At 72.1% G+C, this 56126-nt stretch carries 48 protein-coding genes and 1 pseudogene (1 of these 49 running past the window's edge); 15 read left to right on the plus strand and 34 right to left on the minus strand.

The genetic code is table 11. The features are described from left to right. Nucleotides 1-240: 240 nt before the first annotated feature. Nucleotides 241-696: a universal stress protein gene (locus tag AB0P24_RS34100; protein WP_365800882.1), complete on the plus strand. Its 456-nt coding sequence runs from the start codon at nt 241-243 to the stop codon at nt 694-696. A 64-nt stretch (nt 697-760) separates the two neighbouring features. On the opposite strand, the pseudogene AB0P24_RS34105 reads toward AB0P24_RS34100, so the two are convergent. Next, nucleotides 761-1027 (minus strand): annotated as a pseudogene (locus tag AB0P24_RS34105) (MFS transporter); the annotation flags it as partial. A gap of 40 nt (nt 1028-1067) precedes the next feature. On the opposite strand from AB0P24_RS34105, the gene AB0P24_RS34110 reads away from it, so the two are divergent. Both AB0P24_RS34110 and AB0P24_RS34115 read left to right on the plus strand, forming a co-directional pair. Further along, the gene (locus tag AB0P24_RS34110) at nt 1068-1280 is read left to right on the plus strand and encodes a hypothetical protein (protein ID WP_365800884.1); all 213 of its coding nucleotides are present in this window, start codon (nt 1068-1070) and stop codon (nt 1278-1280) included. Nucleotides 1281-1340: 60 nt separating this feature from the next. Beyond that, nucleotides 1341-2753 (plus strand): amino acid permease, encoded by a 1413-nt coding sequence (locus AB0P24_RS34115; RefSeq protein ID WP_365800886.1) that lies wholly within the window; start codon nt 1341-1343, stop codon nt 2751-2753. Here AB0P24_RS34115 and AB0P24_RS34120 read toward each other — a convergent pair. Beyond that, nucleotides 2750-3565, minus strand: a complete 816-nt coding sequence (locus tag AB0P24_RS34120) for an alpha/beta hydrolase (RefSeq protein ID WP_365800888.1) — start codon at nt 3563-3565, stop codon at nt 2750-2752. The two genes, AB0P24_RS34115 and AB0P24_RS34120, sit on opposite strands and share 4 nt — an antisense overlap. A gap of 74 nt (nt 3566-3639) precedes the next feature. Between AB0P24_RS34120 and AB0P24_RS34125 the strand changes: the two genes are divergently transcribed. After that, entirely contained in the window at nt 3640-4113 is a 474-nt protein-coding gene (locus AB0P24_RS34125; protein WP_365800890.1) for a MarR family transcriptional regulator, read from the plus strand. A 6-nt stretch (nt 4114-4119) separates the two neighbouring features. Here the strand turns inward: AB0P24_RS34125 and AB0P24_RS34130 are convergent, their stop codons facing one another. Further along, on the minus strand, nt 4120-5268 hold the full coding sequence (locus tag AB0P24_RS34130; protein WP_365800892.1) for a CapA family protein: 1149 nt from the start codon (nt 5266-5268) through the stop codon (nt 4120-4122). Nucleotides 5269-5489: 221 nt separating this feature from the next. On the opposite strand from AB0P24_RS34130, the gene AB0P24_RS34135 reads away from it, so the two are divergent. The 3 genes from AB0P24_RS34135 to AB0P24_RS34145 all read left to right on the plus strand — a co-directional run bounded on the left by AB0P24_RS34135 (nt 5490) and on the right by AB0P24_RS34145 (nt 7494). Then, nucleotides 5490-6038, plus strand: a complete 549-nt coding sequence (locus AB0P24_RS34135) for a sigma-70 family RNA polymerase sigma factor (RefSeq protein WP_365800894.1) — start codon at nt 5490-5492, stop codon at nt 6036-6038. Nucleotides 6039-6182: 144 nt separating this feature from the next. Next, nucleotides 6183-6689, plus strand: a complete 507-nt coding sequence (locus AB0P24_RS34140; protein WP_365800896.1) for a hypothetical protein — start codon at nt 6183-6185, stop codon at nt 6687-6689. Nucleotides 6690-6837: 148 nt separating this feature from the next. Then, complete coding sequence (locus AB0P24_RS34145; RefSeq protein ID WP_365800898.1) at nt 6838-7494, plus strand: zf-HC2 domain-containing protein; 657 nt, start codon at nt 6838-6840, stop codon at nt 7492-7494. A 7-nt stretch (nt 7495-7501) separates the two neighbouring features. Here AB0P24_RS34145 and AB0P24_RS34150 read toward each other — a convergent pair whose 3' ends face one another. Together AB0P24_RS34150 and AB0P24_RS34155 are read right to left on the minus strand one after the other, a co-directional pair. After that, nucleotides 7502-8365 carry a DNA-formamidopyrimidine glycosylase family protein gene (locus tag AB0P24_RS34150; protein ID WP_365800900.1) on the minus strand — a complete coding sequence of 288 codons (864 nt, stop codon included), beginning with the start codon at nt 8363-8365 and terminating at the stop codon, nt 7502-7504. Nucleotides 8366-8396: 31 nt separating this feature from the next. Continuing rightward, the gene (locus AB0P24_RS34155) at nt 8397-10496 is read right to left on the minus strand and encodes a SpoIIE family protein phosphatase (RefSeq protein WP_365800902.1); all 2100 of its coding nucleotides are present in this window, start codon (nt 10494-10496) and stop codon (nt 8397-8399) included. 155 nt (nt 10497-10651) lie between these two features. Here AB0P24_RS34155 and AB0P24_RS34160 point away from each other — a divergent pair, with 155 nt between their 5' ends. Next, complete coding sequence (locus AB0P24_RS34160) at nt 10652-12073, plus strand: lipase maturation factor family protein (RefSeq protein WP_365800904.1); 1422 nt, start codon at nt 10652-10654, stop codon at nt 12071-12073. On the opposite strand, the gene AB0P24_RS34165 is transcribed toward AB0P24_RS34160, so the two are convergent. Genes AB0P24_RS34165 through AB0P24_RS34200 form a run of 8 tightly spaced genes read right to left on the minus strand, consistent with a single transcriptional unit; the run spans nt 12061 to nt 19909 of the window. After that, on the minus strand, nt 12061-12885 hold the full coding sequence (locus AB0P24_RS34165) for an amidohydrolase family protein (protein WP_365800906.1): 825 nt from the start codon (nt 12883-12885) through the stop codon (nt 12061-12063). The two genes, AB0P24_RS34160 and AB0P24_RS34165, sit on opposite strands and share 13 nt — an antisense overlap. Further along, nucleotides 12882-13196, minus strand: coding sequence for an L-rhamnose mutarotase (locus AB0P24_RS34170; RefSeq protein WP_365800908.1), 315 nt, complete (start codon nt 13194-13196; stop codon nt 12882-12884). The genes AB0P24_RS34165 and AB0P24_RS34170 overlap by 4 nt, the downstream gene beginning before the upstream one ends. Next, a complete protein-coding gene (locus AB0P24_RS34175) occupies nt 13193-14179 on the minus strand; it encodes an aldo/keto reductase (RefSeq protein ID WP_365800910.1) in 987 nt (328 codons plus the stop codon). Before AB0P24_RS34175 ends, AB0P24_RS34170 begins: the two co-directional genes overlap by 4 nt. Next, entirely contained in the window at nt 14176-14931 is a 756-nt protein-coding gene (locus AB0P24_RS34180; RefSeq protein ID WP_365800912.1) for an SDR family oxidoreductase, read from the minus strand. Before AB0P24_RS34180 ends, AB0P24_RS34175 begins: the two co-directional genes overlap by 4 nt. Next, on the minus strand, nt 14928-16268 hold the full coding sequence (locus AB0P24_RS34185; RefSeq protein ID WP_365800914.1) for an L-fuconate dehydratase: 1341 nt from the start codon (nt 16266-16268) through the stop codon (nt 14928-14930). Before AB0P24_RS34185 ends, AB0P24_RS34180 begins: the two co-directional genes overlap by 4 nt. Nucleotides 16269-16309: 41 nt before the next feature. Continuing rightward, a complete protein-coding gene (locus tag AB0P24_RS34190) occupies nt 16310-17335 on the minus strand; it encodes an ABC transporter permease (RefSeq protein WP_365800916.1) in 1026 nt (341 codons plus the stop codon). Beyond that, complete coding sequence (locus AB0P24_RS34195; protein WP_365800918.1) at nt 17328-18842, minus strand: sugar ABC transporter ATP-binding protein; 1515 nt, start codon at nt 18840-18842, stop codon at nt 17328-17330. The genes AB0P24_RS34190 and AB0P24_RS34195 overlap by 8 nt, the downstream gene beginning before the upstream one ends. Further along, nucleotides 18839-19909, minus strand: a complete 1071-nt coding sequence (locus AB0P24_RS34200; RefSeq protein ID WP_365800920.1) for a sugar ABC transporter substrate-binding protein — start codon at nt 19907-19909, stop codon at nt 18839-18841. The genes AB0P24_RS34195 and AB0P24_RS34200 overlap by 4 nt, the downstream gene beginning before the upstream one ends. Before the next feature lie 175 nt (nt 19910-20084). Between AB0P24_RS34200 and AB0P24_RS34205 the strand changes: the two genes are divergently transcribed. Further along, nucleotides 20085-20786 (plus strand): FadR/GntR family transcriptional regulator, encoded by a 702-nt coding sequence (locus tag AB0P24_RS34205; protein WP_365800922.1) that lies wholly within the window; start codon nt 20085-20087, stop codon nt 20784-20786. 79 nt (nt 20787-20865) lie between these two features. Here the strand turns inward: AB0P24_RS34205 and AB0P24_RS34210 are convergent, their stop codons facing one another. From AB0P24_RS34210 to AB0P24_RS34235, 6 genes are read right to left on the minus strand one after another with little or no spacing between them, the layout of a single operon-like run. Further along, nucleotides 20866-23874, minus strand: coding sequence for a glycoside hydrolase family 38 C-terminal domain-containing protein (locus AB0P24_RS34210; RefSeq protein WP_365800924.1), 3009 nt, complete (start codon nt 23872-23874; stop codon nt 20866-20868). A 28-nt stretch (nt 23875-23902) separates the two neighbouring features. Next, on the minus strand, nt 23903-25915 hold the full coding sequence (locus AB0P24_RS34215; RefSeq protein ID WP_365800926.1) for an endo-beta-N-acetylglucosaminidase: 2013 nt from the start codon (nt 25913-25915) through the stop codon (nt 23903-23905). Then, complete coding sequence (locus AB0P24_RS34220; RefSeq protein ID WP_365800928.1) at nt 25912-27159, minus strand: glycosyl hydrolase; 1248 nt, start codon at nt 27157-27159, stop codon at nt 25912-25914. The genes AB0P24_RS34215 and AB0P24_RS34220 overlap by 4 nt, the downstream gene beginning before the upstream one ends. Before the next feature lie 26 nt (nt 27160-27185). Continuing rightward, nucleotides 27186-28085, minus strand: a complete 900-nt coding sequence (locus AB0P24_RS34225) for a carbohydrate ABC transporter permease (protein WP_365800930.1) — start codon at nt 28083-28085, stop codon at nt 27186-27188. Further along, a complete protein-coding gene (locus tag AB0P24_RS34230) occupies nt 28082-28969 on the minus strand; it encodes a sugar ABC transporter permease (protein WP_365800932.1) in 888 nt (295 codons plus the stop codon). The genes AB0P24_RS34225 and AB0P24_RS34230 overlap by 4 nt, the downstream gene beginning before the upstream one ends. 7 nt (nt 28970-28976) lie before the next feature. Next, on the minus strand, nt 28977-30269 hold the full coding sequence (locus AB0P24_RS34235) for an extracellular solute-binding protein (protein ID WP_365800934.1): 1293 nt from the start codon (nt 30267-30269) through the stop codon (nt 28977-28979). A gap of 262 nt (nt 30270-30531) precedes the next feature. Between AB0P24_RS34235 and AB0P24_RS34240 the strand changes: the two genes are divergently transcribed. After that, nucleotides 30532-31539: a LacI family DNA-binding transcriptional regulator gene (locus AB0P24_RS34240; RefSeq protein ID WP_365800983.1), complete on the plus strand. Its 1008-nt coding sequence runs from the start codon at nt 30532-30534 to the stop codon at nt 31537-31539. Here the strand turns inward: AB0P24_RS34240 and AB0P24_RS34245 are convergent. Genes AB0P24_RS34245 through AB0P24_RS34255 form a run of 3 tightly spaced genes read right to left on the minus strand, consistent with a single transcriptional unit; the run spans nt 31536 to nt 37309 of the window. Further along, on the minus strand, nt 31536-33071 hold the full coding sequence (locus AB0P24_RS34245; RefSeq protein ID WP_365800936.1) for an alpha-L-fucosidase: 1536 nt from the start codon (nt 33069-33071) through the stop codon (nt 31536-31538). The two genes, AB0P24_RS34240 and AB0P24_RS34245, sit on opposite strands and share 4 nt — an antisense overlap. A 16-nt stretch (nt 33072-33087) precedes the next feature. Next, complete coding sequence (locus AB0P24_RS34250; protein WP_365800938.1) at nt 33088-34935, minus strand: family 20 glycosylhydrolase; 1848 nt, start codon at nt 34933-34935, stop codon at nt 33088-33090. After that, nucleotides 34928-37309, minus strand: coding sequence for an alpha-L-fucosidase (locus AB0P24_RS34255; RefSeq protein ID WP_365800985.1), 2382 nt, complete (start codon nt 37307-37309; stop codon nt 34928-34930). Before AB0P24_RS34255 ends, AB0P24_RS34250 begins: the two co-directional genes overlap by 8 nt. Nucleotides 37310-37564: 255 nt before the next feature. On the opposite strand from AB0P24_RS34255, the gene AB0P24_RS34260 reads away from it, so the two are divergent. Then, on the plus strand, nt 37565-38908 hold the full coding sequence (locus AB0P24_RS34260) for an amidase family protein (protein WP_365800940.1): 1344 nt from the start codon (nt 37565-37567) through the stop codon (nt 38906-38908). Between the two features lie 43 nt (nt 38909-38951). Here AB0P24_RS34260 and AB0P24_RS34265 read toward each other — a convergent pair whose 3' ends face one another. Further along, complete coding sequence (locus AB0P24_RS34265; RefSeq protein WP_365800942.1) at nt 38952-39434, minus strand: GNAT family N-acetyltransferase; 483 nt, start codon at nt 39432-39434, stop codon at nt 38952-38954. Nucleotides 39435-39491: 57 nt separating this feature from the next. Beyond that, the gene (locus AB0P24_RS34270; RefSeq protein WP_107436349.1) at nt 39492-39665 is read right to left on the minus strand and encodes a hypothetical protein; all 174 of its coding nucleotides are present in this window, start codon (nt 39663-39665) and stop codon (nt 39492-39494) included. 482 nt (nt 39666-40147) lie between these two features. On the opposite strand from AB0P24_RS34270, the gene AB0P24_RS34275 reads away from it, so the two are divergent. Together AB0P24_RS34275 and AB0P24_RS34280 are read left to right on the plus strand one after the other, a co-directional pair. Further along, nucleotides 40148-40525 (plus strand): hypothetical protein, encoded by a 378-nt coding sequence (locus AB0P24_RS34275; RefSeq protein ID WP_365800945.1) that lies wholly within the window; start codon nt 40148-40150, stop codon nt 40523-40525. A 25-nt stretch (nt 40526-40550) separates the two neighbouring features. Further along, a complete protein-coding gene (locus AB0P24_RS34280; protein ID WP_365800947.1) occupies nt 40551-41309 on the plus strand; it encodes an SDR family oxidoreductase in 759 nt (252 codons plus the stop codon). A 141-nt stretch (nt 41310-41450) separates the two neighbouring features. On the opposite strand, the gene AB0P24_RS34285 is transcribed toward AB0P24_RS34280, so the two are convergent. From AB0P24_RS34285 to AB0P24_RS34310, 6 genes are all read right to left on the minus strand, one after another. Beyond that, nucleotides 41451-42953 carry an SDR family NAD(P)-dependent oxidoreductase gene (locus AB0P24_RS34285; RefSeq protein ID WP_365800949.1) on the minus strand — a complete coding sequence of 501 codons (1503 nt, stop codon included), beginning with the start codon at nt 42951-42953 and terminating at the stop codon, nt 41451-41453. Between the two features lie 103 nt (nt 42954-43056). After that, complete coding sequence (locus AB0P24_RS34290) at nt 43057-44388, minus strand: wax ester/triacylglycerol synthase family O-acyltransferase (protein ID WP_365800951.1); 1332 nt, start codon at nt 44386-44388, stop codon at nt 43057-43059. A 150-nt stretch (nt 44389-44538) separates the two neighbouring features. Then, entirely contained in the window at nt 44539-46860 is a 2322-nt protein-coding gene (locus AB0P24_RS34295) for a GH92 family glycosyl hydrolase (RefSeq protein ID WP_365800953.1), read from the minus strand. A 163-nt stretch (nt 46861-47023) separates the two neighbouring features. Continuing rightward, the gene (gene glgC / locus AB0P24_RS34300) at nt 47024-48244 is read right to left on the minus strand and encodes a glucose-1-phosphate adenylyltransferase (protein ID WP_365800955.1); all 1221 of its coding nucleotides are present in this window, start codon (nt 48242-48244) and stop codon (nt 47024-47026) included. A gap of 92 nt (nt 48245-48336) precedes the next feature. Then, entirely contained in the window at nt 48337-49488 is a 1152-nt protein-coding gene (gene glgA / locus AB0P24_RS34305) for a glycogen synthase (protein WP_365800987.1), read from the minus strand. Nucleotides 49489-49526: 38 nt separating this feature from the next. Next, nucleotides 49527-50339, minus strand: a complete 813-nt coding sequence (locus AB0P24_RS34310) for a (2Fe-2S)-binding protein (protein WP_365800989.1) — start codon at nt 50337-50339, stop codon at nt 49527-49529. 211 nt (nt 50340-50550) lie between these two features. Here AB0P24_RS34310 and AB0P24_RS34315 point away from each other — a divergent pair, with 211 nt between their 5' ends. Then, the gene (locus AB0P24_RS34315) at nt 50551-51678 is read left to right on the plus strand and encodes a DMT family transporter (RefSeq protein ID WP_365800957.1); all 1128 of its coding nucleotides are present in this window, start codon (nt 50551-50553) and stop codon (nt 51676-51678) included. Here AB0P24_RS34315 and AB0P24_RS34320 read toward each other — a convergent pair. Continuing rightward, the gene (locus AB0P24_RS34320) at nt 51668-52840 is read right to left on the minus strand and encodes a transglycosylase family protein (protein ID WP_365800959.1); all 1173 of its coding nucleotides are present in this window, start codon (nt 52838-52840) and stop codon (nt 51668-51670) included. The two genes, AB0P24_RS34315 and AB0P24_RS34320, sit on opposite strands and share 11 nt — an antisense overlap. A 352-nt stretch (nt 52841-53192) precedes the next feature. Between AB0P24_RS34320 and gndA the strand changes: the two genes are divergently transcribed. Continuing rightward, nucleotides 53193-54632 carry an NADP-dependent phosphogluconate dehydrogenase gene (gene gndA / locus AB0P24_RS34325; protein WP_365800961.1) on the plus strand — a complete coding sequence of 480 codons (1440 nt, stop codon included), beginning with the start codon at nt 53193-53195 and terminating at the stop codon, nt 54630-54632. Between the two features lie 375 nt (nt 54633-55007). Here the strand turns inward: gndA and AB0P24_RS34330 are convergent, their stop codons facing one another. The 3 genes in view from AB0P24_RS34330 to panD are tightly spaced (at most 21 nt apart) and all read right to left on the minus strand, a layout consistent with a single transcriptional unit that may run on beyond the window. Then, nucleotides 55008-55673, minus strand: a complete 666-nt coding sequence (locus AB0P24_RS34330) for an aspartate/glutamate racemase family protein (RefSeq protein ID WP_365800963.1) — start codon at nt 55671-55673, stop codon at nt 55008-55010. Nucleotides 55674-55676: 3 nt separating this feature from the next. After that, nucleotides 55677-56021, minus strand: a complete 345-nt coding sequence (locus AB0P24_RS34335) for a GNAT family N-acetyltransferase (protein ID WP_365800965.1) — start codon at nt 56019-56021, stop codon at nt 55677-55679. Nucleotides 56022-56042: 21 nt separating this feature from the next. After that, nucleotides 56043-56126, minus strand: the final stretch of a protein-coding gene (gene panD / locus AB0P24_RS34340; RefSeq protein WP_189267466.1) for an aspartate 1-decarboxylase. The gene runs 336 nt beyond the window's last position; only the last 84 of its 420 coding nucleotides appear in the window; the start codon falls outside the window, past its right edge; it ends in the stop codon at nt 56043-56045.

A 56126-nucleotide genomic window follows, 5' to 3' on the forward strand; every position in this document is an offset into this window, starting at 1 on the left:
GGGGTGCGGGGCCCGGGGGCGGGGCGTCCCGGGGGGTGGGGTGTTTTTTGTATTGGGTTCCGCCCCGGGCATGTTTAAGGGGCGCCAGGTGCACGCCCCCTGAAAGGGGCGCGGGGAACTGCGCGACCAGCCCCCACCGGCCCGCACCCGTACGGCGCCCGCACCCGTACGGCGCACCGGCCGACCCGGCGGGAGGCCCCGGGCACTGACCGGACCTGCGGATTCCGATAGCCTCGGAGCGTGGCGGAACAACACCAGTTCGAGCGGGGCACGGACGGGCCCAAGGTCATCGTGGTCGGCATGGACGGCTCGGACTCCTCGTGGCGCGCGACCTCCTACGCCGCCGGTCTGGCCCGGCGGCAGCACGCGCTGCTGGCCATCGTGTACGTCCAGCCGGTGCTGGCGGCCGGGGCGGCGCTCGGGGCACCGGTGGCGGAGACCACCGACGAGATCGCGGAGGACCTGGTGGCGCAGATCCGGGACGCGGCCGAGCGGCTCAGGGGGATATTCGAGGTGCGCTGGGAGTTCCACACCTTCCGCGGCGACGCCTACAGCGGGCTGGTGAAGGCGGCGGACGAGCTGAAGGCCGACGCGGTCGTGGTGGGCGCCTCCGAGCAGGCCGGCCACCGCTTCATCGGCTCGGTCGCGATCCGTCTGGTGAAGGCGGGACGGTGGCCGGTGACGGTCGTGCCGTAGCGGTCTCCCGCAGGAGCAGCAGCGGGGTCGCCGGGAGCAGGACCCCGGCGAGGACGATCGCGGTGCGCAGCACCCGCCACTGCCCGTACCTGGCGACCAGCCGCCGGGCGAGCCGGGCGCCGAGGAGGCCGCCGAGGCAGGGCGCGGCGAAGGCGAGGCCGTACTGCCAGGGGGCGAAGCCGAGCGGGCCGCGCATGAGGACGGCCAGCGGTGGTGCGGCGACCATGATCAGGGCGTTGCCCGCGAGGCTGTTGAGGAAGAGGGGCCGCGGGGCCGGGCTGGAGAGGATGTGCCGCCAGCCGTCGAGCAGCTCGGCGGCGCGCAGCCGGGGCACGTCCCGGGGCGCGGGCCGGCGCCCCCTGCGGGTCGACGTGGTCGGTGCCCGGCTGGCCCCGGCGGCGCTGCTGCGCGGCTTCCGCACGGCGCACCCGGACCTCCCCCTGGACGTCGTCACTCTCTTCGACGTGGACCCGGCGCTGACCGCCCTGCGCACCCGTCTCGCCGGCGCCCGGCCGCCGCGCGGCGCCGCCCGCACCTGGACGCCGGGCCGGGCCGAGAACGTGCGTGGCGTCTTCCGTCCCTGACGCCCCTGAGCCATCATGATCGGCCGTCAGCCGTTCGCGACCGGCGAAGAGGTGAGGCGCATGACCAAGCTCCGCATGGGTGAGGGGATTCTCCGTCGCAAACCCATCGAACACATCGAGGAGACGGAGGTCACCGCGGGCCCCCGACTCGACAGGTCGCTCGGGCTGGTGCAGCTGACCGCGATCGGCGTGGGCGGCATCATCGGCGCGGGTATCTTCACCCTCGCCGGTACGGTCGCCAACGAGACGGCGGGGCCCGCCGTCCTGGTCTCGTTCCTCATCGCCGGTGTGGCGAGCGCCTGCGCCGCGCTGTCGTACGCCGAGTTCGCCGGGCTCATCCCGAAGGCGGGGTCGGCGTACACGTACGGCTACGCGGTGCTCGGGGAGTTCGCGGGCTGGTTCATCGGCTGGGACCTGCTGCTGGAGTACACGGCGATCGTGGCGGTGGTCGCGATCGGCATCTCCGGGTACTTCAGCTTCCTGGTCGAGGAGATGGGCGCGAACCTGCCGCACTGGATGCTGGGCGCCCCCGGCACCGGGTCCGGGCACCGCATCGACCTGTTCGCCGCCGTGCTCTGTCTCCTCATCGCCTGCCTCCTCAACCTCGGCATCCGCAGCGCGGCCCGCTTCGAGACCTTCGTGGTGGTGCTCAAGGTGCTGGTGGTCCTGCTGGTGATCGGCGTCGGCGTGTTCCACGTCGACTCGGCGAACTACCACCCCTTCTTCCCGTTCGGCGTCAGCGGCACGTTCACCGGAGCGGCGACCGTGTTCTTCGCGGTCTTCGGGTACGACGCGATGTCGACGGCGGCCGAGGAGTCGAGGGACGCGCAGCGGCACATGCCGAAGGCGATCATCTACTCGCTGGCGATCTCGATGGTGCTGTACGTGGCGGCCTGCCTGGTCCTGACGGGCATGCAGGACTACCAGCACATCGACCCGGAGAGCGGCTTCTCGACGGCGTTCAAGTCGGTGGGGCTGAGCGGGCTGGCGGACGTGATCGCGGTGGGCGCGATCATCGGCATCCTGACCGTCATGTTCACGTTCATGCTGGGCGTGACCCGCGTCTGGTTCTCCATGTCCAGGGACGGGCTGCTGCCCGGCTGGTTCGCGAAGACGCACCCGACGCGGCACGTGCCGACGAGGGTGACCTGGATCGTCGGGGCGGCCTCGGCGCTCCTCGCCGGTTTCGTGCCGATCGGCGAGGCGGCCGAACTCACCAACATCGGCATCCTGCTGGCGTTCGTGGTGGTGTGCGCCGCGGTGATCGTGCTGCGCTACCGGCAGCCGGAGCTGCCGCGCACCTTCCGTACCCCGTGGATGCCGTTCGTGCCGGCGCTGGGTGTCGTCTTCTCGGTCTGGCTGATCACGTTCCTGAAGTGGCAGACCTGGGTGCGGTTCGCGGTCTGGTTCGTGATCGGGTGCGTGATCTACTTCGGCTACTCCTGCAAGAGGTCGCGCCTGGCCGGGCCCTAGAGGCCGCGGAGGAAGCCGAGCAGGAGGGCGTTGAACTCCGCAGGCCGCTCCAGGTTCGGGTAGTGGCCCGTGCCCTCGATGATCTCCGCCCGGCCGTTCGCCACCTCACGGGCCAGGCGGTCGGCGGCGGCGAGCAGGTCGGCGGGCTCCAGACCGCCGTTGACCGTGAGCACCGGGACGTCGGTCTTCGGCACCCGGGACCAGGAGTCGGTCACGCGCACCAGATGGTCGGGCTCGTCGGGTGTGTGCTTCGAGATCGAGTGCAGGGCCATCTCCCGCAGCCGGCGCGGGATCTCCGGGTCGATCGCGTCGAGGGTGCGGTGCTCGCCCGGTACCACCCGCACGAAGGCGTCGAGCCAGCCTTCGATGTCACCGGCGCCCAGCGTGCGGGCGTACTCGGCCTGGAGCTCCGTGTGCCAGGGGTCCGTGTACCGGAAGTCGCCCGTCGCCGCCCCGCAGGTGACCACCGCGCGGACCAGCTCGGGGTGTTCCAGCACGGTGTCGGTGGCGATGACCCCGCCCATGGAGACGCCGACGAGGACGGCGGGCCCGGCGTCGAGGTGGCGCAGGAGCTCCGCGAGGTCGTCGGCCCAGCGGAACGGCCTGCTCGCGTTGGCCGAGAGGCCGTGGCCGCGGACGTCCGGGGCGATCACCCGGTACCCGGCGGCGAGCGCCGGGAGCTGCCGGTACCAGAAGCGGTGGTCGACGTATCCGGCGTGGAGCAGGACCACCGGGTCGCCGGAGCCGGTGTCGAGGCAGGCGAGGTCGCCGTCGGAGGAGGGGAAGAAGCGGACGTCCGCAGCACCATTCATGACAACCAAGGTGTCATCATCGCGGGATTTTGACAACTGGATTGTCATCTTGACGAGGGGTGCATGATGGCCGGGTGAACGACATCGACAAGCCCCTCGCCCCCGACGAGCTGGGCGAGCGCATCACCGAGGTGTTCGATCTGATCGGCCCGCTCTACCGGCGCGCCTTCCGCAAGGTCGAGCAGGGCGAGCAGATCGAGGGGGCGTCGGTCGGGGTGCGCTCGGTGCTGGACCTGCTGCGCCGGTACGAGCCCATGACGGTGCCGCAGATGGGCCGGATCATGGCGCTGAGCCGGCAGTTCGTGCAGCGCATGGTGAACGACGCGGTGGCGCGCGGCTGGGCCGAGGTCACCCCCAACCCGGCGCACCAGCGCTCCTCCCTGATCCGCCTCACGGACGAGGGCCGGGCGACCATCACCGCGGTCCTCGCCCGCGAGCACGCCCTGAACCGGCAGGTCGGCGGCGATCTGACCGACGCCGAGATCACGGCGTGCGTACGGGTGCTGAAGCAGCTGCTGGCGGCCTTCGACCACGTCGACGTGGAGTGACCGCCGCTACTCCCCCATGATCAGCCCGTCCTTGGCGGCCCCGCGGCTGAGCACGACGTCGCGGATGGCGTCCCGGGCCGCCGTGAAGTCGGCGCCCTGGCCGATGGCCGCGTTGAGGTCGACGACCCGGCCGGCGTCCAGGTCGTACAGCTGCGGGATGAACTCGGCCTTGGCGACCTCCCAGCGGCCGCCCGGCCGGGTGGGCGGGGCGAAGGTGAACCGGGCGAGGGTGGACTCGTTGCCGCGCGGGTCCTGGCGGCCCTGCCCGTTGTACATCTCGCCGGCCAGCTGGTCGCCGAGGCTGTAGACCACCCAGGTGCCGTTGACCTTCTCGTACGCCTGCGGGATGTGGGCGTGGGTGCCGAGGAGCAGGTCGATGTCGGGGCGGCCGCCGGTGCGCGCGGCGGTGAGGGTCCTGGCGAGGGCGAGCTGCTGCTGGTCGGGGGCGTCGGTTCCCTCGGTGCCCCAGTGCACGGAGACGACGACCACGTCGGCGCCGGCCCGCCGGGCGGCGCGGGCGTCGGCGAGGATGCGGTTCTCGTCGAGGAGGCCGACCGCCCAGGGCTGGCCGGGCGGCAGGGAGTTGCCGTTGACGTCGTAGGTGTAGGAGAGCTGGGCGACTTTGGCGCGGCCCGCGTTCATCAGGGTGAGGGTGCCGGCCTCGGCGTCGGTGCGGGCGGTGCCGGAGTGCCTGAGGCCCACCCGGTCCAGGGCGGCGAGGGTGCGCTGGATGCCCGCGGCCCCGTCGTCGAGGGCCCGGTCGGAGGCGGTGGAGCAGCCGTCGTAGCCGGTGGCGGCGAGCGCCTCGGCGAGCTGCGGCGGGGAGGTGAGGCCGGTGGGGCCGCCGTCGGTGCCGGTGACGGTCGCCAGGTGGCAGAGCGCCAGATCGGCCCTGGAGACGACCGGTTCGACGCCGGCGAGCATCGGGCGGAAGTCGTAGCCGTTGCCCCCCGCTTCGAAGTTCGCGTGGTCGGTCGCGGACTTCTGCGGCATGACGTCACCGGAGGCGACGAGGGTGAAGCCGGTCGCGGGCGCGGCGGGCGCCGGGTGCGGGGGCGGGGCGGCGCGCTCCTCCCGCAGGTGGTTCTGACAGGCGGCCGCGGCGGCGAGGAAGGCGGTCAGGGCCAGGGCCGCCCGGCGTCTGCGATTGATCATCAGGAGCACCCCAGAGTCGCAAGCCTTGTCCGATTTACAGATCAATGGGTACGAAGGTGGGGGCGGCCGCAAACAACTCAGGCGCCCCGATTGACCCATCCGGGTCGGGTACGGGGTGTGACGGACCGTTCGTCGCACCGTTCACCGACACGATCGACCGTCCGCCGCACATCCCTGTGCGCCCCCTGTCCCCCGGCCGGACCCTGCGATGCCATACGGCCATGACGGCCGGAACCACCCTTCCCCACGGGACGACGACCGCCGAGCACGAGCTCGTCGCGCTCCAGCGCGAGCACGGCCGACCCCTCTTCGCGCTGCTGCTGCGGCTCAGCGACGGGGACCGGCAGCGGGCCGAGGACCTCGTCCAGGAGACCCTCGTACGCGCCTGGCAGCACCCGGAGGCGCTGCGCGCCGACGCCTTCGACTCCGTGCTGCCCTGGCTGCTGACGGTCGGCCGGCGGCTCGCCATCGACGCGCGCCGGGCCCGGCAGGCACGTCCCGCCGAGGTGCCGGACGCCGTGCTGGAGAACACCCGGGCGGTCGGCGACCACGCCGAACGCGCGGCCGCGGCGCTCGACGTCCGGGAGGCTGTGAAGACTCTCACCCCGGAACACCGTGAAGTCCTGGTGCTGGTGTACTTCCAAGGGGCGAGCGTGGCGGAAGCCGCCGAGACCCTCGGGATTCCACCCGGTACCGTGAAGTCGCGCGCTTACTACGCGCTGCGCGCCCTGCGCCGGGTTCTGCCCGGTTACGCACCCGACCTGCGATGAAACCGGGAGCCAGGTCAAACCTCGGTAAAGCGCCTTGCTGAGGACCATGTTTGAGCAATCTGCTGTCTTCATCCGTGTTCCGCACCGGGAGAGGGACGGACCCGGGGTCGGGGCCACGCGCGCACCGGAGGAAGGCAGGACGGGATGCTGCACAGAGGTCAAGAGAGCACGGACGGGGCCGGAAGCGGGGAGCTGGCGGTCCCGATGGCCTGGTTGTACGCCGAGTACATCGCTGACGAGCTGCTGCGCACGGGCGATCTCATGCCGCCGACGTCCTTCGAGTTCCGGGCCGGCCGTGACGCGCTGGCGCTGACCATCTTCCTCTCCGACGCGGACGGCGAACTGTCGGGCATCCGGGTCGTGTCCCAGTTGGAGACCTGGCTTTCGCTGACGGCGTACGACCAGCCGTGGCAGGAGTGGGTGCGGGAACGTATGGCAGGGCTGGCCGCCGAGTCGGGCGGGCCGTCGCCGGACCTGGATCTGGCCGTGGCGGCCTGGCGCTGGCTGGAGGAGACCGAGCTGCTCGCGCCCGATCTGGACGCGGTGCCGGGCGGCGGTTCGGTGTTCGGCGAGGACGACGGACCCAAGGTGTGGACCCCCGCCTGGCGGCTCGGTCTGCCCCTCGGGCACCTCGCGATCCATCTTTTTTGATTCAGGACCAATCCGCGGGCCCGGCCGCTCCGAATCCGTTGATTACGATTCTGTACGTGGCTTGAGTGAAACGGCTGCCGACTGCGTACGGGTGGGAGCAAGGAACAACGCGTAACCCCCACCCGCACCTTCGGCACGAGGATTCGTCATGAGGTCCCTGGAAAGGCATCGCGACGTCGGCGCGTACGCGCTCGGCGTGCTGGACGAGGCGGAGGCCTTCCGCTTCGAGGACCACCTCATGGAGTGCCCCCAGTGCGCGGCACACGTGACCGAGTTCGGCCCCGCGGCACGGCAGTTGATGCTGTACCGCCGGGCCACGCCGCGCTTCGTGCACCCCATGGCGCAGCCCGGTCCCCGGCTGCTGGACCGGCTGCTCGCCGAGGTCGCGACCCGGCACCGGGCCAAGCGCCGCAGGCTGCTGTACGGCCTGGCCGCCTCGGTGGTCTTCGCGGTCGCCGGCCCCGGCATCGCGGCCTATGCCGGTCACGACGCCACGCCGGCCGTGCAGGTCACCGCGGCCACCGACGCGCAGTCGGGCATCTGGGCGCAGGTGACGTCGCAGGACACGGACTCGGGCAGCGCCATCGAGCTCCAGGTGAAGGACCCCGGCGGGCCGCGCTCCTGCCGCCTGGTCGCGGTCGGCGACGACGGCTCCGAGCAGATCGTGACCACCTGGGCGGAGCGGGACCACGACGACCGGGTGAGCACCATGACGGGCGGCTCCTCGATGCGCGCGGACGAGATCGACCGCTACGAGGTGCGCAACGCGGACGGGCAGCTCCTGGTCGCCCTGGACCCCGCGTGAGCGCCGGCTACCTGAGCAGCCGGGACATCCGGCGGTCCGCGAGCGGCTTGCCGCCGGTCTGGCAGGTCGGGCAGTACTGCAGCGAGGAGTCGCTGAAGGAGACCTCGCGGACGGTGTCGCCGCAGACCGGGCAGGGCTCGCCGGTCCGGCCGTGGACCCGCAGCCCGCTCTTCTTCTCGGCCTTGAGCCGCCCCGCCGCCAGGCCGTGGGAGCGCTCCACCGCCTCGGTGAGGGTGGTGCGCAGCGCCTCGTACAGCCGGTGCGCCTCCTCGGGGGTCAGGGACGCGGCCAGCTTGAACGGGGACATCCTCGCCGCGTGCAGGATCTCGTCGCTGTAGGCGTTGCCCACCCCGGCGATCAGGCTCTGGTCGCGCAGGGCGCCCTTGAGCTGCCGTCGCTCGTGTGCCAGCAGCGCCGTCAGGCGGGCCTCGTCGAAGTCCGCGGCGAGCGGGTCGGGGCCGAGCCGGGCGATGCCGGGGACGTCCCGCGGGTCGCGGACGACGTACACGGCCAGTTTCTTCTGGGTGCCGGCCTCGGTGAGGTCGAAGCCCGCACCGGTCTCCAGAGCCGCCCGCAGGGCCAGGGGACCCTTGCCGGGCCGGGGCGGACCGTCCGGCAGCCGGTCCTTCCACTGGAGCCAGCCCGCGCGGGCCAGATGGGTGACGAACCGCAGTCCGCGGTCGCCCTCGACGTCCAGGAACTTGCCGTGCCGGTGGACGGCGACGACCTCGCTGCCCTCGAAGGCGTCGACCGGCGGGTCGTACGTCTTCAGGACGCTGACGGCGACCGGCAGCACGCGCACGACCTGGTGGCCGACCAGGTTCTCGGTCAGGAAGTCCCTGAGCGCTTCGACCTCGGGCAGTTCGGGCATGCGTCCAGAGTGCCACCGGGCGCCCGGGGGGTCAGGTCCGGTCGGTCCTCTCCGGCATCCGGAACTCGCACCAGACCGCCTTGCCGCCGCCGCGGGCCTCCACGCCCCACCCGTCGGCGAGCTGGTCGACGAGCAGCAGCCCCCGCCCGGAGACTCCGTCGGCGCCCGCCTCGCGGCGGCGCGGCAGGGCGCTGGAGGAGTCCTCGACCTCGACGCGCAGCCGGCGGTCGCTGCCGCCGAGGACCCTGAGGGTGACGATCGCGCAGCCCTCGGTGTGCATGAGGGCGTTGGTGATCAGCTCGTCGGCGACCAGCTCGATCTCGTCGGCGCGGTCCCCGGCGCCCCAGGCGCGGACGGCGGCGCGGACCATGCGCCGGGCCAGGGCGAGCGCCTCGGGGTCGCCGGAGGCCACGTGCTGCTGGAGGCGGCCGACGGCCTGCGCGGTGTCGAAGCCGCGGCGGCGCAGCAGGAGCAGGGCCACGTCGTCGTCACCGGCCCGCTCCTCGGCGATCTCGATCAGCCGGTCGGCGAGGGCACGCACGTCCTCGGGCCCCTCGGCGACCTGCTCGGCCAGGGCCCGCATGCCGTCCCCGAGGTCGGCGCCGGGCTGCTCGACGAGCCCGTCGGTGCACAGCAGCAGCATCTCGCCGGGGTCGAGCTCCAGGGTGGACACCGGGTACTCCAGGCTCTGGAACTCGGCGGACAGGCCGAGCGGCAGCCCGCCCTCGACGGGCACCCGGCGGCAGCCCCCGTCGGCGGCGCGGACCAGCGGGTCGATGTGGCCGGCGCGGACCACCTGGACGACCCCGGTGGCCAGGTCGGCCTCGGCGTACAGGCAGGTGGCGAAGCGGTCGGTGTCGAGCTCGTCCAGGAAGACGGAGGCGCGGGCCATCACGGTGGCCGGGGCGTGGCCCTCGGCGGCGTAGGCGCGCAGCACGATGCGCAGCTGTCCCATGACGGCCGCCGCGTGCGTGTCGTGGCCCTGGACGTCGCCGATGACCGCGCCGACCCGGCCGCCGGGCAACGGGATCAGGTCGTACCAGTCGCCGCCGATGTCCCGGCCCAGGGGACCGCCGGCGCTCGCCGAGCGGTAGCGGACGGCGACGTCGGCGCCGCGCACACTGGGGATGGTGCGCGGCAGCATCGCCTGCTGGAGGCCCTGGGCGAGGTCCTTCTCCTGCTCGAAGAGCATGGCCCGTTGCAGGCTCTGCGCGATGCTGCTGCCCAGGGCGACCAGGACGGCGCGTTCCTCGGTGGAGAAGCCGAGCCGGTCGTTGTAGAGCAGGCCCATGGCGCCGATCGGGCGGGCCTGGGCGATCAGGGGCAGATAGGCGGCCGAGGTGATGCGCAGGCCGGTGATGTGCGGCCACAGGATCGGGTAGCCCTCGGCGAACTCCTGAGGTGACTCGATGAAGCGCGGGCTGAGGGTTCGCACCACCTCGCCCATCGGGTACGGCTCCTCGATCCGGGTGATCTGGGTGCCCGGCACGAAGCTGCCGGCCGGTCCCTCGGCGACCAGCCGGATCCGGCCGGCCTCGACCAGGCCCATCACCAGGGAGGCCGCGCCCAGGTTGGGGATGCCGCGGGTGCCCTTGAGGACGTCGATGACCTCCTGGACGCTGCTGGCGTGGGCGAGCGCGGCGGTGACCGCCTGGACGACACCGGTCTGCCGGCGCAGCGCCTGTCCCTGGGCGTCCCGCAGGTCGCGGGCCTCGCTGTCCTCCAGTTCCTGGGTGGCGTCCCGGACGATGCCGACGACCCGGCGCGGGCGGCCCGTCTCGTCGCGCCGGATGTAGCCCTGGGTGTGGGTCCAGCGCGGGGTGCCGTCGCGGAGGCGGATGCGGAAGTACGCGCCGTAGTTCTCGCTGCCGTCCTTGATGGCCCGGGACACCACCTCGTCCAGCCTGCTGGACTCGGCCGCGGGTACCCGGGCGGCGAGGGTCTCGGGGCGGCCGTCGTACTCCTCGGGGGCCAGGTCGAACACCTCGTACGCCTGGGCGTCCATGTGGAACAGGCCGGCGTCGAGGTCCCAGTCGAAGGTGCCCATGCGGTTGAGCACCAGGATCGGGTGGTCCGGATGGGCGGGCCAGTCGTCCGGGAGTGACGGAGCGCTCGCTCCCCGATCAGCCATGGGGCCACCATGCCAGGGGAACCCTTTTCGGGCAATTCCTCACCATTTGTCTTCTTCACTCGCCCGGGTTACGCAACCGGGCAGGCGCGGTACACAGGGTGACAGGCCCCGCCGATCCGGGGCCGCACCATGGAGAGAGTCAGGAGCGCACGGCCGTGGACTGGTTCACCGCCCCCGGGTACTGGCTGAGCCGGCTGGTCTTCCAGCGGGCTCTGGCCGGCGTGTACCTCTTCGCGTTCCTGACGGCGGCGCTGCAGTTCCGGGCCCTGCTGGGCGAGCGCGGGATGCTGCCGATCCCGGGCTTCGTCGCCCGGGCCCCGTTCCGCCGGGCGCCGAGCCTGTTCCATCTGCACTACTCGGACCGCTTCTTCGCGGGCTGCGCCTGGGCGGGCTGCGCGGTGTCGGCGGCGCTGGTGGCGGGAGCGGACGCCGAACTCCCGCTGTGGGCCGGGATGGCGGTGTGGCTGATCCCCTGGGCGCTGTATCTCTCGATCGTCAACGTCGGCCAGACGTGGTACGCGTTCGGCTGGGAGTCCCTGCTCCTGGAGACCGGTTTCCTGGCCGTCTTCCTGGGCAACGACGAGGTGGCCCCGCCGGTCCTCGTCCTCTTCCTGCTGCGCTGGATCCTGTTCCGGGTGGAGTTCGGGGCGGGTCTGATCAAGATGCGCGGGGACGCCTGCTGGCGCAAGCTGACCTGTCTGCACTACCACCACGAGACCCAGCCGATGCCGGGTCCGCTGAGCTGGTTCTTCCACCATCTGCCGGGGCCGGTGCACAAGGCGGAGGTGGCCGCGAACCACCTCACCCAGCTGGTGGTCCCCGTCCTGCTGTTCGCCCCGCAGCCGGTCGCGACGGCGGCCGCAGCCCTGATGATCCTCACCCAGCTGTGGCTGGTGGTCTCCGGCAACTTCTCCTGGCTGAACTGGATCACCATCGTCCTCGCCCTGTCCGCCCTCCGGCTGCCCACGGACCACACCACCGCGCCGCCCACCCCGCTCTGGTACGAGGTGGCCGTCCTCGCCGTGACCGCGCTGCTCCTCTTCCTGAGCTACCACCCGGTGGTGAACATGGTCTCCCGCCGCCAGGTCATGAACCGCTCCTTCGACCCGCTCCACCTGGTCAACACCTACGGTGCCTTCGGCAGCGTCAGCCGGGTGCGCTACGAGGTGGTGGTCGAGGGCACGCTGGACGACACACCGCGCGAGGGCTCGGACTGGCGGGAGTACGAGTTCAGGGGCAAGCCGGGCGATCCCCGGCACTGGCCGCGCCAGTTCGCGCCCTACCACCTCCGCCTGGACTGGCTGATGTGGTTCGCCGCCCTCTCCCCCGCGTACGCCGGCGACTGGTTCGGCGGCCTCGTGGAACGCCTCCTGGAGAACGACCGCGACACGCTGCGGCTGCTGCGCCGCTCCCCCTTCCCGCCCGACGAGCCCCCGCGCTTCGTCCGCGCCCGCCTCTTCCGCTACCGCTACACCAGTTGGCGGGAGCTTCGGGAGACGGGCGCGTGCTGGGAACGCACGTATGTGAGGGAGTACCTGCCGCCGACGCGGCTGGCGGGGACGCCTCAGAGGCCGTAGACGCGGGCGGCGGTGGTCTCGAAGACGCGGGTGCGTGCGTCGGGGCCGGTCAGCTGGGCGGTCGCGTCCAGGATCTCACGGTAGGTTCCGGCCAGGGTGCACACCGGCCAGTCCGAGCCGAACATCAGGCGGTCCGGGCCGAAGGCGTCCAGGACCGTCTCGGCGTACGGGCGCAGGTCGTCCACGGTCCAGTTGGCGGGGTCGGCCTCGGTGACCATGCCGGAGAGCTTGCAGACGGTGTTGGGCAGGGCGGCGAGGGCGCGTACCGCGGTGGCCCAGGGTTCGAGGGTTCCGGTGGCGATGGGCGGCTTGCCCAGGTGGTCCAGTACGAAGGTCAGCCGGGGGTGGTTCTCGGCGGCCTTGGCGGCGGCCGGGAGCTGGTGGGCCTGGACCACGAGGTCGTAGACCAGGCCCGCGTCCGCGAGCGCGGCCAGGCCCCGGCCGACGTCCGGGCGCAGCAGCCACTCGGGGTCGGGTTCGCCCTGGACCTGGTGGCGGATGCCCCTCAGGAAGGAGCCGCCGGGGAGTTCGCGCAGGCGGGCGAGTTCGTCGGCGACGTCCGGGCGGGTCAGATCGGTCCAGCCGACGACCGCGGCGATCAGTTCGTGGGTGTCGGCGAGGGCGAGGAACTCGGGGGTCTCCTCGGGGACGGTGACCGTCTGGACGAGGACCGTGCGGGTGACTCCCGCCGCCCGTGCCTCGGGGGCGAGGTCGGCGACCGTGAAGTCCCGCCTGAGCGGGCTGCCCTCGGGGATCCAGTCCTGGTCCCGCACCGCGAGGTCCCAGACGTGGTGGTGGGCGTCGATCGTCATGGCAGCTCCCATACGACGGGCAGGCCGGCCTGCGAGCCCGCCTCGGAGTAGTCGTGGACGACGTCGAGGAGCTCGGCCATCCGGGCCTGCCAGGCCACGTTGACCGGGAGCTTGTCCAGCTCCGCGAGAAGACGGCCGTAGTCGGCGCAGTCCAGGACGTGGAAGAGGTCGGTGCCGCTGCGCCAGATGGTCCAGGAGGTGGCCCCGGCGGCCCGGATGGCGTCGGTGAGTTCGACGGGGACCTCGCGGTGGGCGGCCTCGTACTCGGCGACGCGGTCCGCGCGGACCTTGGTGTGCAGGGCGACTCTCATGACGGGTCCTCCGTGGGCACGGGAGCGTCGGCGGGCAGCAGTCCGGTGGCACGCAGCTCCTGCCAGAAGGCGGCGGGGACGTGCGTGGCGAACTGCCGTGCCCCGTCCGCGATCTCGGCGGCCGAACGGGCCCCGACCAGGACGCTCGCCACGGCGGGGTGGGCCGCGCAGAAGGCGAGGGCGGCGGCGCGCAGGGTGGTGCCGTGCTGTTCCGCGAGCGCCTTGAGGCGCAGGGCACGGGACAGCAGCTCGTCCGGCGCCTGGGCGTAGTCGTAGGTGGCGTCCGGTCTCGGGTCGGCCAGCAGACCGGAGTTGAAGGCCCCGCCGATCACCACCGAGGTGCCGCGTGCCGCAGCGGCCGGGAGCAGGTCGGTGAGGGCGCTCTGGTCGAGGAGGGTGTAGCGGCCGGCGCACAGCACCACGTCGACGTCGGTGTCCCGGACGAACCGGGTGAGCATGGCGGTCTGGTTCATGCCGGCGCCGATCGCGCCCACGACGCCCTCGGCGCGCAGCTTCTCCAGGGCCGGGTAGCCCTCACGGAAGGCCTGTTCGGCGTGGTCGTCGGGGTCGTGCAGGTAGACGACGTCGACCCGGTCGAGGCCGAGCCGCTCCAGGCTCGCCTCCAGGGTGCGGCGGATGCCGTCGGCGGTGAAGTCCCAGATGCGGCGGTAGTTGTCGGGCACGGCGAAGCCGTTGGCGAGGTCGTCACCGTCGCCGGGCCCCGGCTCCAGCCTGCGGCCGACCTTGGTGGAGAGGGTGTACGCGTCCCGGTCGTAGGGCCGCAGGGCCTCCCCCAGCCGCCGCTCCGACAGGCCCAGGCCGTAGTGCGGGGCGGTGTCGAAGTAGCGGATGCCCTGCCGCCAGGCGGCAAAGACCGTGTCGTACGCCTGCTGGTCGGGGAGTTCGGTGTAGAGGTTGCCGATCACGGCGGCGCCCAGGCCCAGGGGGCTGACCCGGACGCCGCTGCGGCCGAGGGCGTTCACTGGCCCACCGGCCGCAGCCTGAGGCCCTGCATGCCGCCGTCGACGGCGAGCGAGGTGCCGGTGGTGGCACCGGACAGCGGGCTCGCCAGGTAGGCGACGGCACCGGCGACCTCGGCGGCGGAGACCAGGCGCCCGGCGGGCTGGCGGGCTTCCAGGGCGGCGCGTTCGGCGGCCGGGTCGGGGGCCTTGTCCAGCAGGCGGCCGATCCACGGGGTGTCCGCCGTACCGGGGTTGACGCAGTTGACGCGGATGCCCTCGCGGACGTGGTCGGCGGCCATGGCCAGGGTGAGGGAGTACACGGCGCCCTTGGTGGCGCTGTACAGGGCGCGCTGGGGCAGGCCCGCGGTGGCGGCGACGGAGCAGGTGTTGACGATCGCCGCGTGCGCGGAGCGGCGCAGGTGCGGGAGGGCGGCGCGGGCGACGCGGACCATGCCGAGGACGTTGACGTCGAAGACGCGGCGCCATTCGTCGTCGTCGTTGTCCTCGACGGTGCCCTGGGCGCCGATGCCCGCGTTGTTGACCAGGACGTCGAGGCCGCCGAGCGCCTCCACCGCGCTCCGCACCGCCGCCCGCACGGACGCGTCGTCGGTGACGTCGGCCCGGAAACCGAGCAGCGGCTTCTCGACGGAGGCCGGGTCGAGGTCGAGGACGGCGACCTGGGCGCCGCGCTCGGCGAGGAGTTCCGCGGTGGCCCGCCCGATCCCGGAGGCGCCGCCGGTGACCAGGGCCCTCAGACCCTCGAAGTCGGTCATGCCGCCTGTCCCTTCTGCGTGTCGGGGTCGGCGGCCCAGAAGGTGCCGCCGGGGTAGGTGTACTCCGCGACGGACTCCGGTCGCATGGCGGCCGAGAAGCCCGGCGCGGTGGGTGCCGTGTAATGACCTTCGCGGATCACCACCGGATCGAGGAAGTGGCCGTGCAGGTGATCGACGTACTCGATGACCCGGTCCTCGGTGGTGCCGGAGACGGCCAGGTAGTCGAACATCGAGAGGTGCTGGACGAGTTCGCACAGTCCGACACCGCCCGCGTGCGGGCAGACCGGGACGCCGAACTTCGCGGCCAGCAGCAGGACGGCGAGGTTCTCGTTGACGCCGGCGACCCGGGCCGCGTCGATCTGGACGATGTCGAGGGCGGCGGCCTGGAGCAGCTGCTTGAAGACGATCCGGTTCTGGACGTGTTCGCCGGTGGCGACCTTGACCGGGGCGACCGCCCGGCGGATCGCCGCGTGGCCGAGGATGTCGTCGGGGCTGGTGGGCTCCTCGATCCAGTAGGGGTCGAACTCGGCGAGGGCCTTGGTCCAGCGGATCGCCTCGTCGACGTTCCAGCGCTGGTTGGCGTCGATGGCCATGCGGATGTCCGGCCCGACGACCGCGCGGGCCACCCGGCAGCGCCGGATGTCGTCGGCCAGGTCGGCGCCCACCTTCAGCTTGATCTGCCGGAAGCCGTCGGCGACCGCCTGGGCGGCGAGCCGGGTGAGCTTCTCGTCGTCGTAGCCGAGCCAGCCGGCGGAGGTGGTGTAGGCGGGGAAGCCGCGCTCCAGCAGCCGGGCCCGGCGCTCCTCGGCGCCCTCGCGGCCCCGGCGCAGGATGGCGAGGGCCTCCTCGGGGGTGAGGGCGTCGGTGAGGTAGCGGAAGTCGATCTGGCGGACGATCCACTCGGGTTCGGCGTCGGCGAGCAGCTGCCACAGCGGCTTTCCGGCGCGGCGGGCGGCGAGGTCCCAGACGGCGTTGATCACCGCGCCGATCGCCATGTGCATCACGCCCTTCTCGGGGCCGAGCCAGCGCAGCTGGCTGTCGCCGATCAGGACCTGGAAGAGGGATCCGGGGTCGTCGCAGATCTCGTCGACCGGGCGGCCGAGCACATGGCCGCGCAGCGCGTCGATCGCGGCGACCTGGACGTCGTTGCCCCGCCCGATGGTGAACGTGAATCCGTGCCCCTCGTGCCCGTCGGCCGCGTCGGTGCGCAGCACGACATAGGCCGCCGAGTAGTCGGGGTCCGGGTTCATCGCGTCGGAACCGTCCAGCTCGCGCGAGGTCGGGAAGCGGATGTCGTAGGTGTCGACCGCGGTCACGCGGGCCGGGCTCGGGGACACGGATTGCCTTTCGGTCAGGGGGAGTTCGGGACGCGGGCCGGTCAGTCCTGGGCCCGTCCCGTGGTGACACGGGCGATCATGAGGGCGACGAGGATGATGCCGCCGTAGATGGCCTGGATCCAGAACGACGGCACCTGCGCCAGGGTGAGCAGGTTCTGCACGACACCCAGCAGGAGCACACCGGTCAGGGCGCCGAACATGGTGCCCTTGCCGCCGTCCAGGCTGATGCCGCCGATCACCGCCGCCGCGAACACCGTGAAGATCATGTTGTTGCCCTGGTTGGCGCTGATCGCGCCCACGTACCCGGTCTGCATGATCCCGCCGACCGAGGCGAGGACTCCGGCCACCACGAACACCCCGAGCATCACGCGGTCGACGCGGATGCCGGCGGCGCGGGCGGCGTCGGCGTTGCCGCCGATGGCGTACAGGGCGCGGCCGACCCGGTGGTACTTCAGCACCAGCCCGGTGATCGCGAAGGCAACCGCCGCGAGCCACACCGAGAGCGGGACGCTGAGAAAGGTGGTGGTGGCCAGGGTGAAGAAGCTGTCGGGCATCCCGAACAGGGTCTTGCCCTTGGTGGCGCCGACCAGCACACCACGCAGCACGATCAGCATCGCCAGCGTCACGATGAACGCGTTGAGCTTGAACTTCACGACCAGGATGCCGTTGAAGGCGCCGACCGCCGCGCCGACGGCCAGGATGGCCACCATGGCGAGAGCGGTGGGGAACCCGGTGCCCCAGCCGGACTCGGCCGACGGCAGGACGAGCAGCGCGCCGACGGCGGGCGCGATCCCGACGACCGACTCCAGCGACAGGTCGAACTTGCCGGTGATCAGGACCAGCGACTCGGCGAGCACCACCATCGCGAGGGCGGCGGAGGCACCGAGGATGGAGATCAGGTTGCGCTCGGTGAGGAACGAGTCGTTGACCACCGCGCCGAGCACCATGAGCAGCACCAGGGCGGGGACGAGGGCGAGTTCACGGGCCCGGCGCAGGATGACGGTACGGGCCGGGCGCGGGTCCGGGGAGCGCACCGGCGTGAGCGGCGGGGCCTTGGTCTCAGCCATGGTCCACTCCTTCGGGCATGGAGTCCACTCCTTCTATGGAGGCGATCAGCTCGTGGTCGTGCCAGCCGGCCGGGTGTTCGGCGACGATCCGGCCGTGGAAGAGGACGAGGACGCGGTCGCAGCGGCGCAGGTCGTCGATTTCGTCGGAGACGACCAGCACGGCGGTGCCGTCCTCACGGGCGCTGTCCACCCGGGCCAGCAGCGACTCCTTGGACTTCACGTCGACGCCCGCGGTGGGGTTGACCAGGACGAGCAGCCGGGGGTCGGAGGCGAGGGCACGGGCCATGACGACCTTCTGCGCGTTGCCGCCGGACAGGTCGGAGACGGGCTGTCCGGGGCCCTCGGCGTGGATGTCGAGGCGTTCGATCAGGCGGGCGGCGAAGCGGCGCTTGCGGTCGGTGCCGACGAACCCGCCGCGGCCCAGCCGGTCCAGCACGGTCATGGTGGCGTTGTCGCCGATGCTCATGCCGGCCACCAGGCCCTGCTCGTGCCGGTCGCGGGGCACGAAGCCGACGCCCGCCTTGAGCGCCGCCCGCACGTCACCGAACGGCAGCTGCCTCTCCTTCAGTCGTGCGGTCCCGCCGGCCGGGGTGCGCAACCCGGCGATGGTCTCGGCGAGTTCCACCTTGCCGCTGCCGCTGGTCCCGGCGAGGCCGACGACCTCGCCGCTGCGGACGGTGAGGTCGATGCCGTCGTACGACTCGGAGGTGAGCCCGCTGACGGTGAGGACGACGGGTGCTTCGGCGGCCACCGCGTCCCGTGCCGTGTGCTCCTGCCGGGTGACGGCCTCCCCCGCCATCGCCTCCACCAGGGCGGCCCTGGGCAGGTCGGCGACGGGGGCGGTGGTGATCCAGCGGGCGTCACGCAGGACGGTGACGGTCTGGCAGACCTCGTAGACCTCCTGGAGGTGGTGCGAGATGAACAGGAAGGTCACCCCCGAGTCCTGGAGCGCCCGCATCCGGTCGAACAGCCGCTCGATCTCGCGGTTGTCGAGCTGGGCGGTCGGTTCGTCCAGGACGATGAACCGGGCGCCGAAGCTCAACGCCCGGGCGATCTCGACCATCTGCCGGTCCTCGACCTTGAGGTCGGCGGTGCGCGCCTCGGGGTCGACATGGACGTCCCAGGTGTCGAGGAGGGCCGCCGCCTCGCCGCGCAGTCGCCGCCAGCTGATGAGACCGCGGTGCAGCGGCTGCCGGTTGATGAACAGGTTCTCGGCGACCGTCAGCTCCGGTACGACCGTGGGCTTCTGGTAGACACAGGCGACCTTGCGCCGCCAGGCGTCCCGGTCGGCGAGCGGGGGCGCGGGCTCGCCGTCGAAGCGGACCGTGCCCTCGTCCGGGGCCTGGAGGCCGGTGAGGACGTTGACCAGGGTGGACTTGCCGGCGCCGTTGCGGCCGACGAGGGCATGGGACTCGCCGGGCAGCACGGTGAGCCGGCCGTCGGCGAGGGCGACGGTGGGGCCGTACCGCTTGACGATGTCCCGGGCCTCAACAAGTGGCGTGCTCATTTGACCGTGTTGCCCCAGAGCTTCGGGTCGTCGACGTTGTCCTTGGTGACCAGGGGTGCGGGCAGCTGGTCCTCCAGGATGCCGCTGGGCAGCTTGACGATCGTGGAGTCGTGGTCGGTCGGACCCGGCTCGAACGTCTTCCCCTCCATCGCCGCCTTGATGTAGTACATGCCGTACTTGGCGTAGGCGTCGGCGGGCTGGGAGACGGTCGCGTCGATCTGGCCCTTGCGGATGGCGTCGAACTCCTGCGGGATACCGTCGTTGGAGACGATCACTATGTGCCCGCTCTGGCCGGTCGTCTTGAGCATGCCCTTGGACTTCAGGGTCTGGAGGGTCGGCGCGAGGTAGACGCCGCCGGCCTGCATGTATATGCCCTTGATGTCAGGGTTGGCGTTGAGGAGGGTGCCCAGCTGGGAGGCGGCCGTGTCGGACTCCCACTTGGCGGGGATCTCCAGGACCTTGAGCTTCGGGTACTTCTTCTTCACGCAGGAGCGGAACGCCTCGGAGCGGTCCCGGCCGTTGACCGAGGCAAGGTCGCCCATGATCTGCACGACCTTGCCGGAGGTGACGTGCCCGCCGAGATAGTCGCAGGCCTTGGTGCCGTAGGCGACGTTGTCGGCGCGCACCACCATGGCGACCTTGCCCTTGTCCGGCGCCACGTCCACGGCGACGACCGGCACGCCCTTGCGTTCGGCCTGGTCCAGGCCCGCCTCGATGGCCGCGCTGTCCAGCGGAGCCACGACCAGGCCCTTGACGCCCTGGTTGAGCTCGTTGTTGATGTCGGTGATCTGCTGTGAGGGGTCACTGTTCGAGTTGACCGTCTTCAGCGCGTCCACGCCTTCGGACTTCGCCATCTTGGGTACGTAGTCGTTGTACGACTGCCAGAACGGCGAGGTCAGCAGGGGCAGGATCACTCCGACCTGGCCCGTACCGCCACCGCCCGCGCTGCCGCTGCCGGTGTCCTTCGTACTACCGCAGGCGGCGAGCGCGAGCGAGGCTCCGACGGCCACGGCCGTCGCGCCGATGATCCGGGACCTGTTCCGCTTCCTCAGTGTTCTGCCGGGCATCTGGGCGGCTCCTCATCGAGCGTGTTCGAGCAGATGCCCGCATACTTATCAGACCACTCGGCGAATTCAACACCCCACAGACGCTAATTTTCGGTCGATGAGGCGTCGAACAGGCCGTAGTGGTCCGACCACCTTGCTGGTTAGACTGCGGCGCACCGGCGACAGGAGGAGTGGTGTGGACGAGACGGCACCCCAGAAGGGCACGGTGACGCAGCGCGCCATCGAGCGCATCAAGGCGATGATCGCGGAGGGCCGCCTGGAGCCCGGCGAGCGACTGCCGACGGAACGGGATCTCGCCGCCCAGCTGGGCATGTCCCGCAGCTCCATGCGCGAGGCGATCCGCGCGCTGACGGTCCTGGGCGTCCTGGAGGCCCGGCACGGCTCCGGAATCTACGTCACCCAGTTGGAGGCGGGTGACCTGCTGGAGACGTTCGGCGTGGTCGCCGACCTGTCGCGCGGACCGCAGCTGGTGGAGCTGCTGGAGGTGCGGCGGGTACTGGAGTCGACGGCGACGGCACTGGCCGCGGCGCGGATCACGGCCGATCAGCTGGCCGAGGTGGAGAAACACCTGGTGGCGATGAACGCGACGGACGATCCCGAGGAGATCCTCGCGCATGATCTCGCGTTCCATCGGGTGATCGCGGGTGCCGCGGGTAACGACACGATGGCCGCGATCCTGGAGGGGTTGTCGTCGCGGACGTTCCGGGCCCGGGTGTGGCGGGGGTACGAGGAGGAGGGGGCGTTCGCTCGGACGCGCCGGGAGCACGCCGCGATCCACCGGGCCCTCGTCGCCCGGGATCCGGAGGCGGCGAGGGCGGCGGCGGCCGCGCATGTGGGTGAGGTGGAGGAGTGGTTGCGCGCACAGCTCGGTGCCTAGGGCAGAGTGGCGACCGCGGGTGCGTGGGGGCTGGTCGCGCCCGCGCGGCGGAGCCGCACAGGCATACAGCCCCGCGCCCCTAAAGGGGCGCCAAGCGCAGCGTCTTCAGTTCGAACGGGCGAAGCCGCAACCTGATGCTGTTGCCGACGTGCACCACCTTGTCCGGCAACGGTCGTTCCAGCAGGTCTGTCACGGTGACGTTGCCGATCTCGAAGCCGGCCGTCAGCGTCGCGCGCGCCCTGCCCCCATGAGCCTCGTGGAAGCGGACCACCACGTCGCCGCTCCCGTCGTCCGCCAGCTTCACGGCCGTGATCACCACCGCGTCGTTGTCGACCGTCACCAGCGGGGCCACCTCCCGTGCTCCCGTCACCCGGCGCTCCGGCAGGTTGATCCGCCACCCCTCCCGGACCGCGTCCGCGATTCCCGCGCCCGGTACCAGCGCGTGCCGGAAGCGGTGGACGCCCTGGTCGGTCTCGGGGTCGGGGAAGCGCGGGGCGCGCAGGAGTGAGACCCGGACCGTGGTCGTCGTCCCCTTGTCGCCGTCCGTGCGGACGCTGCGCGTCACGTCGTGGCCGTAGGTCGAGTCGTTGACGACGGCCACCCCCCAGCCCGGCTCGTCCAGGTGGATGAAGCGGTGGTTGCAGGCCTCGAACTTCGCCGCCTCCCATGAGGTGTTGGTGTGGGTCGGGCGGTGGAAGTGCCCGAACTGGGTCTCGGACGCGTACCGTTCGGCGTGCAGATCGAGCGGGAACGCCAGCTTCAGGAACTTCTCCGTCTCGTGCCAGTCCACCTCCGTGTCGATCAGCAGGCGGCGCTCCCCCGGCGAGAGGGACAGCACCTGGGTGACCCGGGACGAGCCGAAGGACCGCACGATCCTGACGCCCTCCTCGTCGGCCGTCAGCTCGTCGGTCTGCGTAAGGTCCGTGACCGCGTTGCGGTAGAAGGCGTCCACGTCCCAGGCGTCCCACATGTTCGGGAAGTCCGGGTGGAGTTGGAGCAGGTTGGCGGCCGTGCCGGGGGCGATGGTCTCGCGGTCGGCGTCGAGGTCGTACGCCGACACGACCAGACCCCGGGCGTCGATCTCCACCCGCAGCAGGCCGTTGGAGAGCACGTGCCCGCCCTCGGGCCGCTGCGACACCGTCACGCCGCCGGCCGGCTGTCCCGGGGCCGCGCCGCCGGCGGCCACACCGTTCCTGCTGTGCGGTGCCGCGTTGAACACCAGTCGCCGGTCCCCCTCGCCCGCCAGCGCGCGCTGAGCCCCGTCGATGATCTCGTTCAGTTCGGCGGCGACGCGCTGATACGTCGCCCTGGCCTCCCGGTGCACCCACGCGATCGACGAGCCCGGCAGGATGTCGTGGAACTGGTGGAGCAGGACCGTCTTCCAGATGCGGTCCAGGTCCTCGTAGGGGTAGGGGAAACCGGTGCGCACGGCGGCCGTCGCCGCCCACAGCTCGGCCTCCCTCAGGAGGTGTTCGCTGTGCCGGTTGCCCTGCTTGGTCTTCGCCTGGCTGGTGAGGGTGGCGCGGTGGAGTTCGAGGTAGAGCTCGCCGACCCAGACGGGCGGATCCGGGTATTCGGCCTCGGCCTTGGCGAAGAAGCCGGCGGGGGTCTCCCAGACGACCGTCGGCGAGCCTTCCAGGTCCCGTACCCGGGCCGCCTTGGCGACCATCTCGCGGGTCGTGCCGCCGCCTCCGTCGCCCCACCCGGTGGGGGCGAGGGAGTGCCGGGCGCGGCCCTTGTCCTTGAAGTTGCGGGCGGCGTGGGCGAGTTCGCCGCCCTTCATGGAGCAGTTGTAGGTGTCGACGGGCGGGAAGTGGGTGAAGACGCGGGTGCCGTCGATGCCCTCCCACTGGAAGGTGTGGTGCGGGAACCTGTTCGTCTGGGACCAGGAGATCTTCTGGGTGAGCAGGCGTGTCGATCCCGCCGCCCTGATGATCTGCGGGAGGCCGGCGGCGAACCCGAAGGTGTCGGGCAGCCAGGCCTCGTCGTTCTCGATGCCGAACTCGTCCAGGAAGAACCGCTTGCCGTGCACGAACTGACGGGCCATCGCCTCGGATCCCGGCATGTTGGTGTCCGACTCCACCCACATCCCGCCGGCCGGCACGAACCGGCCCTCGGCGACCGCCTTCTTCACCCGTGCCCAGACCTCGGGACGGTGCTCCTTCACCCAGGCCCACTGCTGGGCCTGGGACATGGCGAACACGAAGTCCGGCTCGTCCTCGATGAGGGCGGTCATGTTGGCCGTGGTGCGGGCCACCTTGCGGACCGTCTCGCGCAGCGGCCACAGCCACGCCGAGTCGATGTGCGCGTGCCCGACCGCGCTGATCCGGTGGGCGGAGGGTACGGCGGGGGTGGACAGCACCCCGGCGAGACGTGACCGGGCCCCGGCCGCCGTGCCGTTCACGTCCTGGAGGTCGATGGCGTCCAGAGCCCGCTCGACCGCGCGCAGGATCTCGTAGCGGCGCTGCGCGTCGGCCGGCAGCTCCGCCATCAGCTCGCCGAGCACCTCCAGGTCGATGACGAGCTGCCACACGGTCTCGTCGAAGACGGCGAGGTCCATCCGGGTGAGCGTGTACTGCGGCTGGTGCCCGGCGGTGTCCTTGTCGCCGAGCCGGGTGGGAAGGAAGGGGTGGTAGTCGAGAATGACGGGGTTGGAGGCGGCCTCGATGTGCAGCCGTACCGCCTCGCCGCCCGCCACCGGGGCGCCGACGCGGACCCACTGGTTGCGGGGGTTGAGGCCCTTCACCGGGCTGCCGTCGGGCCGGTAGACCAGGCCCTCGCACTGGAAGCCGGGCATGTTCTCGTCGAACCCGAGGTCGAGCAGTGCCTCCACGGTCCGGCCGGCCCACTCCTCGGGTACGGTCCCGGTCACCCGGAACCAGCTGGTGCCCCACGGAGCACCCCACCGGGCGCCCACCGCGATCGGTTCGGGCTCGGCGGCGAGCCCCTCGGCGACCGGCACGGGCTCGCCGGGCGCGTGCCACACCGCCACGTCGAGCGGCACGGACTCGGGGTACACGGCGGGACGGATGCGCTCGTCGAGGACGCGCTTGAGGCGGGCTTCGACCAGGCTGCGGTCGTCATGCATGTGGGGTGCTCCGTTTGTTGGGTACCGGTTACCAGGTGTGCGTGACGGTCACGGGGTCCGACGTGGTGTACAGCTCCCCTACGGCCCGCACTTCGAACCGCGCCGTGGTCTCCTGCTGCTCCGGCTGCAGGCCGGTCAGGAAGAAGGCCCGCTGGGCGGTGGCGCCGAGGAAGCGCCGGGTGCCGTCGGGCAGGAGGCGGTGCAGGGTGTAGTGCCGCACGGCACCGGGCGCCGCGTCCCAGGCGAGGCGGAGGCTGCCGCCGTCGGCCGCGGTGATCCGCGGGTCGGCCGGGGCGGCGGGAGTGGTCACCGCCTCCCGTACGGCGATGCCGCCGAGCCGCCAGCGCACGGGCCCGGCGGTCGCGGTGAGGCGGACGCCGAGGGCGTGGACGCTGCCGGAGAGGCCGGTCAGCGGGACGGTCACGGTGGACCAGCCGTCGCCCGGGTCCGTCACCGGCAGATAGGTGTACGGCGGTGCCGCACCGGCGCCGGCCGGCTCCGCGGTGGCGACGGCGAGCTCGACGGCCACACCGCCGGCGTCGGTCCGGTACGTCAGCTCGGCGACGGTCTGCGCCGTGACCGGGAGCCGCGTCGCGTAGAGGTCCAGTACCGCGGGCCGGTCCAGCGCGCCCTCGACCAGCACGCTGCTGCCGCCCCGCCAGGCGTCCGCGAAGTCGAAGGTCACGGTGGGTCTGGTACCCGCCGTCCGGACCGCCCACCGCCGGGACGGCAGCCGGTCCTGCAGGCCGAGGTGGTTCCAGGCCGTGTCGGAGGCGACCTCGCCGTCCTCGTACCAGCGCAGCCCGTGCCCGGTGTTGAACACGCTCGCGAACGGCACCGCCGACACCGTGGACCGGTCCGCCACCGACACGGCCGGCGCCCGCCACGGGTCCGTGCTGTCGGGCTTGGACGGGTCCAGTGACCGCCCGGTCCAGAACCGGTCGTCGGCGGCGTGGAAGTCGCCGGGGGTACGGGTCGCGGGCAGGTGGTTGCGGGTCCACTCGGGCCGGTAGAAGCCGATGGACGTGACGTGCGCCGAGCCGCCGGGCACGATCGCGTCCCAGTTCACGGAGGTGTCGGAGCCGCCCGACTCGACGTCGATCCCGGCCCACAACTCGTAGCGGTCGCGGCCGAGCTGGACCGCCTTGGTGCCCGAGGAGGCGAGGGTCGAGGCGCTCCAGCGGAAGTCGACGAACATGTCGTCGGCCGCCTGGAAGAAGGGCTGGTTCTGGCTGTCGAGCGCGCCCTGCCAGCTGACCGTGCCGTTGACGGTCATCGCGTCGTACCAGGTGATCCGCTGTCCCTGGGCCGCCGCGAGGGACTTGAGCTCCTTGAGGAAGCCGAGCACGGCGGTGCCGAGGGCGGTGTCGCCGCCGCCGGTCTCGGCGTTCACGAACCAGCCGTCGAAGCCGTGGGCGGCGGCCACCGCGACGAGCTGGGCGGCGAGCGGGTAGTGCCCGCCGGCGTCCGTCTGGACCAGGTCGCGGGTCCACTGGAGCCGGCCGCCGTAGGCGGTGGGCGGCAGGAAGATGTTGCCGAGGACGGGCACGCCGTGCCGGTGGGCCGCGTCCACGATCGGCGCGTTCGGGGCGAGGATCAGGCCCTCTCCCGCCGAGCCGCCCCAGAAGACCAGTTCGTCGAGGTACGCCCAGTGGGTGAGGGCGTAGTAGTCGGCGGTGGCCGAGCCCTGGGAGGGGTTGCCGGAGGTGGGTCCGAAGGACACCAGTGCCTGGACGCGGGCCTGGCCGGAGCGGGCGGTGGTGTTGGCGGGGGTCGGGGTGAAGCGGGCGGCGAGCGGCACGGAGGCGGCGTTGAAGGCGAGGTCGGGGTCGCCGGCCGCCGTCCAGGTCTTCAGGCTGCGCCAGGTGATCCCGCTGCCCGGACTGCCGGAGGGGAACGAGTCGGGATACCAGTACGAGGCGTACGGCGGGGTGGCCGCCGCCGCTGCCTTCGGGATGGCAGCGGCGGCCGGGGCGGGCAGGAAGGCCGCCCCGGCGGCCGCGGTGGCGGCGATGAGGACGGTGCGTCTGCTGGGGTTCACGAGCGGGTGCCTCCTTGTGGGGCGGGGAGTACCTGATCGGGTGTGACGACTTCGGTGATGCCGCGCGCGGTGAGATGCGCCCGGTCGGCCGCGCGGGTGTCGAGGACGGTGGTGGGGCGGGCGCCGTCGGCGGCGAGCCGGAACCAGGCGTCGAAGACGGGTCCGCCGGGTGCGCAACGGGAGCGCACGGCCGGGTCGGAGGGCACGACGAGCGCGGTGCCGCGCGTCCTCGCCCCCCTGGGCCGGGCCGCCGCGAGGACATGGGCGATGTCCTTGGGTTTGCGGTCGTTGGTCATCAGGCCGAGCCCGTATTCGAGTTCGGGGAAGTCGGCGAGGCTCCGGCTGACGTCGTGGGAGCACCACCAGGTGACGCCCCACAGGTCGGGGCAGTCCAGTACGGCGGTGATGGTCGCCTCGGCGAAGGCGGCCGCGTGCTCGGCGGGGATCAGCGGCGCGGGCGCGCCCACTTCCTGGAGCCAGACGGGCCGGTGCGCCTCCTCGGCCCAGGCCTTGCTCAACTCGACCAGATACGCGGCGTGTTGCTCGGTCTGGAGGGCGGTTCGGCCGTGCCGCTGGGCGGTGCCGTTGAACACCCAGGAGTGCACGGCGGTGATCTCGCCGAGGCGGGCCGAGTGGGCGGGGGTGAAAGGCTGGTCGTCCTGGTACCAGGCGGCGTCGTAGGAGGCGTGCAGGTGCGGCCGGCCGGGAGCGCCGTCGGCGCAGGCGTCCAGCAGCCGTACCAGCCACTCCTCCGCCTGCGCGGCGCTGATCCGGTCCGGGTCCGGGTGCGGGCCCGCGGCGAACTGGTTGACCTCGTTGCCGATCGTCATCCCGATGAAGTTGGGCCGGTCCGCGAGAGCCGCGGCGAGGGTGCGCAGGTAGGCGGCCTCGCCCTCGACGACGTCCGGGTCGGTGAACAGGTTGCGCCGGTGCCAGGTGCGGGTCCAGGCCGGCAGGAAGTCGAAGCTGCTCAAGTGCCCTTGCAGTCCGTCGACGTTGACGTCCAGGCCGCGCTCGGCGGCCGCGTCGGCGAGGACGAGGAGCTGCTCGACGGCGCGGGGCCGGATCAGGGTGCGGTCGGGCTGGAAGTAGGGCCACAGCGGGAAGACCCGGATGTGGTCCAGGCCGAGCGCGGCGATCGAGTCGAGGTCGGCGCGTACGGAGTCCGGGTCGAAGTCGAGCCAGTGGTGGAACCACCCTTCGCTGGGGGTGTAGTTGACGCCGAAGCGCACGGCAGGAGGCATGCGGTCTCCTCGCGGGAACGGGGCGTTCAGCCCTTGACGGCGCCTTCGCCGACCCCGCGGAAGAAGTACCGCTGGAGGCAGGCGAACAGGGCGATGAGCGGGGCCACGGCGATCACGGTGCCGGCGGCGACGAGGCGTTCGTCGTTGGCGAAGGTGCCGTGCAGGTAGTTGAGACCGATGGTGAGGGTGAACTTGGAGGGATCGCTGAGCACGATGAGGGGCCACAGGAAGTCGTCCCAGGCACCCATGAAGGCGAAGATCGCGACGACGGCGAGGGTGCCCCTGACCGACGGCAGGGCGATCCGCAGGAACCGCTGCCACGCGTTGGCGCCGTCGACGTAGGCGGCCTCCTCGATCTCGTACGGCAGGTTGAGGAAGGCGTTGCGCATCAGCAGCACGTTCATGGCGCCGACGGAGCCGGGCAGGACGACGCCGATCAGGGTGTTGTTGAGGCCGAGTTCGCGCATGGTGGTGAACTGGGCGATGATGATGCCCTCCACCGGCACGAGCATCGCGAGGATGAAGACGAGGGTGGCGATCCGGCGGCCGCGGTAGCGCAGCCGGGCCAGGGCGTAGCCGGCGAGTGCCGATCCGACGCAGTTGGTGACCACGCTCGCGCCGGCGACCTTCAGGGAGTTGAGGGCGTAGTCCCAGACCGGGATGGTGTCGGCGACCCGCTGGTAGTTGTGCAGGGTGGGGTGTTCCGGCAGGAAGCCGGGCGGCGAGCCGAAGATGTCCTCGGTCGGGCCCTTGAGCGAGGTGGACAGCTGCCACAGGAACGGGCCGACGGTCACGGCCAGGACGAGCAGCAGCAGAACGTACCGCCAGACCAGTTCGCCCGCCCGGACCCGGCGGCCGTGTTCGTCGGTGACCCGCGCCTCCTTGGCCGGGGGGACGGTCCGCACGCGTTCCTCGGTGACGGTCATGCCCGCTCCCTCCGGTCGGCGCGCAGGACCAGGAGCATCAGCGCCACCGTCACGACGAAGACGACGACGGAGAGCGCCGAGGCGTAGCCGACCCGGCCGGTCAGTCCGGTGCCGGTGCGCTGGACGAGCATGACGAGGGTGGTGTCCTCGCCGGCCGGGCCGCCGTCCGGCCCGGCCATCAGGTACACCTCGGAGAAGACCTTGAAGGCGGCGACCGAGGAGAGCGCGGCGACCAGCACCATGGTGGAGCGGACGGCGGGCACGGTGACGGTGAGGAAGCGGCGGACCGCTCCGGCGCCGTCCACGGCGGCGGCCTCGTGCAGCTCGCGCGGCACGTTGGCGAGCGCCGCCAGATAGATGATCATGTAGTAGCCGAGGCCCTTCCAGACCGTGACGGCCATCGCGCTCAGCAGGAGCAGCCACTGGTCGCTGAGGAAGCCGATCCGGCCGATCCCGGCGGTCTCCAGCAGCGAGTTGACCAGGCCGCGTTCGTCGAGGAGCCACACCCAGATGAGGCCGACCACGACGATGGAGGCGACGACGGGTGTGTAGAAGGCGGACCGGAAGAAGGTGATGCCGGGGATGTTCTTCTGCACCAGCAGGGCGAGCAGCAGGGGCAGGACGACGAGGGCGGGCACCACCCCGGCGATGTACAGGGTGCTGTTGCGCAGGCCGGTCCAGAACATGTCGTCGTGGATCAGTTCGCGGAAGTTGGCGAGGCCGACGAAGCGGCCCGGGATCAGGGTGCGGCGGTCCGTGAAGGAGTTGACCACCGTGGAGACGAACGGATAGAGCACGAAGGCGCCGACGACCAGCAGCCCGGGGGCGGCGAACAGCCAGGGGCTGGTGGGCAGGTGGCGCCGCACGCGAGACACGCCGGCCATCGGGTGGTCAGCCCTCCTGCTGGAGCAGCCGGTCGCAGGCCCTGACAGCGTTGTCGAGGGCCGCCCCGGGGCTCTCCTTGCCTTGCAGCGTCCTGGCGACCTCGTTGCGCAGCGCGGTCTTCATCTGGTCGCTGAACAGCACCGGCGTGTAGTTGACCGCGTTCTTCAGCGACTTGGCGGCGGCGATGCGCACCCGGGTCTCGTCGGTGCCGTCCTCCTTGGTGAAGTACGGGTCGTCGAGGGAGCCGGCGGTGCTGGGGAAGATGGCGACCTTCTTGGCGAAGGACATCTGGTTCCGCGCGTCGGTGACGAAGTGCGCGAAGGCGACGGAGGCCGCCGTGTGCCTGGTCCGGGAATTGACCATCACGCCCATCACGTACATGTTGGCGTGCCCGGTGCTGGTGATCTGGTCGGTGATGCCGATGTTCTTGTACAGGTTCGGCGCCTGCTTCTTGAAGTTGTCGAGGTCGAGGGCGCTGCCGGGGTTCATGGCGACGGCCCCGGTGAGGAACTTCTTGCCGGTGGACTCCGGAGTCGCGGTGAGCGCCTGCGGGTCCAGCGCCTTGGCGTCGTACAACTCCTTGTACTTGGTGAGCAGTTCGACGCCCTTGGCGTCGTTGAAGGCGAAGCCGGTCCCGGCCTTGTTCATCAGCTGCGAGCCGTAGCGCCCGAAGTCCTCGATCGTCGGCACGTTGGCGAGGGTGGCGACCTTGCCGTCGCTCTGCCGCGCCATCCTCAGGGCGTCGGCGAACAGGTCGTCGTACGTCCTGGGCGGCTGGTCGGGGTCGAGCCCGGCCTGTCTGAACAGCGCCTTGTTGTAGAACAGCGGCCCGGTGTTCAGGTACCAGGGGAAGGCGTACGTGCCGCTCATCCCCGGTATCTGATGACTGGCCCAGGCGCCCGCCAGGTACTCGGACCGGTACTTGCCGGCCGCCTTGTCGAGGTCGAGGGCGAGGCCCGCCTTGGCGAGCGGGGCGACCAGGTCCGGGGAGACGTTGACGACGTCGGGGAGGGTGCCGCCGGCCGCGTCCGCGCTGATCTTGTCGGCGTAGCCCTCGGCCGGCTGGTCGATCCACTTCACATGGGCACCCGGGTACTTCTTCTCGAAGTCCGCGATCAGGCCGTCGAAGTACGACTTGAAGTTGGCGCGCAGGTTCCAGGTCTGGAAGGTGATGTCGCCCTCGACCTTGCCCGAGGCGTCGGTGGAGCCGCCGTCGTCTCCCCCGGAACCGCAGGCGCTCAGCGGCAGGGCGAGGACGGCGGCAGCGGCGAGGGCGAAGGCTCTGCGGGAGACGCGCATGGTCCATTGCTCCTTTGCAGCGGGATCGGCGGAAGGTGCCGCGCCAGACCTTGCACGCCGTTTCCGCACCGCGTCAATGGATTCGGCGCAGCTAAAGTCATTAGTGGCGCGAATCCCCTGGTCAAAAAGGTGTGACGAACGTATTGCCGCCGATCACTAATGCGCTTTAGAGTGTGCGGACTCAAGCGCATTAGCAGATCGCGGCCCGACCGAATGAGGAACTGAGTTGGCGGAGAAACGCATCCCCGCGCGCCGTCCGACGATGAAGGACATCGCGCGCCGCGCCGGAGTCTCCGAGAGCGCGGTCTCCTTCGCGCTCAACGGCCGCCCCGGGGTCTCCGACACGACCAGGGCCCGGGTCCAGCGGGTCGCCGAGCAGCTCGGCTGGCGCCCCAGCACGGCCGCCCGCGCCCTGTCCGGCGAGGGCGCGGCCACGGTCGGCTTCGTCCTCGCCCGCCCGGCGCACTCCCTGGGCGTGGACTCCTTCTTCCTCCAACTGGTCTCCGGCATCCAGGAGGTGCTCGCCGAACGGCATCTCGGGCTGCTCTTCCAGATGGCGGAGGACGTGGCCGACGAGTGCGCGGTCTACCGCCGCTGGTGGGCGGAGCACCGCGTCGACGGCGTCCTGGTGGTGGATCCGCGCGCCGACGATCCCCGCCCCGGCCTGCTCGACGAACTCGGCCTGCCCGCCGTGGTGATCGGCGGCGCACCCGACGACCGGCACCCCGGACTGTCCACGGTGTGGGCGGACGACGCGGCCGCGATGGCGTCGGTGGTCGACGAGCTGACCGGGCTGGGCCACCGGCGCATCGTGCACATCGCCGGCCTGCCCGGCCTCGCGCACACCCAGCGCCGGATCCGCACCCTGCGCGCCGAGGCCGGCCGGCGCGGTCTCGGCGAGGTCCACTCGGTGACCACCGACTACTCCGACGCCGAGGGTGCCGCGGTCACCCGCCGTGTCCTGCGCGCGAGCCCGCCCCCGACGGCCCTGATCTACGACAACGACGTGATGGCGGTGGCCGGGGTCGCGGCGGCCGCCGAACTCGGCTACGCGGTACCGGACGACGTCTCGGTCGTCTCCTGGGAGGACTCGGCCCTGTGCCGCATGGTCAAACCCTGGCTCTCCGCCCTCTCCCGCGACAGCACGGAGTTCGGCCGCACGGCGGCACGGGAGCTGACGGCCCTGCTGGACGGCGGTGCGGCACGGGCAGTACGGGTGCCGGTGCCCCGGCTGACGGTTCGGGGCAGCACGGCACCCGTGCGCGGCTAGAGCGACGAGCGGAACAGCGCGAACTGCGCCGGCCGCACCGCACCCCGCGCCGCCGTGATCCGCACCCGCCACCGCCGCGCCCGCACCGGCGCCGCCAGCCGCAGGATCCTGCTCGCCCCGACCGTCCCGGCCGCGGCCACCTGGGTCCAGGAGCCCGCCGCCCAGGCCTCGACGACGAACCCCTCCACCTGCTGCCCGTAGCGGATGTCCTCCGCCAGCCGGATCCGGTCCACCCCCAGCTCCCGGCCCAGGTCCACGGTCACCCCGCCCGGCGTCACCGTTCGCCGTGCCCCGCGTGCCAGGTCCTCGGGAAGTTCCCGGTCCACCCGCTCACGGAACTCGCGCAGCCGGGCCACGTCCGTGGCGTGCAGCACCCCGTCCGTGTCCGGTGGGACGTTCAGGAGCAGTACGGCGTTGCGGCCCACCGAGCCGAAATAGATCTCGGTCAACTCGTCCACGGATTTCGGCTGTTGATCGGCGTGGTAGAACCAGCCGTCCCGGATCGACACATCGCACTCGGCCGGCCACCACTGGAGGTAGGCGGTCCTGGGCTGGGCGGTGACCAGGGCGTCGCGGCCGCCCTCGTCGGCGGTGTCGTAGGACAGGGCCCAGTCCGTGCGTCCGTACCGGTTCTCCTTGACCGGGATGACGCTCCACTCGTCCGCGCGCGCCAGCCCGCTCTCGTTGCCGACCCAGCGCAGGTCGGGGCCCGTGACGGCGATCGCCGCGGCCGGGGCGAGCGAGCGCACCAGCGCGTACCAGCTGTCCCAGTCGTAGTCCTCCACCCTGTCCGGCGGGATGTGGCCCTGGGCGCCGTCGAACCAGACCTCGTCGACCGGGCCGTACTCGGTGAGCACCTCGTAGAGGGTGTTGAGCATGTGGGCGCCGTAGTCGGTGGCGTCGAGGGTGAGGAAGCGGCCGGGGCTGCGGTCGTCGCCGTCGACCAGGGTCGGGATGGTGCGCTCGGCCCGGGCGCTGCCGTTGGCGTAGACGCCGTGCAGGTACTGGTTCTCGTCGGCCGGGGAGAGGTAGACGCCGACCTTCAGGCCGTAGCGGCGCATGGAGTCCGCGAAGGAGCGCAGGACGTCGCCCCGGCCGTCGCGCCAACTGCTGCTCGCCACGGTGTGGTCGGTGTACCGGGACGGATAGAGGACGAAGCCGTCGTGGTGTTTGACGGTGAGGATCGCCAGCCGGAAGCCGCCGTCGCGCAGGGCACGGGCCCACTGGTCGGTGTCGAGGCCGGCCGGCTGGAAGACGTCCGGGTCCTCGTCGCCGGTGCCCCACTCCAGACCGGTGAACGTGTTGACGCCGAAGTGCAGGAAGGCGGTGCGCTCCAGGGCCTGCCAGGCGATCTGCCGTGCGGTGGGGCGGACCTGGGAGGCCTTGCGGACCAGCTCGGCGGGGGTGTCGTCGGGGCTGACCGGGACACGGGAGAGGTCGGTGCCGGCGGCGGTGGCGGGAAGGGCCGGAAGGCCGGTCGTCACCGCCAGGGCCGCGGCCGAGGTGACGAAGACACGACGTGAGGGATCCATGGGCGTGCTCCTCGGGTCAGGTCAGGTGCCAGAGGACGGGGGTGCGCTGGTCCGGCGGGTACTGGACGAGCCGGCCGTCGTCCGTCACGGTCACCGCCATCTGAGTGATCGCGTCGACCAGCCGGTAGCCGTCCGCCACGGGCTGCAACTCCCAGCGCTGAAGGGTGTTCTCGCTGTCGCACGGCTGCCAGGTCACGGGCACGCCCGGCTGGAGGGGGACGTTGAGCGTGAGCTTGCCACCGCGGACCTCCAGACAGCCGTCGGCGGTGCGCAGGGTGGCGTAGCCGTCGGCGGTGCGGGTGACCTCCGCCCGGTACGACCGCCCGTCCGCCCGGAAGGTGTACGTGCCGTCCGGCACCGGTGTCCGGGTCAGGTCACGCCAACCCGGTGCGTGGCCGACCGCCGTGCCGCGCGCCGTGAACTGCGCGTAGGTGGCGTCGGGGTGGGGGTCTCCCCAGGTGGCCTGGGCGATGTGGCGCAGGGCGGGCCAGAGACCGGCGGCGACCTCGTTCTCGGTCTCGCCGCTGCCGTTGTCCGGCCAGAGGCTGATCTTCGCGCCGGTGACGCCGTCGGCGGAGGCGAGTTTCTCGCCCTCGAACGAGCGCGGGTCCCAACTCTGGTCGTACAGCGCCCCGGTGTCGCTGTGGAAGCCGCCGCGGACGAGGTAGAGGGAGTACGACGCGTTCATCACCGCATAGCCCTGGGCGATGAGCCGGCTCGGTTTCACGGCCACGTTCAGCCAGTGCTCGACCGTGACGCCGGCGGCCACGGGAACGGTGTTGGCGCCGGTGAGGCCGTCGTTCCAGATGCGCAACCGCCTTCCCTTGCTCGCCGCGTAGGCCTGGACGCGGTTGACGAAGTCGACGTACGCGTCCTGCGGGGTGGCGTCCGGGCCGTACTCGGCCCGTGCGTAGGCCAGCATCTGCGGGTACTTGGCGTAGTCGGAGCCGAGCATGTACTCGTCGGCTCCCATGTGCCAGGACGTCGCGGTGAAGACCTGGGCGTACTCGTCCATCAGGCTCGTGTAGTAGTCGAAGGCGGCCGGCCGGGTGACGTCGAGGCGGGCGGGCTGCTTGGTGCCGTCGGAATCGGTGAGCTGGAGGTCGGGCCGGTTCTCGATCCACGGGTCCATGTGGCCCGGGGAGTTGATCTCCGGGACGATCTCGACGTGGTAGCGGTCGCCGAGGGCGACGAGGCGCCGTATCTCGTCCTTGGTGTAGTAGCCCCAGGTGTTCGCCTCGGGATGGGCATCGCTCTTCACCTTCAGCTCCAGGAGCAGTTGGTTGAGCTTGTGGTACGCCATCTCGCGGACCAGGTTCTCCAGCCAGGGCAGGGAGACGTGGATGTAGCAGGCGCAGACGCCGACGCCCCGCTCGCGGTAGCGCGGCACGTCGGTGGTCCGCCCGGCGGGGATCCGGTCGCCCTGGGCGAGCAACTGGAGCAGGGTGCGGGTGCCGTAGAAGGCGCCGGTCTCGGTCGCGCCGGTGATCGACAGCCGTCGGCCGGAGCCGAGTTCGTAGCCCTCGGCGCCCAGCGTGCGCCGTGCCGACGGGCGGACGTCGATGACGATGTCACCCGGCCGGGAGGCGCCCCCGGCCACCGGGACCACGCCGTGTCCGGCCGCCCGGAGATCGTCGGCGAGGGTGTCGGCGACCCGGCGCCCGGCCGCGTCGGAGGCGACCAGGCGCGTCCGCGAGCTGAGCCGGTAACTCCCCTGCGCCGCGGTCCAGTCGGTCAGCGCGGGCACGGTGACCGGCGTGGGAGCCTGCCGCTCCCGCGCCGCCGCCGAGGTCGGTGCCACCAGCAGGGTCAGCGCGGCCACGGCCCCGAGGAGGCGCAGCAGCCTCTTCCTGACCTCACCCATGCCACTCCACCTTGAACACCCACACATGCCGGCCCGCCTTGCGGGCCGCCTCGGGCACGTCGATCACCAGGGCACCGCCGGCGACGGTCCAGGTCAGCGGCCGGCCGTGGCCGAGCATCGTCACCTTGTCGCCGGCGCGGACGGGCACCGGCGCCTCGACGGTGAGCTTGGCACCCGGCCGGGTCAGGGAGTGGATGTAGAAGGCCTCGTTCGGACGGACCGTGAACCGCAGATCTTCGCCGAGCTGGGCCATGCGCGACCAGTACGTGGTGCCGTAGACCGCCTCGCCGTTGACGGCGAGCCAGGCGCCCGTCTCGCGGAGCCGGGTCTGCATGATCTCCGGGATGGTGCCGTCGGCGCGCGGGCCGATGTCGAGGAGGAAGTTGCCGTTCTTGGAGACGATGTCGACGAGACTGCGCACGACCTCCTCGGCGGTCATGTAGGCGTCGTCCGGGGTCAGCCGGTTGTAGCCGTAGCTGCGGGGGTCCAGGCCCCGGCTGGCCTCCCACTTGGCGACGACCGTGTCGGCGTACGTCGTGTACTCGGGTGTCGTGTAGTCGTGGAAGCCGATGCCCGAACGGTCGTTGACGGTCACGTCGACGGGGCGGTGGCGGTTCTTGGCATGGTTGAAGTACTCGGCGAGGACGTGGACGCTGTCGTTGGCGCCGCCGATGTCGCACCAGATGATCTCCGGGTCGTAGCCGTGGATCAGTTCGAGCAGCTGCGGGGCCTGGTAGTCCCGCACGAAGTCCTTGCCCGCGGTGTATCCGGTGTACGGCAGCGGATCCAGGGTGTACGGGTTGCGCGGGGCGTGGCCCATCCAGGGGCTGTCGGGGTTGAACCACTCGGGCATGGAGAAGTAGAGGCCGCGGTGGAGTTCGGGCGTGTACCGCCGGGACGCGTCGAACAGCTCCCTGACCAGGTCGCGTTCCGGGCCCAGTTGGACGGCGTTGCGGCCGGAGACCTTGGTGTCCCACAGGGCGAAGCCCTCGTGGTGCTTGGAGGTCAGGACGTGGTACTGGGCTCCGGCGTCCCGGAACAGCTCCACCCAGGCACGCGGATCGAACTTCTCGGCCGTGAAGCGCGGGATGAAGTCGTCGTAGGCGAAGTCCGCGCCGTAGGTGTCCCGGTGGTAGGCGTGGGTGGGGTTGTGCGGGTCCTGCATCTGGTCCCAGTACCACTCGGCGTACTGCACCCCGACCGGCGCCCACGCGGGCACCGAGTAGACGCCCCAGTGGATGAAGATGCCGAACTTGGCGTCGTTGAACCAGTACGGCGCCCGGTGGCCGGCCAGCGAGGTCTCGGTGGGCTGGTAGTCGGCGGTGCCGAGCGTCAGCGTGCTGTGGCGAGCGGCGACCTGGGTGCCGCGTCCGCGTACGCTCACCGTGCCGTCCTCGGCGGTGCCGGGCGCGGTGCCCGTGCGGCTGCGGATGCCGACGTGGACGCGTGCCTGTTCGCCGGGGTCCAGGCGGCGGATGCGGGCGGGCTCGACCGTGCGGGCGCCGGGGACGTCGACATGTACGGAGACCGCGTCGCCCGCCAGGATCGCCACGGTGCCCGCGTTGACGACGGTGGCCTCGACGCTCTGGGCGCCGCTGGCGGTGAGCAGCGAGCTGGTGGACCGGGTGTCGCGCAGGACCAGCGCCCGCCCCTGGGCGACGGGCTGGAGGGAGAGCGCGAAGACGTGCAGGGCGGTCTTGCCCGCCTCGGCCGGGTCGGTGACCGGCAGGGTGAGGGCGACGGCCTCGCGTCCCGGGTCGATCCACACCTCCGAGGTGCCGATCCCGACGCTGTGCTCGTCCTTGCCGCCGTCCGGCTGATAGCGGTACGGCGCCGACAGGGGGCCGCCCACCGCGTACCAGTCGGCGCCGCTCAGGGAGGCGGTGCTGGTGGTGCCGTCGGCGTAGTGGACGGTGGCCGTGCCGGAGGCGTTGCCGTAGCTGCCGGCGGTGAGGAAGAGAGCCGACAGGTAGCGGCCCCTGGGCAGGTCCAGGCGCTGGCCCAGCGCGACGACGTTGTTCTTGGCGCCCGCGGTGGCGGCCGGGAAGGCGAAGGGGACGCCGTCGACCTCGATGCGGCCGGCCGGGAGTTCCTCGCCCGGGAACGTGTAGCCGGAGCCGTCGAAGTCACCGCCGCGGACGGCGGCGGTGTCGATGCCATCGTTGTCATAGAGGGAGTCGAGCGGTACGGGAACCGGGTCGGGGACGGGAACCCAGGACGACGCCTCCCCCGCCCGGACCCGCGCACCGGCCGCGCCGGCCTCGGCCGGCCCGGCGGCGTGCGCTTCGGCCGGCGCGGCGAGAGGCAGGGCGGCCGCCGCGGCGGTGCCCGCCGCGATCCCCAGCACCTGACGTCGTCTTGGACTAGGAGACATGGTCATTGCGCGGCTCCATTCATCGGATGTCTGATGATCGAGCGGGCCCCGAATCCTGTCAATGGGGCGTGCACCAATGGGAGTTCACCAAGTGGTCGGATGACCTGAGAGAAAAGTGCCGCCGCCGACGGCCGCCCCGCGGCGCACCCGCTCGGTGTGACCAGCGGCCGAGACCCTCGACGCGGAGCCCGCGGCGAGGCAGAGTGCCCTTTCGTACCGACGAGTAAGAAGCATTCCGCACCCCGAGGAGCGCCCGTGACCAACTGGGCCGGCCGGACCGCCGCCGACATAGCCGCCGCCGTACGCGAGAAGCGGGCCACTCCCCGGGACGTGGTCGCCGGGCATCTGGAGCGGATCGCCCGGCTGGACGGGCGGATCGGCGCGTTCCGCAAGGTCCGGGCGGAGGCGGCGCTCGCGGAGGCGGACGAGGTCGCCGCCCGCGCCGACCTCGCGGAACTTCCCCTCGCCGGGGTGCCGTTGGCGGTGAAGGACAATCTGGCGGTGCGCGGCGAGGCGCATCTGGACGGTTCCGCCGCGATGCCGGACACGCCCGCGGACGCGGACCATGTCACCGTGGCACGGCTGCGGGCGGCGGGCGCGGTGGTCATCGGCCTGACCAACGTGCCCGAGCTGTGTGTCTTCGGCACCACCGAGGGGGCTCACGGCGTCACCCGCAACCCGTGGGACACCCGGCGCAGCGCGGGCGGCTCCTCGGGCGGCAGCGCGGCCGCGGTCGCCGCCGGGCTCGCGCCGATCGCCCTCGGCAACGACGGCATGGGCTCGCTGCGCATCCCGGCGGCCAACTGCGGTCTGGTCACCATCAAGCCGGGGTCCGGGGTGGTACCGGCCGGGATCGGCAACGGCGACTGGTTCGGCATGTCGGAGAACGGGCCGCTGGCGACCACCGTGGCGGACGCCCGGCTGATGCTCGCGGTGCTGGCGCAGAAGGAGTTCGAGAGCGCCGGGCAGCACACCCCGCGGAAGATCGCCGTCTCGCTGCGCAGCCCGCTGGTCGGGACCACCGTGAGCAGGGCGTATACGAAGGCGGTGACGGAGGCGGCCGGGCTGCTGGCAAACACCGGGCACGAGCTGCGGCGCGCCGAGCCGCCGTACCCGCCCTCGATCGGTCTCACCGCGCTCCGGCACTGGACCGCCGGGACAGCCGTGGACGCGGCCGGTCTGGACCCCGCCCTGCTGGCCCGGCGGACCCGGGTGCACGCGGCCGTCGGGCGCCGCTTCCTGCGCGGGGTGCGGGTGGGCGACGCCCGCGAGCGGCTGCGCGCCCGGCTCACCCCGTTCTTCGCCGAGTACGACGTGCTGCTCACCCCGGCCCTGGCCCGCCACGCTCCGCTTGCGGCCCCCTGGCACCAGCGGGGCTGGCTGCGCAACGTCCTGGCCGGAACCAACCACTCCCCGCTGACCCCGGCCTGGAACCTGACCGGCTGGCCCGCGATGTCGGTCCCGTTCGGCACGCTGCCCTCGGGCGCCCCCTGCGCCGTACAGCTGGTGGGGCGGCCGGGCGCGGAGGCGGTCCTGCTGGAGGTGGCCCAGCAACTGGAGACGCTCCGGCCGTGGCAGCGGACGGCGCCGCTCGGCTAGGGCCCGCCTCCCGGAAAGGCCCCCGAGGCGCTGGTCCGCCGGGTCACAGGGCGCGGTACATGATGTGCAGGCCGACCGGTCCGTGTTCCGGGTGGTCGAAGGCGCGCGGGACCGTGCCGAGGATCGTGAAGCCGAGGGAGGTCCACAGGGCCACGGCGGGGTTGGTCTCGACGACGGCGTTGAAGACCATCGCCCGGTAGCCGTGCGCCCGGGCCTCGGCGAGGACGTGCTCGGCGAGGGCGCGCCCGATGCCCCGGCCGCCCTGGTCGGGGTCGACCATGAAGCCGGCGTTGGCGACGCCGGCGGCGGGGCCCCCGTAGTTGGGGGTGAGGTAGGCGGAGCCGACGACGGCTCCGCCGGGGTCCTCGGCGACGTAGACACGTTTCGCCGGGCTCATCCACAGGTCGCGGGCCGCCTGCTCCGAGGTGTCGGGGTCCCATCCGTACGTCTCGGCGGCGGCGACGATCCGGTGCCAGAAGGGCCAGATCTGCGGCCAGTCGGCCGCGGTGGCTTCTCTGATCAGCATGGGCGTGAGTCTCGCACGCCCATGCGCGTCGGCGATCGCGACGGAGCCGGCCTGCGGTCAGTCCACGCTCGGCAGGATGTGGGGCTCGGCGAGGTCCTCCTCGTAACCCGCGAGGCGGATCGGGGCGGACCGGGCCCACACGTCGAGGCTGCCGAGCTGTCCGGGCCGGGTGCCCGCGCGCTCCGTGCGTTCCTTGGGGCGCTGCTCGCGATTCGTCTTCTCAGGTGTCACCGCGCACTCCTTATGTGTCGGTCACCCTCGGGGCGTGCCGGACGGTCTGCGTTCCGGTGCCAGGCGCCCGCGCGGGTCTGGATGGAAGGCCAGTTCGGACGCGGTGGCGCCGGTACTTCACAAGAGAGCAGGCCTTGTCGACCGGCTTGTCCCGGGACGGACCGTGGGTGTGGGTGGGACCCCTTGTTGCTGCCCGTCCCCTCTAGATTAACCAAATGAGCAGGGGTCCGCTCGATAGGGAGTGCAAACAAGGTGTAACTATCGCGAGTCATTGCGCACTTCGATGACCCGGAATTGCACCTGCTTGTAACATAATGCCCTTTTCATCCGCCACCCGCTCGACTCAGTGTACGAACACTTTTTCGAACGAACAGCCTGCGCTTTCTTCACAGGCCGCGCAGTTCAGGCTGCGTTGGCCGGGTCGAAAACTCGACATGATCCGATGCCGCAGGACAACGGCTGTCTCGCGGAAGGACTGACGCATGGAGCTGCGCAGCGTCGAGGAGCTGATGGATCTGCTGTACGCCTGCCGGCACCAGCGCGCCCTGCGCACCGCGGCGCTGCTGCGCCGCGGCCGCCCCGCCGACAAGGAGCTCCAGGTCGCCGGCCTGGTGCGCGGCATCGAGGAACCGCTGGGCCCCGCCGACGGCGCCGCGCAGGCCGTACGCCACCTGCTCGGGGAACGCGTCTACCACCTCGTTCGCGGGGACGGCACCGCCACCCACGACGACGTGCTGCGACTGCGCCAGGCCGACGAGGAGAGCCGCACCGCGGGCTTCGACGCGGGCGTCCTGGAGGACTGGCGGACCGTCCTGGAACTGGTCGCTGCCCGCAACTCCCGCCTGGGGGCTGTTGACTGACGGCCCGTCATGAGACGGTACGGCGATGACGTCGTCGTACGGGCTCAGAGGCAGGGCGGCCGTCGTCACCGGCGGTACGCGCGGGATCGGGCGCGCGGTCGCCGAGGCGCTCTCGGCGGCCGGTGCGCTGGTGTGCGTGAGCGCGCGGGACGCGGACGAGGTGCGGCGTACGGCCGCGGAGCTCAGCGGGGTCGGCCTGCCGGGCAGCGTCGCCGAGCCGGAGCACGCCCGGGAGCTGACCCGGCTGGCGCTGACCGAGTTCGGGCGGCTGGACATCCTCGTCAACAACGCGGCGACCAACCGCCCGTACGGCTCGCTCATGGACGCCGACCTGGGCGTGTGGCGGGAGGCGTTCACGGTCAACGTGGAGGCACCGCTGCGGCTGACGCAGTGCGCGTGGCGGGGCTGGATGCGGGAGCACGGCGGCTCGGTGGTCAACATCTGCACGGAGGGCGCGGCCCATGTCGGCCCCCATGTGGGCGCGTACGGCACCAGCAAGGCCGCGCTCCTGCACCTGACCCGGCAGCTGGCGGGCGAACTGGCTCCCCGGGTACGCGTCAACTCGGTCTCACCGGGCCTGGTCCGCACCGAGATGGCCCGCTTCATGTGGGAGCCGCGGGAGGACGAGATCGCGGCGGGGCTCCCGATGGGGCGGATCGGCGAGCCGGAGGACGTGGCGGGGGCGGTGCTGTGGCTGTGCTCGGACGCCGCGGAGTGGGTGACCGGAGCAGACCTGGTGGTGGACGGCGGCACCCGGGTACGAGCGGCACGCGCGACCACGTAGGGGCCCGGGGCCGTCCCGGTCCGCGGCCGGCCACCGCGTCGGCGCGACCAGCCCCCACGCACCCGCACCCGCACCCGCACCCGCACCCGCACCCGCACCCGCACCCGCACCCGCACCCGCACCCGCACGATCACGCAGGACTTACCACTTGCCCGGCTCGTAGTCCTTCAGGAAGACCCCGTACACGTCCTCCCCCTCCTCGCCGCGCACGATCGGGTCGTAGACCCGGGCCGCCCCGTCGACCAGGTCGAGCGGCGCGTGGAAGCCGGCCTCGGCCAGCCGCAGCTTGTCGTAGTGCGGCCGCTCGTCGGTGATCCATCCCGTGTCGACGGAGGTCATGAGGATGCCGTCGGTCTCGAACATCTCCGTCGCGCTCGTCCGCGTGACCATGTTCATGGCGGCCTTGGCCGCGTTGGTGTTGGGGTGCCCGGCGCCCTTGTAACCGCGGCCGAAGACGCCCTCCATCGCCGAGACGTTGACGACGTACGACCGCTTGCGCGCCGCCTTCTTCGCGGCCGCGGCCATCGCCGGGCGCAGTGCGCTGATCAGGATGAACGGCGACGTGTAGTTGCAGAGCTGGGTCTCCAGGAGCTCCACCGGGGAGATCTGGTCGATGGTCTGCACCCAGGTGTTGCTGTCGACGACGTCCGGGACGAGGCCGCCCGCGTCGATGGCGGTGCCGTCGAGGTGCCGGGCCACGCTGGCGTTGCCCGCGACGAGGGCCAGGTCGGCGACCTGCTGCGCGTCCAGGCCGCTGGTGCCGAGGGGCAGCGCGGCGATGCCGTCGACGGCTCCGGAGTTGAAGGCGCCGATGACGTGGTGGGCGGGGAGCTCACCGGCGGGCAGCGGGGTGCTCTCGCCCTCCACCAGGGCGGCGTACGCGGAGGGCAGCCGGCGTACGGTCTGGGTCGCGTTGTTGATCAGGATGTCCAGCGGGCCCGCCGCGCTGACCTGCTCCGCGAGGGCGACGGCCTGTGCCGGGTCGCGCAGGTCGATGCCGACGACCTCCAGGCGGTGCAGCCAGTGCGCCGAGTCCTCCATCGCCTTGAAGCGGCGGATGGCGTCCTTCGGGAAACGGGTGGTGATCGTCGTGTGGGCGCCGTCGCGCAGCAGCCGCAGCGCGATGTACATGCCGATCTTGGCACGGCCGCCGGTGAGCAGGGCGCGCTTGCCGGTGAGGTCGGCGCGGGCGTCGCGCTTGGCCCGGTTCAGCCGGGCGCAGTCCGGACAGAGCTGGTGGTAGAAGTAGTCGACCTCGACATAGCGGCTCTTGCAGGTGTAGCAGGAGCGCGGGCGCTGGAGTATCCCCGCGACCCTGCCCTCGTCGGTCCGGGAGGAGGGCAGCAGGCCCTCGGTCTCGTCGTCGATGCGCTGGGCGGAGCCGGTCGCGGTGGCCTCGGTGACCGCCTTGTCGTGGGCGGTCTTGGCGGCCCGGCGCTCCTGGCGGCGGCGCTGCTTGACCGTGCGGTAGATGCCGGCCGTGGCCCGGCGCACCGCGATGGCGTCCGGGTGGTCGACCTCCAGCTCGTCCAGCTCCGCGAGCACGCCGAGGCAGACGGCGAGCCGCTCGGGGTCGATGCCGGGGCCGTAGACCACGGCCTCCACCGTGTCCTCGGCCGCCGGGCCGTCCTGTGTCACCGTCATCGCGCTGCCGCTTCCCTGGTCCACCAGCGGCGCTCCGACTCGCGCCCGCTTTCGAACCCGGAATTTTACGGAGCGCCGGGCATTACCTCCAAACTCGACCGGATCATGGATCGCAGACCGCGATCAGCGAGTCCACCTCGTCGGTGACCGCGCGGGCCAGCACGTCGAGGTCGGGGACGGCGCTCGCGTCGGCGACCAGGCCGTAGTGGACGTGGTTGCGGTAGGTGGAGATGGCGACGGCCAGGGACTGGCCGGGCGCGAGCGGGGCCAGCGGATAGACCGCCGTGAGCGGGTGCCCGCCGAGGCGCAGGCCGACGCCGGGCAGCGGCACGCTGGTGACCAGGATGTCGAACCAGAGCCGGGCGGCCTGACCGACCAGCGGCCCGCCGAGCCGGTGCCCGAGCGCGGGCACGTGGTCGGCGAGCAGCGCGACGGCACCGGCGCCCCGGTTGGGGCCGGCGTCCTTGTTGCGGACCATCGCCGTGCGGACGCGGTCGAGGCGGGCGAGCGGGTCGGGGTTGTCGACCGGGAGCCGTATCAGGTACCCGGAGAGCCGGTTGCCCTGCGGGGTGGCGGTGCGCGGGCGGCGCTTGGCGACGGGGATCAGGGCGCGCGGGGCGACACCCTCGGTGCCGTCGCCGCGCTCGTCCAGCCAGCGGCGCAGGGCACCGGCGACGACGGCGATCAGGACGTCGTTGACGGTGCCGCCGACGGCCTTGCGGACCCGGTGCACGTCGTCGATGTCGAGGTCGATCCCGGCGATGCTCCGGGTGCCGGTCGGCTCGGACTTCAGTGCGGCCGAAGAGCTCACCCCGAGGGCGGACAGGGCGACGGAGGCGCCGATGTCGAGGGCCCTGCCCACGTCCGAGAGGGCGCCGCGCACCAGCTCGGGCAGCCTGCGCACGTCGGGCAGCGCGAGCATCGGGCGCGGCGGCTCGATCGAGCGGGGGGCGCGCGCGGGCAGGTCGAGCGGGTCCATGACACCTGCGGCCAGCTTGAGGGCGCGCAGCCCGTCGGCGAGGGCGTGGTGGAACTTGAACAGCACTGCGAAGGACACCCCGTCCTCACCGGGCAGCACATGCGCCTCCCACGGCGGCCGGCCGCGCTCCAGCGGACGCTCCATCAGCCGGCTCGCGTCGGCCTGGAAGTCCGAGGTCGGCGCGTGCAGCCGGACGTGGTTGAGGGGGTCGAAGTCCGGGTCGCTCTCGCGGGCGGCGCCGCCGAACGCGAGCGGCTGCCAGACGTCCCGGATGCGCATGCGCAGTCCGGGCACGGCGGCGGCCCGGGCCGCGAGCAGGTCGGCGGCGTGCGCGCCGGCGGTCGGCGAGTGCGCGGAGAACACGCCGAGCGCGCCGAGGTGCATCGGGTGCCGGTCGGACTCGATGTTCCAGAACGCCAGATCGAGAGGTGCGAGCAGGTCAGCAGTCGCGGTCATCAAAACGGGTGCCTCGCGTCGGACGGAGGGTGGATCAGCAGTCAAACGCCGACTCACGATTACGGTCAAGTACGATCAGGCTACGCTCAGTTAACAACACATTAAGTCCCGCCCCCTCCGAAAGAGGCGGGGCTCATGGGGCACCTGAGGTCACTTCAGCGCCGGTGGCCCCGCCTCGGGTGACGTACCCCACTCCGACGGGCGCGAGCCGACCGTGAACGCCAGCGACCGCAGGGAGCGCAGTGCACCGGTCGTCAGATAGGTACGGCCGTAGTCGGTGCTGTCGGTACGGGCCTGCTGGATGTACCGGTGCTCGGCGGAGGTGCCCGGCGCGGTCACCGTGAACCCGCCGCTCGGCCAGAAGCGGCGGTCGAGGCGGACGTCGGCCCGGTCGAAGACGGGCGTGGACAGGCCCCAGGTGCCGTAGCCCGGCTGCACCGGGAAGAGGCCGAGGGACGACAGCACGTTCCAGGCGGACATGGTGCCGAGGTCGTCGTTGCCGGTCATCCCGGTCGGTCCGTCGGTGAACAGGGTCAGCGCCGCGTGCACCACGTCGGTGGTCTTCCAGGGCTGGCCGGTGGAGAGGTAGGTGTACGGGGCGGTCAGGTCGGGCTCGTTCATGGGGTTGTACACGGCCGCGTTGTAGTAGGCGTACGCGTTTCCGTGCACCCACACCTCGCGTGCGGTCCTCTCCGGGTCGGCGAGCAGCTTGTCGTAGGCGAAGAAGGAGTCGAGCCGTGCGGTGGCGGCGCGCTCGCCGCCGATCAGGGAGATCACGCCGGGCAGGTCCTGCGGGACGAGCCACTGGTACTGCCAGGCGGTGCCCTCGTGGAAGCCGATGCCGCGGGCCGGGTCGGGGTCGCCGGTGAAGGCGCCGGCGGCGTCGCGGGCGCGGAAGAAGCCGGTGGAGCGGTCGAAGACGTTGCGGTAGTTCTGCGCCCGGGCGGCGTAGCGGGCCGCGTCCGCGGCGTGGCCGAGGTCCCGGGCCATCTGGCCGAGCATCGCGTCGGACAGCGCGTACTCCAGGGTGACGGAGGCGCCGTGGTCGTAGTCGGAGTCGCCCACCTTGGTGTGCGGGCGGCCCTTGAGGTACGGCGCGAACCCGTCGGCGAGGTAGGCGGCGTTGGCCTCGCGGCCCACCCCGGCGTTGGCGGCCGGCGGCACGCCGTCGGCGTTCTTCCGCAGCGCCCGGTAGGCCCGCTCCTCGTACCCCTTGAGCAGGCCCGTTTGGTAGGCGGTGGTCAGGAACGGGGTGACCGGGTCGCCGGTCATGATGTTCGTCTCGACCGTGCCGTAGCCCCACTTGGGCAGCCAGCCGCCCTCCTCGTCGATCTTCAGCACCGACAGCGCCATGTCACGTGCCTCACGCGGGGCGAGCAGGGCGAGCGCCTGGGCCTGGGTGCGGTAGGTGTCCCAGAGCGACCAGTTCTGGTAGTAGGTGAATCCCCGGGCGCGATGGATCCGGCGGTCCCAGCCGGTGTAACGGCCGTCGGCGTCACCGCCGACGTTGGGCGCGAGGAAGGTCCGGTACAGGGACGAGTAGAAGGTACGGCGGAGGGCCGGCGAGCCGCCTCGCACGCGGACGTCGGCGAGCCGCCGCTCCCAGGCGTCGCGGGCCTGCCGCCGTACCGTGTCGAACGGACGTCCGCCTTCGGCACGCAGGTTGGCCTCGGCGCCGTGCGCGTCGACGTACGACAGGGCGGTGGTCGCCTCGACCGTACGGTCCCGGGTGGTGTCGAAACGGACGTAGGCGCCGCCGGATCCGGTGCGGGAGCCGGGGGTGAGCGCGGTGCCGTTCCAGGTGCCGTACGCGAGGAAGGGGCGGCTGAAGCGGGTGACCGTGTAGACGGTGTAGGGGGCCGTCTCGCGGCAGAATCCGTGGCCGGTGATCCTGGTGCGGACCGTGTGGTCGTCGAGGATCTCGACCTCGCTGCCGACCGGCTTGTGCAACGCCTGGGCCGCGTTGAGCAGGACGTTCGCCTTGCCGGTGGCGGGGAAGGTGTAGCGCTGGACGCCGGTGCGGGCGGTGGCGGTCAGCTCGGCCGTCACGCCCGAGTCGAGGCCGACCCGGTAGTAGCCGGGGCTCGCCGCCTCGTCGGCGTGGTCGAACCCGGCGGCGTACCGGGCGTAGTCCGTCTGCGTGACGTCCCCGGTGGTGGGCAGCACGGGCAGGTCGCCGCCGATGGCACAGCCGACGCCGGAGAGGTGCACCAGGGAGAAGCCGCGGATCCGGTGCTGGGAGTAGTCGTAGCCGGTGCTGTGCCCGGTGTCCGGGGAGAGCTGCACCATGCCGAAGGGCACGGCCGCGCCGGGGAACGTGTTGCCCTCGTCCTGGCTGCCGATGAAGGGGTTCACCAGGTCGGTGAGGTGGCCGTCGGCCGGTTCGGCGGCACCTGCGGCGGGGGCGGTGAACAGCGCGGACGCCGTCAGTACCCCGGCGAGGCACAGCCGTGTGCGCCGGGTCCCTCTCATGTCGGATGACCTCCGAAGCTCGACATTGCTGTCTGCATCGTGAGGGGAAAGAGCCGCAAAGTCCGGCAAATGAGGGTTTTTTACTCACCGCGCGTCGCGCGCGAGTTGGCGCACGCGCGACGGGGTCGCGCATGAGTCGGTCGCACATGAGTCGGGGCTGGTTCTAGGAGACCAGCTGCCCCTTCCCGAGGGCGATGACCCCGCCCCTGGAGACGGTGTACAGCTCCGCGTCCCGGTCCGGGTTGACGCCTATCGTCGCGCCCGGCGGGACCTCCACGTTCTTGTCCAGGACCGCGCCGCGCACCACCGCGCCCCGGCCCACGACGACGTTGTCGTGCAGCACCGACCCCTGGACCACCGCGCCCGGGTCGACACGCACGCCCGGGGACAGCACGGACCGGCTGACCTGGCCGCGGATCAGGCAGCCCGCGCTGATGATGGACTCGCTCGCCATGCCGCCGGCGTTGAAGCGGGCCGGGGAGAGCTGGTACGAGTGCGTGTAGATGGGCCAGCTGCGGTTGAACAGGTTGAACGCGGGCCGCTCGGCGATCAGGTCCATGTGGGCGTCGTAGTACGCGTCGAGGGTTCCGACGTCCCGCCAGTAGCCGCGGTCGCGGCTGGTCTCACCGGGTATGTGGTTGGCGGCGAAGTCGTAGAGCTGGGCCTCGCCGCGGGCGGTGAGCTGGGGCAGGATCGAGCCGCCCATGTCGTGCACCGAGTCGTCGTCCTCGGCGTCCCGGTGCAGGGCCTCCACCAGGGCCTTGGTGGTGAAGATGTAGTTGCCCATGGAGGCGAAGACGGAGTCCGGGGCGTCCGGCAGGCCAGGCGGGTCGGCGGGCTTCTCCAGGAAGGTCTCTATCGTCTGCCCGTCCGAGCCCGGGGTGATCACACCGAAGGCCGAGGACTCCACGCGCGGGACGCGGATGCCCGCGACGGTGACGCCGGCGCCGCTCTCGATGTGCTGCTGGAGCATCTGCCGCGGGTCCATGCGGTAGACGTGGTCGGCGCCGAACACCGCGACGTAGTCGGGCTGTTCGTCATGGACGAGGTTCAGGGACTGCAACAGGGCGTCGGCGCTGCCGAGGTACCAGCGCGGGCCGAGCCGCTGCTGCGCCGGGACCGGGGTGACGTAGTTGCCGAGCAGGCTGGACATCCGCCAGGTGGTGGTGATGTGCCGGTCCAGCGAGTGCGACTTGTACTGCGTCAGCACGCAGATGCGCAGCACGTCCGCGTTGACGAGGTTGGACAGCACGAAGTCGACCAGGCGGTAGGTACCGCCGAAGGTCACAGCTGGTTTAGCACGGTCCGCGGTCAGCGGCATCAGGCGTTTGCCTTCCCCGCCCGCCAGCACGATTCCGAGTACCGAAGGCCCACCACGACGCATGGCCGCTCCCCTCACCCTGGTGCTCCATGCCTGCCCTGGGAGCACACCCGCTAAGCCTGCACCCAGATCACGTCGAACAGGCGGCCAGTTCGTTACACCTGTTTGAGAATCTCCTCGTAGAGCCGGACCGTGCGCCGGGCCACCGCGTCCCAGCCGAACTCCCGCACGGCGCGCTCCCGTCCGGCCTCGCCCATCCGGCGGGCCGTCTCCCGGTCGCCGACGACGGCGTCCAGCGCCCGCGCCAGGCCCTCCTCGAAGTCGTCGTCCAGGTCGACCAGCAGGCCCGTTCCGCCGTCCTCGACGACCTCCGGGATACCGCCGACCCGGGACGCCACCACGGGCGTGCCGCAGGCCATCGCCTCCAGGTTGACGATGCCGAGCGGCTCGTAGACCGAGGGGCAGGCGAACACGGCCGCGTGGGTGAGGAGTTGGATGACGTCGGCGCGCGGCAGCATCTGCGGGATCCAGTGCACGCCCGCCCGGACCCGGCTCAGTTCCGCGAACAGCTCGCGGAACTCCCGGTCGATCTCCGCCGTGTCGGGCGCCCCCGCACACAGCACGACCTGCGCCGCCGGGTCGATGTCCCGCACCGCGCGCAGCAGATGGGGCACGCCCTTCTGGCGGGTGATCCGGCCGACGAACAGCACGTAGGGGCGGTCCGGGTCGATGCCGATCCGGGCGAGGACGTCGGTGGCGTGGTCCGGGCGGTAGAGGGTGGTGTCGATGCCGTTGTGCACGACGTGGACCCTGGCCGGATCCAGGGCGGGATAGCAGTCGAGGATGTCCGCGCGCATCGCCCCGGACACCGCGATCACGCCGTCGGCGGCCTCGATCGCGCTGCGCTCGGCCCAGCTCGACAGGGCGTAGCCGCCGCCGAGTTGCTCGGCCTTCCAGGGCCGCAGCGGCTCCAGCGAGTGGGCGGTCACCACGTGCGGGACGCCGTACAGCAGCTTGGCCACATGGCCGGCGAGGTTGGCGTACCAGGTGTGGGAGTGGATGAGTTCGCGGCCTTCGAGGCCCGCGGCCATGGCCAGGTCCACGGAGAAGGTGCGCAGCGCGTCGTTGGCGGTGTCCAGGGCGGACCAGGGGCGGTGCCGGACGACGCCGGCCCCGCGGCCCTCTCCCCAGCAGTGCACCTCCAGGTCGACCAGGGGCCGCAACTCTCTGGCGAGGAACTCCACGTGAACACCCGCGCCGCCGTACACGTCCGGGGGGTACTCCCGGGTCAGCAGTCCGACTCGCACCCGCAACCCCTCGCTCTCCACGCCCGGTTGTTCCATGGTCACCCAGATGCGGCGCGCGGGGAAGAGCGCGGCGGTTGTGTGAAACAACAGTCACCGCAGGCCCCGCCGCCCGGTACCCGGTAGTAGAGACAGCAACTCCGGCGCCGGAAGGCCAGGCCGGCCCGGGTGCCCGTTTCGCTCAGCAGGGGATGCGTGAAGAGGGCGTCGGTGAGGGCACGGGTCCGGGCGGCCGCCTCCGCGCGGTCGTTCGCGCGCGCCCAGCGGTCGAGCTCCCGGGCGGCACCGGCCAGCGCGGAGCCGGCATTGCCCCACAGCAGGCCGGGGGCGAGGCCGTAGCGGTCGCGCAGCGCCTCCCCGAGGGGTTCGAGATGGCCGCGGACGACCGTGCGTACGACGGTGTCGGCGAGCGGGGCCGGGTCGGCGCCGCCGGGCTGCGCGCGCACCTCGGTGAGCCAGAGGTCGTCGGGGGCGGCGGCGCCGGGGTCCCAGCGGAGCAGGGCCGGGTCGAGGTCCGGGAGGCGGCCGTGGCAGACGGCGCAGCCGAGGGCGATGGACCAGAGCCGGGCGGCGAGTCCCTGGTGGGCGATGGAGGCGGCGACCCGGGGCTCGGCGGTGCGCAGACGACTCGAAACGGCGTCAACACGAGAAGTCAGGGAATTTCGACAATCATCCGATGCGGATATTTTGTAGCTCTCTGCCAGAGTCGGCAGCTCGCCGGTCCGCGCCGCCTCCGGACCGCCTCCTGGCGTCGATCGGAGCGTCCGCAGGACGAAGAAGCCGCCGAGTTGGCGAAGCGCGACGAAACCGGGGTCCAGGTCCGCGAACGAGTCCACGGGCAGCAGTAGTACCAGGCTTCCCGGGATCCCGTGCACACACCCTCTCCACCCGTCGGTCCCCACCCAGGGGATGACCGGGATCCCGTCGTACTCCATCGGTAGTAGGACCCATTGGGTGCTCAGGTACGACGACGGGAAGCATGCGGCCGGGCAGAGTGTTGCTCATGGAAGCCGACCGATCACCGCGCGGGGCCAAGCGGCACCGTCTGACGCAGAGGAGCCACGTATGAGCGCCCTCGCGTTGTCCGTGTTGCTTTCCTTCGTCTCCGCCGTCGCCTACGCCGGCGGAGCGATCGTGCAGGAGCAGGTGGCGGTCTCCTCCCCCGACGAGCAGTACGCGCCGCTGCGCCGCCCGAGTTGGTGGGGGGCGATGGCGCTGAACGGCCTCGGCGGCCTGCTGCACGTGGTGGCACTGGCCTACGGCCCGCTGAGCCTCGTGCAGCCGCTGGGCGCGCTCACCATCGTGTTCGCACTGCCCATGGCGGCCCTCTTCGTCGGCCGCCGGGCCGGGACGACCGCCTGGCGGGGCGCGATCATGGCGACCGTGGGTCTGGCCGGTCTGCTCTCCCTGGTCGGCTCCTCCGACTCGCACACCCTGGACTCCGCCGGGCGGCTCGGGGTCGCGCTGGTCACCGGCGGCGCGGTCGTCGCCCTGATGATCGCGGGCCGGGCCGCGCACCGGCACCCGGCGGTGCGCAGCGTGCTGCTCGCCACCGCGTCCGGCATAGCCTTCGGCATGTCCTCGGTGTTCACCAAGGTCGTGGCGATCGACTGGGACGGCGGGATCGCCGCCGCCGACCTGCTCTGGCTGGGCGTGATCGGCGCCTACGGCGTCGCCGGCGTCCTGATCTCCCAGGCCGCCTACCGCGGCGGCGGCCTCGCCGCGCCGCTGGCGACGCTGACCGTGGTCAACCCGGTGCTGGCCGCCGCGGTCGGCATCACGATGTTCGGCGAGACGTTCCGCTACGGCGCGACGGGCACCCTGCTGGCGCTCGGCTGCGGTGTGGTGGCGGCGGGCGGCCTGATCCTGCTGACGACCGAGCGCATCGAGCGCACCCCGCACCCGGCCCGGCCCGTGCCCGAGCCGCTGGTCGAGGCGCTGGTGGAACTGGCCGAGGCGGAACTGGCACAGGCGGAACTGGCACGGGCGGAACAGGCACAGGCCGGTGCGGCGGAGGTCCTTTCGGCGGCCGACGGCGACGCGCGCGCCGTGCCGGCCTCACTGGTCCAGATGCCCCAGCAGCGGACGGGGTCCGCGGCGGCGGCGCCGGACGTGGCCGACGTGCTGCTGCCCGCCGCGGACTACGCGCACGGTGCGCTCCGGGACCGGCACCGTGCCCGGGTCACAACCTGACGCCGCCGGCCCGGAGATAGGCGACCGGGTCGATGTCCGTGCCGAAACCGGGCCCCGTCCGCACCTCGAAGTGCAGATGCGGGCCCGTGGTGTTTCCGGTGGACCCCGAGCGGCCGATCCGCTGGCCCGTGGAGACGCGCTGCCCGGCCCGCACGGAGATGGCCGAGAGATGGCCGTACTGCGTGTAGCGGCCGTCGGCGTGCCGGATCACCACCTGGTAGCCGTAACTGCCGCCCCAGCCCGCCGTGACGACCTGCCCGGCCTCGACCGCCTTGACGGAGGTGCCGGTGGGCGCGAGGAAGTCGACGCCGGTGTGGTAGCCCTTCGACCAGTGCGAACCGGACGCGCGGTACGGGGTGCCGATCGGGGCGTCGACCGGGGCGACGAGGGAGTGACCGGTGTGGGTGGCGGCCTTGGTCCGCGTCTCGGCCTTGGTCTTCGCCTTGGTCCTGGCCGCGGTCTTCGGGTGGGCCTCGCCCTTCGGGTGGGACTTGGCCTGGGCGGCCCGGGCCGTCAGGCTGAGCCGCTGCCCCGGCAGGATCAGGTCGGGGTCGGAGCCGACCGTCGTACGGTTGGCCGCGTACAGCCGGTGCCAGCCGCCGGCCACGTCGTGTTCCTCGGCGATCCCGGAGAGCGTGTCCCCGCGCACCACGGTGTACGTCTCGGCCCGGCCGGCCCGGGACTGCGGCGTGGTCTGCGGCTGTACATCCCGTACGGAGCTCTTCGTGGCGTTCGTCGCGGGACGGGTGGCCGCGCTCTCGGTGTGCGCGCCGGGGATGCCGCCGCCGCGGGTGAGCCCGGCCCGCACCGAGCAGACCGGCCAGGCACCCGGCCCCTGGCCGTCGACGACCTTCTCGGCCACGGCTATCTGCTGGTCCCTGGTGGCGAGGTCGGCGCGCGGCGCGTACCGCGTGCCTCCGTAGGCCTCCCAGGTGGACTGGGTGAACTGGAGCCCGCCGTAGAAGCCGTTGCCGGTGTTGATGCCCCAGTCACCGCTGGACTCGCAGGCGGCGACCTTGTCCCAGGTGGAGACGGAGGCCGCGTCGGCGCTGCCGGCCGCGGCGAGCGGGAGCGCGAGGCCCGCGCCGCCCGCCGTGACGGTGAGCGAGGCGCGGTTGAGCCTGTTCGGCTGGTACCGGCGGTGCCGGCCGCGTTCGGCCATGTCTGAATCCCCCTCGCCACGCGCGTCAGGAAGGCCAAAAGTAAGTGGCCCGAACAGGCCATGACAAGACGGCAATCGGCCTCCTCCCGTCTCCCGGGCGCGGCCGCCCCGGCCCGAAGGGGCGCGGGACGGAGGCGGGTTGACGTGCCGTCAGTCCGGCGGGTCCCGCGGTGTCGCCTGAAAGCGTTTCGCGAGGTTACTGAGGCGTCGGGGCCGTCTCAGCCGTATCTGCAAGTGCGGCCGGTCGAACGCCGGGTCAGGATGGCCTTTGGGCAATACTGGCGGGCATGAGCGGCAGCAGCATCCCTTGCACGTGCTACGGGATCGACTTGATTCTTGAGGAGCAGGCGGTATGAGCACTTCGGCGCAGATCGGCGTCACGGGTCTCGCGGTCATGGGCCGCAACCTCGCCCGGAACTTCGCGCGCAACGGCTACACGGTGGCGTTGCACAACCGCACGGTGTCGAAGACACGTGAGTTGGTGGAGAACTTCGGGGACGAGGGCGACTTCATCGCGGCCGAGACCGCCAAGGAGTTCGTGGCGGCGCTGGAGCGGCCGCGCCGGCTGGTCATCATGGTCAAGGCGGGCGGTCCGACGGACGCGGTGATCGAGGAGTTCGCACCGCTCCTGGAGCCGGGCGACATGATCATCGACGGCGGCAACGCGCACTTCGCGGACACCCGGCGCCGCGAGAAGGCGCTGCGCGAGCAGGGCATCCACTTCGTGGGCATGGGCGTGTCCGGTGGTGAGGAGGGCGCGCTGCACGGGCCGAGCATCATGCCGGGCGGGCCGAAGGAGTCGTACGACTCGCTGGGCCCGATGCTGGAGAAGATCTCGGCGAAGGCGGCTGACGGCGCGCCGTGCGTGACGCATGTCGGTCCCGACGGGGCCGGGCACTTCGTGAAGATGGTGCACAACGGCATCGAGTACGCCGACATGCAGCTGATCGGCGAGGCGTACCAGCTGCTGCGTGATGTCGCCGGTTACTCCCCCGCGCAGATCGCGGACATCTTCCGTACCTGGAACACCGGCCGGCTCGACTCGTACCTGATCGAGATCACGGCGGAGGTGCTGGCGCACGTGGACGCGGCGAGCGGCAAGCCGTTCGTGGACGTGGTGGTGGACCAGGCGGAGCAGAAGGGGACCGGCCGCTGGACGGTCCAGATCGCGCTCGACCTGGGCGTGCCGGTGTCGGGCATCGCCGAGGCGGTGTTCGCGCGGTCCCTGTCGGGTCACGCCGGTCTGCGGGCCGCATCCCGGGACCTGGCAGGTCCGAAGCCGACGGCGCTCTCCGAGGCGGAGGCGGCGGCCTTCGCGGACCGGGTGGAGCAGGCGCTGTACGCGTCGAAGATCGTGTCGTACACGCAGGGCTTCCACGAGATCCAGGCGGGCAGCGAGGAGTACGACTGGAACATCGACCTCGGGGCGGTGTCCTCCATCTGGCGGGGCGGCTGCATCATCCGGGCGGCGTTCCTGGACCGGATCCGGGCCGCGTACGACGCGCGGGCGGACCTGCCGAGTCTGCTGTCGGACGAGACGTTCGCACGGGAGATCGCGGAGGCTCAGGACGACTGGCGTGACGTGATCATCGCGGCGACGCGGGAGGGGGTGGCCGTGCCCGGGTTCTCGGCGGCGCTGGCGTACTACGACGCGCTGCGGGCGGAGCGGTTGCCTGCGGCGCTCACGCAGGGGCAGCGGGACTTCTTCGGGGCGCACACGTACCGGAGGGTGGACCGGGAGGGGTCGTTCCACACGCTGTGGGGCGGGGACCGCTCGGAGGTCACGGCGTAGGGCCGGCCTGTGCGGGGTGCGGGTGGGCTGCGGTTTCGCGCAGTTCCCCGCGCCCCTGGAGGTGGGGTGGGCGGACCTTCGCCGTCGGGTGCGGGTGCGTCGCGGGGGTTTCGGGCGGTTCCTGTTCAGGTGAGGGGTGGGCCTGGTTGGGGGGCGGGGGTGGGTTCTGGGTCCGGGATGGGGGGTGTGGGGGCGGGAGTGGGGGGCGGGAGTGGTGGGGTCGGTTCGGGAGCGGGGGATGGTTCGGGGGTGGGGACCGGGGAGGGGTAGGGGTCCGGAGGGTGGGGGGTGGGGGGTGTGGGGTCTGGGTGGGGCGTTGTCATGGTGTCCTCCGGCCAGTGGCTCGATGTCACCTCTGGGGGTCTACAGGGTCACCTACCCGACCGTCGCTCGCGCACTCCCCGTGCGGACCGCTGCCGCTGCCGCTGCCGCCGCCAGTCCCGGGCGTGGGCTGGACAGGATCGGGAGTGCGGTGGTCGTGCTGCGCGCGGCCGAGGTCATGGAGGCCTGGGCCAGGAGGATCACGTCGGCGTCGGTCACGGCGTCCGCCGTGGCCGCCACCAGGCGGGCGCAGCCTTCGATGTCGCCGGCCTCGAAGCGGGACCAGGCGTCCGGCACGACCTGGGCGCGGGCACGGATCGGGCGGCCCGCTCGGCGGGCCTCGTCGTCGAGCAGGGCCAGGGTGGGCGGCAGGGTGCTCTCGACCGTCGCCAGGACGGCGACACGGGGGCCCGCCGCCACCGCAGCCGCGGCCATCGGGCGGTCGCCGCGGATGACCGGTACGCCGACCTCGCCAGCGGCCCGCTCCGCCACCTCCCCGATCGTCGAGCAGGTGCAGAGCACGGCCTGCACGCCGTTCTCCGCTGCCTGGCGGAGGGCCGCGGTGACGTCTTGGGCCACGGCTTCGGGGCCCTCCCTGCGGGCCCGGGACAGGAGGTCCGGGGCCACAAGGTGGCGTAGCTCCAGGTCCGGGTGGTGCTCGTCGCGCAGGGCGTCGAAGACCGGGACGTGGAGGGGGGAGGTGTGCAGGAGGGCGAGCACGGCTCAGAAGCGGCCGGGGTGGGCGACCAGCCATTCCTTCGCCGCGCGCAGCAGCTCGGGGTCCGCCGTCGGTGCCACGTCGGGGTGCCGCTCGGCCCACCTGACGACGTACGGGCAGAGCGGGGCCACCGGGGTCTTCTCGCGCTCGGAGATCGCGTACAGCTCGCGGGCGAGGGAGCCCGCGATGCCCTTCCCCTCGTGCTCGGGTTCCACGATGGTGTGGACCGGCACGAGGGCCCGGGAGGGCGACTCCAGGACGAAGTACTCGATGTGGCCGACGACTTCGTCGCCGGCGACCGCCTCCAGACGGCCGGCCGCCCGGTCGTCGCGGATCTCGATGTCGCTCATGTCGCCCTCCTGGTCCGCCGGTCAGGCCGATACGGCCTGCGGGCTGCGTTCCTGGTCCGAGCCCGGTACCGGCTCGGACGGGTCGGCACCGAGAGCCACGATCCG

Origin of the sequence: Streptomyces sp. NPDC086519, from assembly GCF_040686075.1 — a bacterium.
Lineage (GTDB): Bacteria > Actinomycetota > Actinomycetes > Streptomycetales > Streptomycetaceae > Streptomyces > Streptomyces shenzhenensis.

Excerpts from the sequence above, each read along its gene's own strand:
- AB0P24_RS34165 (WP_365800906.1), bottom strand. The coding sequence starts at position 12,885 with ATGACGATCGACGCCCACCACCACGTCTGGGACCTCGCGGTGCGGGAC.
- AB0P24_RS34315 (WP_365800957.1), top strand. The coding sequence starts at position 50,551 with ATGAGCGCCCTCGCGTTGTCCGTGTTGCTTTCCTTCGTCTCCGCCGTC.
- AB0P24_RS34180 (WP_365800912.1), bottom strand. The coding sequence starts at position 14,931 with ATGACCGACTTCGAGGGTCTGAGGGCCCTGGTCACCGGCGGCGCCTCC.
- AB0P24_RS34230 (WP_365800932.1), bottom strand. The coding sequence starts at position 28,969 with ATGGCCGGCGTGTCTCGCGTGCGGCGCCACCTGCCCACCAGCCCCTGG.
- AB0P24_RS34280 (WP_365800947.1), top strand. The coding sequence starts at position 40,551 with ATGACGTCGTCGTACGGGCTCAGAGGCAGGGCGGCCGTCGTCACCGGC.
- AB0P24_RS34255 (WP_365800985.1), bottom strand. The coding sequence starts at position 37,309 with ATGTCTCCTAGTCCAAGACGACGTCAGGTGCTGGGGATCGCGGCGGGC.
- AB0P24_RS34240 (WP_365800983.1), top strand. The coding sequence starts at position 30,532 with ATGAAGGACATCGCGCGCCGCGCCGGAGTCTCCGAGAGCGCGGTCTCC.
- AB0P24_RS34190 (WP_365800916.1), bottom strand. The coding sequence starts at position 17,335 with ATGGCTGAGACCAAGGCCCCGCCGCTCACGCCGGTGCGCTCCCCGGAC.
- gndA (WP_365800961.1), top strand. The coding sequence starts at position 53,193 with ATGAGCACTTCGGCGCAGATCGGCGTCACGGGTCTCGCGGTCATGGGC.
- glgC (WP_365800955.1), bottom strand. The coding sequence starts at position 48,244 with ATGCGTCGTGGTGGGCCTTCGGTACTCGGAATCGTGCTGGCGGGCGGG.
- AB0P24_RS34170 (WP_365800908.1), bottom strand. The coding sequence starts at position 13,196 with ATGAGAGTCGCCCTGCACACCAAGGTCCGCGCGGACCGCGTCGCCGAG.
- AB0P24_RS34225 (WP_365800930.1), bottom strand. The coding sequence starts at position 28,085 with ATGACCGTCACCGAGGAACGCGTGCGGACCGTCCCCCCGGCCAAGGAG.
- AB0P24_RS34145 (WP_365800898.1), top strand. The coding sequence starts at position 6,838 with ATGAGGTCCCTGGAAAGGCATCGCGACGTCGGCGCGTACGCGCTCGGC.
- AB0P24_RS34155 (WP_365800902.1), bottom strand. The coding sequence starts at position 10,496 with ATGGCTGATCGGGGAGCGAGCGCTCCGTCACTCCCGGACGACTGGCCC.
- AB0P24_RS34335 (WP_365800965.1), bottom strand. The coding sequence starts at position 56,021 with ATGAGCGACATCGAGATCCGCGACGACCGGGCGGCCGGCCGTCTGGAG.
- AB0P24_RS34115 (WP_365800886.1), top strand. The coding sequence starts at position 1,341 with ATGACCAAGCTCCGCATGGGTGAGGGGATTCTCCGTCGCAAACCCATC.
- AB0P24_RS34250 (WP_365800938.1), bottom strand. The coding sequence starts at position 34,935 with ATGGGTGAGGTCAGGAAGAGGCTGCTGCGCCTCCTCGGGGCCGTGGCC.
- AB0P24_RS34200 (WP_365800920.1), bottom strand. The coding sequence starts at position 19,909 with ATGCCCGGCAGAACACTGAGGAAGCGGAACAGGTCCCGGATCATCGGC.
- AB0P24_RS34195 (WP_365800918.1), bottom strand. The coding sequence starts at position 18,842 with ATGAGCACGCCACTTGTTGAGGCCCGGGACATCGTCAAGCGGTACGGC.
- AB0P24_RS34210 (WP_365800924.1), bottom strand. The coding sequence starts at position 23,874 with ATGCATGACGACCGCAGCCTGGTCGAAGCCCGCCTCAAGCGCGTCCTC.
- AB0P24_RS34130 (WP_365800892.1), bottom strand. The coding sequence starts at position 5,268 with ATGATCAATCGCAGACGCCGGGCGGCCCTGGCCCTGACCGCCTTCCTC.
- AB0P24_RS34120 (WP_365800888.1), bottom strand. The coding sequence starts at position 3,565 with ATGAATGGTGCTGCGGACGTCCGCTTCTTCCCCTCCTCCGACGGCGAC.
- AB0P24_RS34135 (WP_365800894.1), top strand. The coding sequence starts at position 5,490 with ATGACGGCCGGAACCACCCTTCCCCACGGGACGACGACCGCCGAGCAC.
- AB0P24_RS34265 (WP_365800942.1), bottom strand. The coding sequence starts at position 39,434 with ATGCTGATCAGAGAAGCCACCGCGGCCGACTGGCCGCAGATCTGGCCC.
- AB0P24_RS34150 (WP_365800900.1), bottom strand. The coding sequence starts at position 8,365 with ATGCCCGAACTGCCCGAGGTCGAAGCGCTCAGGGACTTCCTGACCGAG.
- AB0P24_RS34235 (WP_365800934.1), bottom strand. The coding sequence starts at position 30,269 with ATGCGCGTCTCCCGCAGAGCCTTCGCCCTCGCCGCTGCCGCCGTCCTC.
- AB0P24_RS34320 (WP_365800959.1), bottom strand. The coding sequence starts at position 52,840 with ATGGCCGAACGCGGCCGGCACCGCCGGTACCAGCCGAACAGGCTCAAC.
- AB0P24_RS34220 (WP_365800928.1), bottom strand. The coding sequence starts at position 27,159 with ATGCCTCCTGCCGTGCGCTTCGGCGTCAACTACACCCCCAGCGAAGGG.
- AB0P24_RS34295 (WP_365800953.1), bottom strand. The coding sequence starts at position 46,860 with ATGAGAGGGACCCGGCGCACACGGCTGTGCCTCGCCGGGGTACTGACG.
- AB0P24_RS34245 (WP_365800936.1), bottom strand. The coding sequence starts at position 33,071 with ATGGATCCCTCACGTCGTGTCTTCGTCACCTCGGCCGCGGCCCTGGCG.
- AB0P24_RS34275 (WP_365800945.1), top strand. The coding sequence starts at position 40,148 with ATGGAGCTGCGCAGCGTCGAGGAGCTGATGGATCTGCTGTACGCCTGC.
- AB0P24_RS34290 (WP_365800951.1), bottom strand. The coding sequence starts at position 44,388 with ATGACCGCGACTGCTGACCTGCTCGCACCTCTCGATCTGGCGTTCTGG.
- AB0P24_RS34140 (WP_365800896.1), top strand. The coding sequence starts at position 6,183 with ATGCTGCACAGAGGTCAAGAGAGCACGGACGGGGCCGGAAGCGGGGAG.
- AB0P24_RS34285 (WP_365800949.1), bottom strand. The coding sequence starts at position 42,953 with ATGACGGTGACACAGGACGGCCCGGCGGCCGAGGACACGGTGGAGGCC.